Source organism: Nodosilinea nodulosa PCC 7104, assembly GCF_000309385.1.
Classification (GTDB): Bacteria; Cyanobacteriota; Cyanobacteriia; order Phormidesmidales; family Phormidesmidaceae; genus Nodosilinea; species Nodosilinea nodulosa.
Window position 1 is genome coordinate 5,090,956 of the sequence record NZ_JH976537.1, and the last position, 56,026, is coordinate 5,146,981.

Below are 56,026 nucleotides of genomic sequence, written 5' to 3' on the forward strand. Positions count from 1 at the left end.
CAATTGCAACGCAGCCTGCCTTTGCTACTAGAATTAGAGTCTGATTTAAAGCAGGGCCGAGATGAACGCGCTACCTTACACACAAAAGTGATAGAACTCTGCCGGGCGTTAAGGCCGGGGGCGACATAGCCCCAGACCTGGAACCAGTGCAGGTGCTGCCCCGTCTGGGCTGGGAGATTTAGGCAACCACCCCGGGGTCGGCACCTCTCAAGCCAGGTAAACGTCTTTAAACTATGGGAGCACGGTCATTGGAGCACGGGGCCACTCTGGTTAACACCAGCACAGGAGAGAGACACATAATGATTCACCGATTTATTCACCGTTTATCCATAGCAAATTCAGGCCGCAGCGTGGCCATTGCCGCTGCCGTCGCCAGCCTCAGCCTGCTGGCGGGGGCCGGTGTTCAGGTGCCAACGGCCTCTGGCGGCATCACCCTTGGGGCCGCCTGGGCCCAAGACAACGGCATATCCCCAGAGGAGGTTACCGGCTATGCGGCCTCGGTCCTACAAATGGACAGTCCTCGCAACGAGGCCCTGAGCCAGATCAAGTCCCTGCTCACCGGCACCGACCAGGACATCAACAGCATCGATATGAGCTGTACCGGCACCGCCAACCTCAACCAGCTGCCCCGCAATCTGCGCAGCAGCGTGCGCACGATTGTGATCAACTACTGCAACCAGGCCAGCCAGATTGTAGAGTCCAACGGGCTGACGGTGCGTCGCTTCAACGCCATTACCGCCGCCCATCCCCAGGACCCAGCGCTGGCGGAGCAAATTCGCTCGGCCATGATTGAGCTTCAGCAGCAGTCTGCCAACGGCGGCGCCCAATAATGCAGTTTATTGATCAAGCTGAAGTCGACGTCATAGCGGGCGATGGTGGCGATGGCATTGTGGCGTTTCGGCGCGAGAAGTACGTGCCAGCCGGGGGGCCAGCCGGGGGCAACGGCGGTCCCGGCGGCTCGGTATACCTAAAGGCGACATCGCAACTCCAAACCCTGCTCGATTTTCGCTACGCCCATCGGTTTAAGGCCGGCAATGGCCAGCGCGGCGGTCCCAAGAACATGACCGGGGCCGCTGGCGGTGATCTGTATCTGGAGGTGCCCTGCGGCACGGCTGTATACGACGTCGCTACCGACGAGCTGCTGGGCGATTTGGTCACCGCTGACCAGGTGCTCTGCGTAGCCCAGGGCGGCAAAGGGGGCCTGGGCAATCGCCACTTCTTAAGCAATCGCAACCGTGCCCCAGAGCATGCTCTGCCGGGGCTGCCCGGCGAACAGCGGCAGCTGCGCCTGGAGCTGAAGCTGCTGGCCGAGGTAGGGATTGTGGGGCTTCCCAACGCCGGTAAATCAACGCTTATTTCGGCCCTATCGGCGGCCCGCCCCAAAATTGCCGACTATCCCTTTACGACGCTGGTGCCCAATCTGGGGGTGGTGCGCCGCCCTACCGGCGATGGCACCGTCTTTGCCGACATCCCTGGCTTAATTGAAGGGGCGCACCAGGGGCTGGGGTTGGGCCACGAGTTTTTGCGCCACATCGAGCGCACCCGGCTGCTGCTGCACGTGGTCGACGCTACCGCCGAGCATCCCTTCGACAACTTTCAGACTATTCAACAGGAGCTTAAGGCCTACGGGCGAGACCTCAGCGATCGCCCCCAGGTGCTGGCCCTGAATAAAGTGGATGCCCTCACCGCCGAGGATTTAGCCGAGCTGATCGGTCAGTTCACAGCCCAGGTGTCGGGGCCGATATACGGTATTTCAGCGGTGGCCGGTACGGGGCTGGGGCAAATGCTGCAGCAAATTTGGACACTGCTCGATGCCGCCGCTGCCGAATCGGCCCAGCCCGTGCCTTGAACCCGCCGAAAGCGTCGCCTGGGCCAGGCCTCAGCGGGGCGAGGCTAACCGGGGCCATCACGCCCTCTTGAAACTTACCGATGGTTAATAAAGATACCGTTTGACCCTTATCTATCGTTACTTAGGTCAGGGCCTAAGGGCATTCTAAGCCTGTGTTTAATCAAGGGCTAAGCGTTGACCATGAACGTTTCCGTGTTTCCGGTGCTGTCTGACGGTGAAGCCGCGCCCGCCCCAATGACCTGGCCCCACTGCCCCCTCTACGGCCTCCCCTGGGCTGAGCGACAGCGGCGGCGCAGCCAGGCGATCGCCGCCCTCAACCTCAGCCACCCCAGCGGTGTTTCGGCCTGGGAAGAAGCCGCCCAAATAGCCGCCCGCTTTTTGGCCGTGCCGGTGGCTGTGGTCACCACTACAGATGGCCACACCGAACACATTCACGCTGCGGTTGGGCTCTCGTCGCTGGGCCTGGGCAACCCCCTATCCCAGCAGCGTCAGCTTTCCCTTAGCGCTGGGCTAGGGATCTATGTCCTCGACAGCGAGCAAACCCTGGTCATTCCCGACGCGATCGAAAATTCGGTTTTGGCCCAAAGTGAATTGGTCAGCACCTACGGTATTAGAGCCTACTGTGGCGTACCGCTGATGACCAGTCAGGGCATCTGCCTGGGCACCATGGCCGTGATGGACGGGCGGCCCAGGCCGTTTAGCGACCAAGAAATCGGATTTTTGGCTATGGCGGCCCGCTGGGGCATGAGCGAGTACGAGCGGCAGCAGGCCGCCAGCCGCCAGCCCCCCCTCGCGGCTGGGTCAATGTCGTTAGAGGCCATAGTGGATAGGGTGCGCCTCAATCTGATTAGCCAGCTCACGCAGGATCTTCGCAGCCCGCTCACGACGGTACTGGGTATGAGCACCATGCTGAGCCGGGAAATCTACGGCCCCCTCACCCCCAAACAGAGGGAGTACACCGACATCATGCACGGCAGCAGCCAGACCCTGATCGATCTGGTCGATGAGCTGATAGACCTCAGCCCAGTGGAGGCAGAGCGCTCCGATCTGGTGCCGACTACGGTGGATATTGAGGCCCTCGGGCACCAGGTAATTGCGGCCCTAACCGCCCTGGCTGAAAAATATGCCCAAACCCTGACTCTGACCGTAGAACCAGGGGAGACCCAGTGGAGCCTAGACCAGCGTGTGGTCAAGCAGATTTTGTATCACCTGATTTTTGGCATTATGCATGTGGCTGGAGACAATAGCACCCTCCGCATTCATGCCTGTCGGCGGGGCCAGGCTCTGGCCCTGGGTCTGTGGCTATCTAACCCCTGGATGGGAGAAGGGCTACCCACCGAGGTGATTGAGACGCTCCACACTCCGGCAGCGGAGTTGGCCGCCAGTATGGCCTCTCGCCCCCTGTTAGGTCTGTTGCTCAGCCAGCATTTGGCCCAGCGCCACGGTGGCCAGATTACGGTTCAGGGCAGCAGCGACAGCAACTGCCGCCTGATCGTAATGCTGCCGGTGCTGGATAGCGCCGTGGCTCGTCCGGCCGCCTGAGATTGATCCTTGGGCCAGCGCCAGGCCGATGGGCAGAGCATGTTTACGCAAGCTTAACCAGAAGCCGATGCTTCCTTAAGCTCAATCCGACACCATAACCTAGTGGTGCAGACGCGAGCCCGTCGATGGTGGCCGCAGGCGTGGCGCTGGGTGGGAAGATAATCCCTCCGCCCGGTTTTGTCGCAGTCGGGAATCATGCCAGCGTTTTGTGGTCTGCCCCGATCGCCGTTTACGCCCCTGGCATTGCTGTGCAAAAAGTACCCCCTGGTCTCCCTCCCCTGTCGGGTGTGCAAGAGCGAATTTTAATTATTGACGACGAAGACCTCATTCGTGAAACCGTGGCTATGGCGCTGACCGAGCAGGGCTATCAGGTGGTTACCGCTGAGTCGGGTCAGCGCGCCCTGGAGCTGATTTTTCCGGCGGCTGGCGAGGGTTTAGCCGGACTCAGCGTCGATCTGGCGATCGTCGATCTGATGCTGCCTGGGGTGAACGGGCTGGATATTTGCCGCCTGATGCGCCACCACAACTTGGATATTCCCATTTTGATTTTGAGCGCCAAGGGAGCGGAGATGGACCGGGTCGTCGGGCTGGAGGTGGGAGCCGACGACTATTTGCCGAAGCCCTTTGGGATGCGCGAGCTGATTGCCCGCTGCCGGGCGCTGCTGCGGCGGCAGCAGTGGTCATCGGCTAAACCCGACAATGTTGTGCTGACCTACAAAGACATTGTTCTTTACACCACCGAGTTTAGGGTGACGGTGGCCGGGCAGGAGGTCGCCCTGTCGCCCAAAGAGTTTCGCATTTTAGAGCTATTTATCCAGAGTCCGCACCGCGTTTGGTCCCGAGAGGAGCTGATTCAGGCGGTTTGGGGGGCTGATTTTGTGGGCGATCGCAAAACCGTAGACGTGCACATTCGCTGGCTGCGGGAGAAAATTGAGCTCGATCCGGCCAATCCAGCCTACGTCACAACGCTGCGAGGGTTTGGGTATCGCTTTGGATAGAGCAGGGCGAAAGGGGAGGTTGCCTCGCCCTGGGCTTATGCTCGGGACCGGGCGATCGCGGTGGAATTGGCCGCCGGGGAGGGAGTAGATTGCTATATGATCGGGGAAAAGAGAACGCTCGAATGGGAGGCAGATTGTGCGCGAGATTTTAATTAGCCTGGGGATTTTAGCGGTCTGCTGCATGGTACTGCTGGTGGCTCAATTCACCGGCTCGCAGCCCGAGGCCATAGCCTCTAACCTGGATCGCACTGAGGTCGCCGAAGCCGCCGACACCCTCAGCCAGCCATCGCTCCAGCTGGCCCAAGCCGCCGCCGATTTAGCGCCCGATGTTACCCCCGAGGCAACTGCTCCCATGACAGAAGAAACCCTGGTGACAACCGATTCTGGCCTTCAGTACGTCGATGTGGTCGAGGGCACCGGGGCCATGCCCCAGCCGGGCCAGCGAGTCACGGTGCACTACACCGGCACCCTGGAAGATGGCACCAAGTTTGACAGCTCCCGCGATCGCGGTCGTCCCTTTAGCTTCCAAATCGGCGTGGGCCAGGTAATTAAGGGCTGGGACGAGGGCGTTGGCACCATGCGGGTGGGCGGTCAGCGCAAGCTGATAATTCCCCCCGAACTGGGCTACGGCAGCCGTGGGGCGGGTGGGGTGATTCCCCCCAACGCCACCCTGCTCTTTGACGTAGAGCTGCTGCGGATTGGCTAGGGCAATACCGCGTCTGTGCCAAGGGATCTATACCGCTGGAGGACGATCCAGGGCCAGAGCCACCTGGTTCTGGCAGACTGTCTACTACCGCTTAGCAGCCCGACTCCTGGGACTGCTGAAAGTTGCGCAGGGCCTGCCGGGTCTTAGGTCCGGCGACCCCGTCGACGGGGCCGGGGTCGTAGCCGCGTTTGGCCAGCTGTTGCTGCACTTGGCGCGTGCCCTCGGCAAGGCTTTCGCCCAGCTCTTCGAGCAGCTCCAGGGCGTTGTCGCCGGGCTTAGCGGCGTGGGTCAGCTCGCGCAGCCGCGCCTTGAGGTTTTCGTTGACCGAGGCGTATACCCGGCTGGCGCTCCCCAGCCCAATGGCGTGGTCGATGAAGTGATCGGCTTCGTTGATCCAGAAGTCGAGGCGGCCATCGGTTTCAGCCTGGGCCAACAGCTCGTCTAGGCGCTGGCTCTCGGCGTCGGTGAGGCTGGGGCGGGCCGCCAGCTGGCAATACTCGTGCACCAGCGCCAGACAGTCGGCGTCGGCAATCCCTGAAATTTGATGCTTTAACAGTTCACCCATGGTCTGACTCGCGTGCTTCGGTTTGGTGTCAGTACAATCTGCTCAGTTTTTGGGCAGTTAAGTAAGGATTGGATCTGTAGTTTACCCGCTGCCAGGCCAGGGCAACGAGGGGGGAAACCCTCATCTTCCTAGTGGCCTGCCATTTTGTGACCAATGTCGGTGAGATTGGCCTGCTCCACCAGACTCTCGTAAACCAACTGGCCCTCGCTCATCACCAGGAGGCGATCGCTGAGGGCCAGCAGCTCATCGAGATCTTCGCTGACCAGCAGCACCGCTACCCCCCGGTTGCGGACTTCCACAATGGCGTTGTGAATTTGGTCTACGGCGGAGAAGTCGAGGCCAAAGCAGGGGTTGGCGGCAATCAGCAGGTTGATGTTGGCGGAGGACAGCTCGCGGGCCAGCACGGTGCGCTGCACATTGCCCCCCGACAGGTTTTGAATCGGCGTGTCAGGGGAGGGGGTTTTGATTCTAAAGGTTTCGATCAGCCCCTGGGCCGCCTGGCGAATGGCTTTGAGCACCAGCCAGAGGTTCATGCGGGCCTGGGGCGGGCGATCGAAGGTGCGCAGGGCCATGTTTTCGGCCACGCTCATGCCGGGGACGCAGGCGTTGCGCAGGGGTTCTTCGGGCAGGGTGCAGACCCCGTGGCGCGCCATTTCGGCGCGGGTGGCGCGGTAGGGCTGGCCCGCAATGGAAATTTGGCCCTGGGTGGGCGATCGCTGCCCCGCCAGCACCTCCACCAGCTCTCGCTGGCCGTTGCCCGAAACCCCTGCAATGCCAACTATTTCGCCATCTTTTACGGTCAGATCGAGGGGGCCGAAGGCAGGCAGGCCGTTGTCTTTGGTTGCCCCCAAACCCCTGACCTCCAGCACGGAGCACGACGGCGCCGAGTCGGTTTTGGCAACGGTTTTGGTGGCGCGGTCGGCGCCTAGCATCAGGCGGGCCATATCGGCGACGGTCAGATCGGCGACGGCCCCATGTCCGGCCAGGTGCCCCTTGCGCAGCACCGTCACCTCATCGGTGAAGGCCAGCACTTCGCGAAACTTGTGGGTAATCAGCAGTACGCTCAGATTGCCCGCCTGCACCTCCTGGCGCAGCAGCCCCAGCACCTCGTCGGCTTCGTCGGGGGTCAGCACCGAGGTGGGTTCGTCGAGAATCAGAATGCGGCTTTGCAGATAGAGCTGTTTGAGAATTTCCAGCTTTTGCTTTTGCCCCGCCGCCAGCTGCCCCACGGGCATGTCTAGGTCGACCTGAAAGGGCGATCGCGCCATAAAGTCTTGCAGGGCGGCGTACTCCCGGCCCCAGTGGATCACCTGGGCGCGATCGTAGCGGCTCAGCACCAGGTTTTCGGCCACCGTCATGGCGGGCACCGAGGTAAAGTGCTGGTACACCATGCCAATGCCGCAGCCGTGGGCATCCTTGGGGCTTTTGATTGGGTAGATCTGGCCGTCGATCAGCACCTGCCCGGCGGTGGGCGGGTAGAAGCCCATGATGCATTTCACCAGGGTGCTCTTGCCGGCCCCGTTTTCGCCCAGCAGCCCGTGGAAGGTGCCGGGCTTGAGGGTGAGGCTGACCTCGTTGAGGGCTACCAGGCTGCCAAACCGCTTGGTCATGTTGACCACCTTGAGTTCGGGGGGAGCGTTAAGGTGCTGCAGCGATGGAGCGGTAATAGTCATGGCAGAAGCGTTTCCGTTGCGAGCATCATACTCCCATCCCCTGACCTAGAGCTGCCAGCAGGCAAGCATTTTCGGCGGCGGTGCGCACGGCCACCCGCACATAGTCTGGCCCCAGCTCGGCAAAGCTGAGGCAGTCGCGAATCAGCACCCGGTGGCTGTGCAGCAGGCGCTCTTGCAGCAGCGGAGCAGGGATATCGGTTTTGACCAGTAAATAGTTGGCCGCGCCCGCCAGGGGCGACAGCCCGGCAATGGCCTGCATCCCCTCCAGCAGCGCCTGACGGGCCGCAGGCAGCCACTGCCAGGTGTGGTTCTGGAACGGGATGTCGCCCACCGCCGCGATCGCCGCCGCCGCCGCCAGAGCGTTCACCGGCCAGGGGTCGCGCCAGCGCTGCCAGCGGCGGAGGCGATCGGGATGGCCCAGGGCGTAGCCCAGGCGCAGGCCAGGGAGGGTATAAAACTTGGTCAGCGATCTGAGCACCACCAGGTTAGGGTAGCGGCCCAGGTAGCCAATCAGAGACTGCTGCTGCTCGGGCAGCACAAAATCCATAAAGGCTTCATCGACAATCACCGTGGCAAACTGCTCTAGCAGCGGCTCTAGGCTGGCGGCCGAAAGCAGATAGCCGCTGGGATTGTGGGGATTGTTAATCAGCAGGCCAGCGGCCTCAGGGGCAGGCCAGGGTGACATGGGCCGCAGCGCCCCGGCTGGCTCTACCGCCAGGGGCCAGGGCCGGATGGTCACCCCAAAGGCTCTCAGCGCCCGCCCGTAGTCGCCAAAGGCCGGGGTCAGCAGGTGACAGCCCCCAGGGCTCTCGGCCAGGTCGCGGGCGGCCCAGGTTAGCAGTTCGGCGGCCCCGTTGCCCGGCAGCACCCAGCTGGCGGGCAACTGGTGATGGTCAGCCAGGGCCTGGCAAAGGCTCCGGTAGTCGGGATCGGGGTAGTGGCGCAGCTGCCCCAGGGCCTCGGTCATGGCCTGCATCACCGACTCGGGCGGCCCCAACGGGTTAATGCTGGCCGAAAAATCTAAAAGGGAATCGGGGGAGCAGCCGGCGATCGCAGCCGCCCAGGCTAAGTTTCCCCCGTGAACAGGTCGACTTGAAGGTGTGTGAGTAGACGATGGTTGAATCAAGAGGGCAATTACTTAGCCACCTTTTCTTTGAACAGCTTGCCAGCGGAAAATGCAGGCACCTTTGTCGCCGGAATCACCATCGTGTCGCCGGTCTTGGGGTTGCGGCCTTCCCGCTCTTTGCGCTCGCGACGCTCAAAGGAGCCAAACCCTACCAGGGTGACCTTTTCGCCTGCCGCTACGGCCTCAATGATGGCGTCGATAGTGGCAGAGATAACCAGGTCCACCTCTTTTTTGGTCACGGGCTTGTCGCTAGCAGAGGAGGCCTTCTCAGCCACCGTATCAACGAGTTCAGCTTTATTCATACCTGTCTCCTATGGGCAAAGAACATTGGGATCCAGTCGCATTCTGACGATAGGCCCAGAGCGTAGATCACAACTCCGGCAGCCAAAATGGCTGAAACCCCTGTCAATCCAGAATTTCACTGCCCCATTCTAAGGGCAACCCTCGGAAAGTGGATCGCCAAAACCTTTAATTTATGTGGATTCCGGGGTTTTTTAAGAAAGTTAAACAGCTGCATGCCCCCGGTCGCTCCATCCGGGCAGCTGGGGGCATGGGCCAGAACCCTTTGCCAGTGAAGGGTTTGTGGGTTTTGGCTGAGCTAGAATGCCGGACTGCCGGACCAGTTAACCCAGTCCTGGGGCTTGAGAAAAACATCGTATAGCCGTGCTTCTGGGCTGTCGGCCTCGGGGGTGTAGCCGTACTCCCAGCGCACCAGCGGCGGCAGCGACATCAAAATTGACTCGGTGCGTCCGTTGGTTTGCAGGCCAAAGATGGTGCCCCGGTCGTAGACCAGGTTGAACTCCACGTAGCGACCGCGCCGATAGAGCTGAAACTGCCGCTGATGCTCGCTGTACTCGGTATTGTGGCGGCGCTCTACGATGGGCACGTAGGCGGGCAGGAAGGCGTTGCCGCAGTCGCGGGAAAAGTTAAATAGATCGTCCCACTGCCGCCGGGGCGGTTCGCCAATGGCCCGGCTGGTCTGGTCGGCGGCTTTATCGGCGTCGGGGCCACGGTAGAGCAGGCCCTGCCCGTCCTGGTAGTCGAAGAAAATGCCGCCGACGCCGCGGGTTTCGCCCCGGTGCTTGAGATAAAAGTACTCGTCGCACCAGGGCTTAAAGACTGAGTAGTAGTTGGGGTTGTGGCGATCGCAGGTGGCTTTGAGAGTCTGGTGGAAATGCACCACATCCTCATCGCGGGGATAGTACGGCGTCAGATCGATGCCGCCGCCAAACCACCACACCGGACCTGCCTCAAAGTAGCGGTAGTTGAGGTGCACCGTGGGCACGTGGGGGTTGCGGGGGTGCAGCACCATGGAGGTGCCGGTGGCGTAAAAGCGGTGGCCCGCCGCCTCGGGCCGCTGCACCAAAATTGACGGCGGCAGGTGGTCGCCCCACACCTCCGAGAAATTGACGCCGCCCTGCTCGAAAATCTTGCCCTGCTTGATCACCCGCGATCGCCCGCCGCCGCCCTCGGGCCGCTCCCAGGCATCCTGCTGAAACTGGGCACCGCCGTCGAGGGCCTCTAGCTTTTGGCAAATGCTGTCCTGTAGCTGCTTCAGCATGGCGCTGACGCGATCGCGAGAATCTACCGGGGGTGCGGCGGTAACGGGCTTAGAAACAGGCGTAGTGGTCATAGCGTCGGGAAAACAATACGTTATGTCGGCACCGGGTCAAATATGTCACACTGTGGAATGGCTTTTAGGCGGAGCTTGGGATCCATTTTTGCCGCGATCGGGTACTTATCGGTACTCATTTTCGGGCGGCAACCCCAAGCGATGCGCTGTCAGCCGTAGGCAACACCATCACCGATACTCAGTTTTCTCACGCTACCGTGAAACCATACCCAACACCACACCGATTGGCCAGGTTGAGAAAAATGTTTAGAAACGCAACGCTCTGTAACGAAAACCCTAGGCCAATCCCCAGATAAACTCATTCTCGTCGCCCGACTTGCCCCTTGACTGCTATGGTCCTTCCGCTCTTTTTTACCATCTGCCGCTGTTTTCAAGCGCTGACCTGGGTTCCTTGTAATGGAGGCCACCGCCATGTTTAGAGCCTGGTCCTTCCCCCGCCCCTTTCTCACGCTGATGCAGCTCATACAGCGCTGGGTGCAGGTGCAGCAGCAGCTCGAAAAGTCTTACCTGGCCGTCAGCAGCGCCTCGGTAGACGTGCTCTGGCAGACCATCATGAACCTGGCCGATGTCTCCTGGCACCCGCTGCTGACCAGCACCAACGCCCCCCAGGGGCTCAAGCCCAAGCCGGGACTAATCTACCGGGCCTTCACCCGCTTTTGCCCGGTGCCGGTAAAGATCTTTGTCGAACGAGTGCAGCCCCACGAGCTGATCAGCGTGCGCTTAATTCCTATGCCTGGGCTGGAGGAACAGGTCACCTACCACCTGAAATCCACCGTGCGGGGTACCCAGATTTCCTACTCGGTGACGCTGCGAGGGTGGCTGTCGCCCCTGGCCTGGTCGCTGCTGCGCCCCTACGCCGCCAAGGTGGCCTCTGCCCTGGCCGAAGCCGCCGAGCATCCTGCCTCTCTCAATGGATCTAACTCTGGCTTTCAGGTTTGGTAGAGCGCGTCGTCAAATGTCCCAATCAAAGTTTGGCCTGATCAAACCTCGCTCAAGCTCAGCAAGGGTGGCTAGGGAAATGGAGATATCTGCCTGAGAGTTTTTCCAACTAAATGCATAGCCGAGAACTCACCGCAAGCGGCCCAAGGGGCAGGCTTCGTGGCCTTTGCACTAGCGATCGCATCAGCGAACCAATCATGCCCCGATTCAGACCGCTTTGAAGAGATCTGCCTAACCGCTGGGCGTATTTTTTCTAAATGCAAGGGATAAGAGCATCAAACCCGTCGGCAGGAAGACCATTCCTAAAATCACGGGAACATAGGTGCCCCAGTTAGCCCCGGCTTTGAGCACGGCTGAGTCTGGGTGGTCAGGGTCGTAGTGAACCTCCACGGTGCTGCCCTTGGGGTGATTGAGTTTGGCCGCCTCAACGGCTTGACTGCGCTCTCTAAATCGCTGGCTGGCGGTGGAGCCGCTGCCCAGGGAATAGCGATCGCTGCGGTAGGTCTGCCCTGCCACCTCATAGGTGTAGTCAACGGTGTAGTGGTAGGTATAGACCCGGCGACGGGTGCCGCCGCTATCGCGCTCCTGGACGATTTTGACGGCGGTCACCGTTCCAGGGCTAACCGGCCAGCCAGAGCTGGCGTGGGCCTGTTTGAGAAAGCCGATGCCGAACACCAGTAAGGCCACCCCGCTCAGGACGATAACGGCGGTCACCGTTCCAGGGCTAACCGGCCAGCCAGAGCTGGCGTGGGCCTGTTTGAGAAAGCCGATGCCGAACACCAGTAAGGCCACCCCGCTCAGGACGATAAAGCCGCCAGCGCCGATGCCAATGCGATATTGCGAGGGTGTGATCGCGGACTGATCCATAGCGCGCCTGCTCTAGCCTTGTACTGATTGTCCACCAGATTGCCCTGCTAGCCGCCGAAGACCCACAGCCCTACCCAAACTCTCTCCGCCCAACTGAACCCTAGGCAGATGTGCTCAACTGGGGTCAGCGCCCCTTAAGATGGTTGGGTAACGCCATGCCCCTTTGCGGCGGCTGCTCTAGCCAACCTATTCTCAGCCCCATGACCCTAACGTTAGATTCTGACTCTGTTTTAGAGGTCCTGCGCCCGGTGCAAGATCCGGAGCTGCAAAAGAGCCTGGTGGATCTCAATATGATCCGCAACGTGGCGATCGCAGGCGGCGACGTCAGCTTTACCCTGGTGCTAACCACCCCCGCCTGCCCCCTGCGCGAGTTCATCGTCGAAGACTGCGAGAAGGCGGTGCGCACTCTGCCAGGGGTTGAATCGGTGCAGGTTGAGGTCACCGCCGAAACGCCCCAGCAAAAGCCCCTGCCCGATCGCACCGGCATTAAAGGCGTCAAAAATATCATTGCCGTTTCCAGCGGCAAGGGCGGTGTGGGCAAAAGCACCGTGGCGGTGAATCTAGCGGTTTCCCTGGCCCAGATGGGGTCGGCAGTGGGCCTGATCGACGCCGACATCTATGGCCCCAACGCGCCGATGATGATGGGCCTGAGCGAGGCCCAGGTGGTGGTGAAGCAGGGGGAGGTGCTGGAGCCCGCCTTTAACCACGGCGTCAAGATGGTGTCGATGGGCTTTTTGATCGATCGCGACCAGCCGGTGATCTGGCGCGGCCCCATGCTCAACGGCATCATTCGCCAGTTTCTCTACCAGGTGGAGTGGGGCGAGCTAGACTATCTGGTGGTCGATCTGCCCCCCGGCACGGGCGACGCCCAGCTCACCCTGGCCCAGGCGGTGCCAATGGCGGGAGCGGTAATTGTCTCTACACCTCAGTCGGTGGCCATTTCCGACGCTCGTCGGGGGCTGAAGATGTTTCAGCAGCTCCAGGTGCCGGTGCTGGGCATTGTCGAAAACATGAGCGTGTTTATCCCCCCCGATGCGCCGGAGAAGCGCTACGACATTTTTGGCTCTGGCGGCGGCGAGACCCTGGCTCAGGAGCTGGGGCTGCCGGTGCTAGGCTGCATTCCGCTAGAAATGGCGGTGCGCGAGGGGGGCGATCGGGGCCTGCCCATTGTGGTGCAGCATCCCGATTCGGCCAGTGCCCAGGCGCTGCGGGCGATGGCTCAGCAGGTAGCAGCGCGAGTCTCTGTGGCCGCTCTGGCATCCTAGCCCGGAGGGCCTAAAAAGGGGAAATTGCCATGTTTATTACTGATGCACAAAAGCGCTGGCGATCGCTGGCTACGGGCTGGCAGGGAATCGACTGGATTCTGCTGGCGCTGTCCGCAGCTATGACGGGCTTTGGGGCGCTCGTTATCCACAGCACCCAGCTCAACACCACCAACACCGGCTACGGCATCAACCACGCCGTGCTGGGGCTAATTGGCCTGGTCGTAGCCCTGTGGATTGCCCGCAGCCGCTACGAGTACCTGCTCAACTGGCAGTGGATTATCTACGGCGTGGTAAACCTGCTACTGGTGGCGGTCATGTTTATCGGCACCGTGGGGGGCGGGGCCCAGAGCTGGCTTGGTGTGGCAGGGTTTTACGTACAGCCTTCGGAATTTGCCAAGCTGAGCATCATTATTACCCTGGCCTCTATGCTCAGCCGCCGCGATGCCTCGACACTGCTGGGGGTGGGCAGTGCCCTGACGGTGATCATCTTGCCCTGGGTGCTGGTCTTTGTTCAGCCCGACCTGGGCACCTCGCTGGTGTTCGGGGCAATCACGCTAGCCATGCTCTACTGGGCCAACTGCAACCCCGGCTGGCTGGTGTTGTTTATCTCGCCCCTGGTGGCGGCGATTTTGTTTAACCTGGTGCTGCCGGGCTGGCTGGTGTGGAGCCTGGGCATGGGGCTAATTGCCTGGTTTACGCTGCCCTGGCGGTGGTTTAGCACGGCGGTAGCCACGGCGGTGAACCTGGTCTCGGGCAAGCTGGGGGATATTGTGTGGGGGCTGCTGCACGACTATCAAAAAGATCGTCTGGTGCTCTTTCTCGACCCTGACAAAGACCCGCTGGGGGGCGGATACCACCTGATTCAGTCGCGGATTGCGATCGGAGCGGGCAAGCTGTTTGGTCAGGGGCTGGGCCACGGCACCCAGACCCAGCTCAACTTTATTCCTGAGCAGCACACCGACTTTATTTTTTCGGCGGTGGGCGAGGAGTGGGGCTTTGTGGGGTCAATGGTGGTCATTGTGGCCTACTGGCTGATCTGCTTCCGGCTGGTCATCATTGCCCAAAATGCCAAGGATGACTTCGGCTCGCTGCTGGTGATTGGCGTGCTGGCCATGATCGTGTTTCAGGTGGTGATCAACATCGGCATGACCATCGGGCTGGCACCGATTACGGGAATTCCGCTGCCGTGGCTGAGCTATGGGCGATCGGCGCTGCTGACGAACTTTATTGCCCTGGGCATAGTGGAGTCGGTGGCCAACTTTCGCCATCGGCTCAAGTTTACGGATTAGGGGCAGACTATCGCACCGAAGGTCTCGCACGCTGGGGTTTAGCAGCGCCATGCTGGCCGCGTCATGGGGAGCTGGGCTGACCCTTGACCCTTGACCTTGACATCAGTGTCAAGGTTTAGGGTGTAGGGAGTTGTTTTAGCTGCGCTGCCATGAACGTTGCCCTCCGCCCCTGGGTCGATCAGATTCCTTTCCCTGCCGTACTGCGAGATAACCCCGACCTGCTGGCGGCGATCGCCTGTGGTCTGCTGGTGCTGTGCGGCGGGCTGATGCTGCACATCGGTGAACCGGGTCTAGGCATTGCCCTGCTCTGTGTAGCCTACGTGGTTGGTGGCTACGAAAGCGCCCGCGAGGGGGTGACCACTCTGATCGCAGAGCGAGAACTCGACGTCGACCTGCTGATGATTGTCGCTGCCCTGGGGGCCGCCGGGCTGGGGCTGTGGCGGCAGGAGTATCACCTGATTGTCGACGGGGCAATTTTGATTTTGATCTTCGCCCTCAGCGGCGGGCTCGAAAGTGTGGCCATGCAGCGCACCGAGCGCAGCATTCAGAGCTTGATGAGCCTCACGCCCGATACCGCCCAGGTGATTCGCCGGGGCCAGTTGGAAACCATCGCAATCCAGGAGCTTCAGGTTGGCGACGAACTGCTGGTCAAGCCAGGGGAACTGATTCCCACCGACAGTCTGGTGGTCGCGGGGGCCAGCACCCTCAACGAGGCCTCGATTACGGGGGAATCTTTGCCGGTGGAGAAAGGCCCCGGCCAGGAGGTCTATGGCGGCACGATCAACGGCAGCGGCGCGCTGACCCTGCGGGTGCACCTGCCGCCCCACAGCAGCTTGATTCAGCGGGTGATTCAGCTGGTCCAGCAGGCCCAAACCGAAGCGCCCCCCTCCCAGCGCTTTATTGAAAAATTTGAGCACGGCTACGCCCGAGCGATCGTGGTGATGGGCATTGTGATCGCCCTCCTGCCGCCGTTTCTCTGGCAGTGGAGCTGGGAAACCACGATCTACCGAGCGCTGATTTTTCTGGTGGTGGCCTCCCCCTGTGCGGTGATGGCCTCGATCATGCCGACGCTGCTTTCGGGCATTGCCCGGGGGGCGCGGTGCGGCATTTTGTTCAAAAGTGGTGCCGATCTAGAAAATCTGGGCCAGGTCAGGGCGATCGCCTTCGACAAGACCGGCACCCTGACGACGGGCCTGCTCCAGGTCACTCGGGTGGTTCCCCAGCCGGGGGTGGCGGCCCAGCAGGTGCTGGCGGTGGCGGCGGCGCTAGAGATCTATTCAGAGCATCCAATTGGCGAGGCGATCGCCCGCGCCGCCCAGAAACAGTCCTTGGTATTGTCCCCAGCGGCGGCCATTCAGGCTCGGCCTGGCCAGGGCATTCAGGGGCAGGTAGAGGGCCAGTTTACCTGGGTCGGCCGGGTCAGCGCCGAGCCAGCCACTCAGCTCCCTGCCGCGCTAGTTCAGCCCAGTCAGGATTTGGAGGCCGAAGGCCATACGGTGGTTTGGGTGAGGCAGGCGGGACAGGTTCTGGGCCTGATTGCGCTGGCCGATACCCTCCGCCCCCAGGCGAAACCGCTGGTGCAGCGCCTGAGGCAGGCGGGTATTGCCATGGCGATGCTGACGGGCGACAACACCCGCACCGCCCAGCGCATTGCCCAGGAGCTGGACATTGATGCCGTCTATGCCGAACTGCTGCCCGAAGACAAAATTCACATTGTGCGGCGGTTGCAGCAGCAGTACGGCGCCGTGGCCATGGTGGGGGATGGCGTCAACGATGCCCCCGCCCTGGCCCAGGCCACGGTCGGCATTGTTCTGGGCGCTACCGGCGTCGATGCCGCCCTCGAAACCGCCGATGTGGTGCTGATGTCTGACGGTCTCGATAAGCTAGAGCAGGCGATGCGGCTAGGGCGGCGATCGCAGCGCATCGTCAAACAAAATCTGACCTTTGCCATTGGCTTCATTGTGCTGCTGCTGCTGGCCAATTTTGCTGGCCAAATTAGCCTACCGGCCGGGGTGGTCGGCCACGAAGGCTCGACCCTGCTGGTGACCCTCAGCGGCCTGCGCCTGCTGAGGGATTGAGCCACGGTCGCCAGCGAGCCGCATTGACTCACCTCATCGGCACGGCCAGCTGAGGCTTCTGGTCCAGGCTTTTGGCCCAAAACCCTTGAACCTTCGCTAAACTTCATGGGACGGTTAAGGCCCAGCTAAGCCAGATTTCAGCTTAAACCCGTACAATGGCCACAATCTAATTTGGTGATGAGGTGATTCATGGTAAATTCCCCCAACGAGGCCTTAGAGCTCTTAAAAGCAACCAGTCGCACCTTCTACATACCCATTAGTAACTTGCCCTCTGGCTTGCAGGAGGCGGTGGCTGCGGCCTACCTTTGCATGCGCGCCATTGACCAAATTGAAGATGCTCCTGACCTCGATGTGGCAATTAAAACCAGGCTGCTGAGAGCCATTAGCCTCAATCTACAGGCGGGGACTGAAACCTCTCTGGCCACCACCTTTGCCCAGGGCCTGGCCCCCTACCAAGACCACCTGGAAGAAGTCACCCTCAGAATTGGCGAGTGGGCGCTGCTGGCCCCCGACTCCATTGCCCCCCGCATTTGGGATGCCACCGCCGCCATGGCCGATCGCATGGCCTACTGGGCCGAGTGCAACTGGACTATCTATACCGAAGCCGATTTAGACCGCTACACCTTCAGCGTGGCGGGGGCGGTGGGGCTAATGCTGTCGGATCTGTGGGCCTGGTATGACGGCACCCAGACCAGCCGTAGCGAGGCCCTGGGCTTTGGCCGGGGGCTTCAGTCCGTCAACATTCTCCGCAACCATCTGGAGGACAAAGAGCGGGGGGTCAGTTTCTTTCCCCAGGGCTGGGTGGCCGACGATATGCAGCGCTACGCCCGCCGCAACCTGGCCATGGCCGATGCCTACACCAACGCCCTGCCCCACGGCCCCGCCCGCGACTTTTGCAGTGTGCCTTTAGCGCTGGCCCACGGCACCCTCGACGCCCTGGCCCAGGGCAAAGAAAAGCTCACCCGCCTGGATGTGATGGCCATTCTGGGCAAGCTAAAGCTGAGTGGAATGGCCAGCTAGGGTTTTGTCGTATTCAATCTGGCCGTAGTTGAGCTTGATGACGCGATCGGCCAGATCAAAGTAGTGATCGTCGTGGCTGATCACGATCGCGGTTTTGCCCTGGGCCACCAAGTCGGGCAAAAACTGGGTATAAAACAGCTCCCGAAAGTGGGGGTCCTGGTCGGCGGCCCACTCGTCAAACAGGTAGATGGGGCGATCCTCCAGGTAGGCGGTGAGCAGCGCCAGCCGCTTGCGCTGCCCCTGGGACAGGTCGATGGTGGAAAAATGCCCCCCCTCGATGCGCACTTTGTGGTCGAGCTGGAGCTGTTTCAGGTAGGGCTGGGGGTCCTGGGCGGCAGATAGGCCCACCAGCCGCTCAAACAGGTAAAAATCGGCAAAGATAGTCGAAAAGTGCTGTTGATACCAGCGGCGATTTTGGAGCGTAACGGGCTGCCCCGCCAGGCGAATCTCCCCCCCGGTGGGCCAGTACAGCCCGGTAATTAGCTTGGCCAGGGTCGATTTGCCGCTGCCGTTGCCGCCAATTAGAAACACCAGCTGACCGGGCTTCAGGGTCAGGTCAATCGGTCCCAGGCTGAACTCCCGGTCGTCGTCGCTGCTGCGGTAGGTGTGGGTGAGGCCAATAAGTTCTAGGGTCTGCCAGTGGGTGGCGAGGGGAGGGAGGGACCTGTCAGGCTCAGCTTCGGCCTCCAGACCCAGGGTCTTGATGTTTTGCAGGGCCACGCTGGCCTGACCCAGGACGGGCAGCTTGGCCACCAGGCCTTCCATTGGCCCGAGCAGAAAGGTAAAGGTAAGGGCGTAGCCAAAGCGAGTTTGGGCATCGACACTGACCCAGCTGGGCAGCACAAACAGCACCAGACCCACCGCAAAAAAGTAGATCAGCTTGCCCCAGCTGTCGAGCACGGCAAACAGGCTCAGCCCCCGGCTGCTGTAGTGGCGAAACTGGCGGGCGGTGGTTTCCAGATCGGCGGAGAGAAAGTCCTGCTGGCGATCGCTGTGGAGCTTGAGTTCTTTAATCCCCTGCACCAGGGTGCGAAAGTGCTGAAACAGCCGATCCTGGCGATCGCGGGCGACAGCCAAAAACCGCCGCCCCGCTCTCAGCAGCAGCCCGCAGCTGAGGCTGGCCACCAAGGCGAGGGCCAGCACTAGCCCCAGCACCTGCCACGACAGCCAGGAGATATAGACCATGCAGCCCGCCACCACGGCCAGATTTACGCACAGCAGCGGCAGCGTAGAAACCGCCGCCGAAATTGTCTGAATATCCTCCGTCAGCACCGCCAGCAGCCGGGGCAGGCCCACCTGCTCCAGCCGGCTCAGCTCGGTGGCCAAGATCTGGCGGCTGAGGCGCAGCTGCAGGGCAAACACCGCCCGCTGGGAAAACTGCACCAGCACCACCCGCGAGATGATGCCCGTAACCAGCGCCACGGCCACCAGCAGGCCAAAGGCCCAGGCCAGGCCAGCCATTGAACCAGCCGGGCCAGAGCCAGCATCGGTGGCCAGGGTGAGACTGATCAGGGCGATTAGCCCGGCGCTACAGCCCCCGCTCACAAAGCCCGTGACCAGCGCCACGGCCACCGACTGCCAGGAGGATCGCAGTAAAAACGCCAGCAGATCCATACCTACCGGGCCGCACCAAAGACCGCCCCCAGCGATCGGGTAATGTTCTGCGGCTGCATCGCATCCATGGCGGCGGTGGGCTCGTAGCCGCAGTGCACCATGCAGTCGGCACATTTCGGGTTACCGCTCTTGCGCCCGTAGCGGTCCCAATCGGTGTTGTCGAGCAGCTCCTGGAAGGTCTCGTAGTAGCCCTCATTCAGCAGGTAGCAGGGTTTTTGCCAGCCCAGCACGCTGTAGCTGGGGCTGCCCCAGGGGGTGCATTCGTAGTCTTTCTCGCCGGTCAGAAAGTCGAGGAACAGGGGGTTGTGGTTAAAGGACCAGGCCTTTTGCCCGGCCCGAAAGGGAGCGAGGATCTCGCGAAACAGCGATCGGGTCTGCTCCTGGCGCAAAAAATGGTCCTGGTCGGGAGCCCACTCGTAGCTGTAGCCCGGCGACACCATCATGCCGTCGATGCCCAGCTCCGTGAGCAGATCGAAGAGGGTTTGAATATCTTTGGGGTCGGTGCCGTCAAAAATGGTGGTGTTGGTGGTGACCCGAAAGCCCTTGGCCTTGGCTGCCTTAATGGCGGTGATGGCCTTCTCGAACACCCCGTCGCGATCGACGCACTTGTCATGCAACGCCTGGGGGCCATCCAGGTGCACGCTAAAGCTCAGGTAGGGGGAGGGCTTGAATTTATCCAGACTCTTTTCGAGCAGAATGCCGTTGGTGCAGAGGTAAACAAACTTTTTGCGGGCCACCAGACCCTCGACAATGGCGTCAATCTGCGGATGCAGCAGCGGCTCTCCCCCCGGAATCGACACCACGGGGGCACCGCACTCTTCCACGGCCCGGAAGCAGTCTTCTGGGGAGAGATTTTGCTTGAGAATCTCTGTCGGGTGCTGAATCTTACCGCAGCCAGTGCAGGCCAGGTTGCACCGAAACAAAGGCTCTAGCATCAGCACGAGGGGAAATTTTTTGCGCCCCCGCAGCCGCTGGGTCACCAGGTACTGACCTACAGATAAAGCCTGCTGAAGATGGATCGCCATGAATTGCCTGACTCCTCACATTGTTTAAGTTATATTGCTTGCTGGCCAGATAGCTTAGACGATAACAGATTGCCTCGGCTCTCGGATGAGTAACAGGTTAGCAAGGCACATCGCTGCGGCAATTCAGCAATGCAGCACAGCTCTATGCCAAGACGGTTTACGGCATCACAACAGCCCCATCCATTGATGACAGCCTCTAGAACCTGATTGAGCATGAGCACATCTCCAGCGACGTATAGGGAGCACATGTCCCTCGCCTGGAGACAGCTGCCTGGGCAGGGGCAGCCCTAGCCTAGGGGCTGCCGCTGAAGCGAGGCTTGAGGCAAACCTCCTAACCTCACCGGGGCAATGGTCGCAATTGGCATTGGGAGAATTGTCCTAGGACTGGGCCTCAGCAATAGGATATTCGTCGCTAGCCACCGCCTGGGGCCGTGGGTAAAGTTGAGGCTAGGCTCAGCTGACTGGCCGGGCAAACCCCTGTAGTGCTGCGGCGATCGCCCAGTGAAATCAGACATCCGGCGATCGCGCCCGCGTCCCTGCGGCAGCTCCAATATGGCAAATAGATTGTCAAATAGATTTCGCTGGGCATGGTGGTATGGCCAAGCCAGCCCAACCACTTTTCAGACTCGACCTCAAGGGGTGGTTTGAACAGGGCGCATAGGAGTCAGGCTTTTCAAATCACCGCTATAGAGAGAGAACGACATGAAGGTCAGCACCCATCCCATCATTCTGGGCAGTGCGCTTGGGGTCATCTCAGCGTTAATGTCTCCAGGTCTAGTCACCTATGCCCAGTCCGCCGATATTGATGATTTCTGTGCCAGGTATGCCGAAAACTCCAGGTGCGAGAACCAAGAACCCAGCAGCCCTCCCGCAGGCGAGACTGTAGCTCTGCCGGAACAGGTCATTCAGGTTAGGCTCGACACCAGCGGCCCTGACGATGAATTTATTTGGATTGCAATTCGCAGGAATGCCGTCAATTTGACCACTGAGCTAACGGCCTACCACGCTCAGAAAATTGATAGCTCCTTAAATCAGATTCTCGGTGGGGCCATAGGAGCCGTCGCCGTTCCCATCCCAGGTAGCCTATTTGATATCCACAGTTTTCAGGATCAGCAGACTGAATATCTGGCTTTTACCTCAGATACCTGCCAGAGCCAACTGCCCATAGCCAATGGCCAGGGTTTTAGAGACGCTGACTGTGCGATTAGCGGCAATGGCCATATTAACCTCCCCGAGGAGGCCGATATCCGCGCTGGGTTCTTTACCCTTGGCTATACCGAAAACAACCTGGTAAAGGCGGTTATCTTTAGGCTTGACGACCAGAATGCCGTATTTGTCGGAGACGCAGATCTTGCGGCGCTCTGCCAGAGCTTTCCCCTCAACTCCCGCTGCCGGTACTGGCCCCTCTCATCCTCCAGCCGCTAGTGCCCAATGGTGCGCCCGGTTGCCCAGGGGTGCTACTCGTACTTTTCACCGCTGAGAATGAAAATGGGGTCTACCGCCGTAAACACCTGGTAGTTGCCTTTAGTTTCCAGGCGGTTGACGGCGGGCTGGGCCGCTTCAATGTTGCGCACCCGCAGCTGGGCAAAGGTTTCCGACACGGCGTAGAGGGTTTCGAGGTTGCCTGCGGTCACCACCACCCGACCCAGGGAGGGCAGGTAATCCCAGGCGGCCAGCAGAATATCTTTGAGGTTGCGGCCGCCTTCGACAAAAATGCAGTCGGGGTGGTGGGGCAGTTCGCTCAGACAGTTGGGGGCGCTGCCCTGGATTACCTGCACGTTGGTGAGGCCAAAGCGATCGCAGTTGCGCCGAATCAACTCGGCTACGTCGCCATCGCGCTCCACCGCCACCACCCTGCCCTGGGGAATCATCAGCGCCGCCTCGATCGCCAGGGTACCGGTGCCCGCACCAATATCCCAGAGCACGTCTTTGGGCTTGAGCCGCAGGTAGCCCAGCAGCAGCAGCCGCACCTCCCGGCTGCTGAGGGGAATTCCGGGCAGCTGCTCAAACAGATGGTCTGGAATGCCGGGGGTGGCGTAGGGCCAGAGTTTCGCCATAGAATTGCCGGGAATAGCACTGGCTCTATTATGGCGGGGGAGGAAGGGGGCGATCGCCGATGGGCAATCCCCACCCTGGCGCACCCGTGGAGATAGACGTTAGGCACAATACCCTTCACCGGCTAAGTTATTCGGTAAGGAGCTGGGGAATGCCTCGAGCCACCCACCGTGAATAGTAGGATGCAGTTACCCTAGGGCTATACCGTTGAACTGCTATGCAAGCCTTTTACCACCACGAGTTTGTTGTTCCGCCTGAGGTCGTCGATCGCAACGGCCACGTCAACAACGTCGCCTACGTCCAGTGGATGCAGGATGTCGCCGTGGCCCACGCCACCAGCGTCGGCTGCACCGCCGAGACCCAGACCCTAGGGGCCACCTGGGTCGCCCGATCGCACCAAATCACCTACCTGCGCCCGGCCTTTGGGGGCGATCGCCTGCGCCTCACCACCTGGATTACCAGCCTGCGCAAAGCCCGCAGCACCCGCCAGTACAAGTTTCTGCGGCTCAGCGACGACACCGTGCTGGCAACTGGTGCCACCGACTGGGTGTTTGTCGACGCCGTGACCCATCGCCCCCGCACCATTCCCGCCTCGGTGTCCAGTTGTTTTGAACTGGTGGCAGACCCAGAGAATACATCTACCTAGAAGGCAACAGAGCTTGCCCAGGCAAATCGGGAGAACCCAGTAGGTATGTCTCCGATCAAAAATGGCTCCCTATTGTCAGGGAGCCATTTTCGATCCGAGCGTTTTAGGCAAAGCGCTTAGATCAGCTTCAGTTCAGGGTATTGGGCCACTAGCTCATCAGCGCTGAGGGTTTCTCCCGACTGCTGCGGCGTCCACAGCACCTCTACCGCCAGCAGGTTTTCGCTGGAGACCGCGCCAATCTGGCTCAGGGCCTGACGCAGGTCCGCCGAGGAGTAGACAGTGGGCAGGTCGAGCTTGCCCTGGGTCGCCACCACCACCGTGGCTAAAATGTACTCGCCAGGAGCCTGATCCCCATCCCCCGGCAGCATCGCCTGGGGTTCGGCCTGGGTGAGCTGGTTATTGACGTTAGACAGGGTTTCGGCGCTAAACCGGCTGCGGGCCGAAAGGGTGTAGCGGTTAAACTCCTGCTCGGCGCTGAGCAGCCGAGTCTGCTTATCTTCGCTGGCGGCATAGGCCCAGTAGTCGGGGTGGCGCAGCAGGGCCAGGGTGGTTTCTTGCAGCAGCTTGGCCAGCCCCTCGGAGGTGCCGGTGTCGGCGGTGGTGGCCAAACGGTTGAGGTCGTCCTGCAGGGCGCGGGCATCGGCCAGCAGACCGACCTGGAGCTTGGCGACTGCCACCGGAGGGTTGCTGCCCGCAGGAGCGACGTATCCATTGTCATCACCGGCCATCGCGCCCCTAAAGCCGCGCACCACCACATTGGCAATGGCAATAAAGATCAGCAGGGTAAACAATCCGCCAAAACCGCCCCCAATACCAATAAAGGGGAACAGAAACGGAAAGCCAAAGCCACCGCCGGGATAGTAGCCACCGCCGCCGCCCGGTGCATAGGTGCGGGGGGTTGGACTCATGCGGGGAGCCGGAGCCCGAAAGCTACCGCCGCCCATGCGTCCACCCGCTGCGGCCCAGGCCCCATCGGCGGTGCCAAACACCAAAACCACGGCCAAAATCACCGCCATCAGGGGCTTGAGAAACGGCTTAAGGCGTTGAAAGAGTTGCTTAACCATCGGGTAAAACCGGAGTACTAACGTGAGTGCTTTATGTCTTTAATTTAACGCGAAGTGCCGAGGCTGCTGAGGCCAAAGGCCGCAAATTGATGGCGGAAACCCGTACCAAAGGTGGCTAACCGCCGCCTACGATGGTGACGATCTCCAGCCTGTCGTGGGGGCGCAGATAGGTGGTATCCCACAGCTGGCGATGGAGAATTTCGCCGTTATACTCTACCGCCACCAGGCGCGGGTTGAGACCTAGGGATTCTAAAAAGGCGGGCAGCACTGTACTGGGAAGGCAGGGCTGCGATTCTCCGTTGACGAGAATAGAGAAGGAATCGGTGGTCAAATCAGCCATGGCGTCACGCTAAATAACAGACAGCGAGCTCACAAAATGAAGCGGATGGTTTCTAGTCAAGCCAGCCTCACTGAATCGGAGCAGCCACCGAGTGAAAGCTGCGACGATGGTTGGTTTGAGCGGCAAAGTACTGGGCGATGAGGGTGGGGTTTTCGGCCTCCAGAATGGCGCGCACTACGGCCACCCGCTCGGCTCCGGCTTGCAGCACCTCAGTCAAGTTTTCGGTGTTGATGCCGCCGATCGCGTACCAGGGCACTGTGGCGTGCTCGGCGGCGTAGCGCACGTAGTCCAGGCCAGCGGCAGGTTTATCGGGCTTGGTGGGGGTGCTGTACACAGGCCCCACACCAATGTAGTCGGCCCCTTCGGCGATCGCCCGCTGCATTTCGTCGGGGTTTGTCGTAGAGCGACCGATAATGCGCTGGCTGCCCAGCAGCTGGCGCGCCGCAGCGATGGGCAGATCGGTCTGGCCCAGGTGTACGCCGTCGGCCTCGACCGCCAGGGCCAGATCGACGCGATCGTTGATCAAAAACAGCGCTCCGTAGCGGTGGCACAGGTCTTTGAGCTGCTGGGCTAGCTCCAGCCGCAGATGGTCGTCGGTGTGCTTGTCGCGGTACTGCACCAGGGCTATGCCCCCCCGCAGGGCCGCCTCTACAATGGGCAGCAGGCGATCGCTGGGCGAGGTCACCAGGTAGGTCAATCCCTGGCGCAGCCGCTGAACCCGGTGCCCACCGAGAATTTCGCTCTCCAGGGCATAGACCTGATAGCGCATGGCTTTGCTGCCCGCCGCCAGGTCGTCGCGGTAGAGCTTGCCATACTCCTCAAGCGCGCGCAGGGCCTCCTGCACGCGGCAAAAGTTGGCCTGCAAGACCGTCATTACGCTGGTGCGCTCGGCCTCCTGGGGGTGGGTGAGAGCGGTGCCAGGGTCGCCGGGGGTATCGCGGCACAGGCGCAGTTCCGCAGCGTGCCACTGAGCCAGGGTTTGCCGCAGGTGCTTGAGCTGCTCGGTCTGGCCCGCATTGTTTAGCCCAAAGCGGCACCATTCCTCGATGATGCGAAGCCCCTCCCGCGCCCGGTCCAGATTGGCATCGAGAATGCGGTAGACAGCGGCATCGGCAAGGGTGGGCAGCGCTGGCAGCCCGGTCAATTCTGGCATAGAAACAGTGCAGAGCAGAACTTCCACATCCTATCAGCCAGGTGACCAGTCAGGCGGGCAGCCACGGGGAAGTCCGTCCGCAGCCGCTATTTCTGCTGCTGCATAATCTGCTCAATGCCCTTCACAGCCGGATCGGAACGCCAGGTATCAAAGGCTTTCCAGGCAATAAAACCGAAGACCGCGATCGCCGCGATCGTCACCAGCGACGACCAAAACTTAGCCATAGAGGTATCAGAGTCAAGACGCATAAACCACTCCATGAATAATAGCGGGCAGAACAAGGTAGATTCACGGATGAAGATGAGCCCCACAGCCTTCGCCACAGTAATTAGGAGAAGTTTAAGCCAGCGCTGGTGGAGTGGCGAAGGCGTATAAGTAGCGTTCCTGCGGAAGGCTGAGTCAGTCTTCCGCGTCCTAATCTAGCTGGCCAGCGCTATACCCAGACAAGCGCCATTAATCTCTATATACCCCAAGCTCAATAGTTTTGTGTCATCGACCTGGGGCAGAGGCACAAAACGTAGATTCCAGGGCTATTTCTCGCTAGGGGCGAGACGCTTTTTGAGGGAGTCGGACCGGCGACGGGCGGTGGTGTTTTTAGGCTCTAGGGCCAAAGCGGTTTCATACATCTCCAGGGCCTGAGCGGTAAGCTGCTTGCGCTCGTAGCTGTGGCCCAGGTTGTTGAGGGCGGTGACGTACTCGGGGGATATTTTAAGCGCTTCTTTGTAGTTGCGAATCGCCAGGTCGTACTGGTCCTGGGCAAAGTAGGCGTAGCCCAGGGCGTTGTAGACCACGGCGGCATTTTCGGTCTCGTCATTGCCCAGCTGCTTGAGGGCCTGTTGCAGGTAGAGGGCCGCCTGGGTATAGAGCTTTTTGTCGAGCAGCAGACTGCCCAGTTCGTAGTATTCCTGGGCGGTGCCCTTTTCTTTGGTCAGGCGCGACTGAAGTCGGCCCAGGGTGCCCTCAATGCGGCGGGTTTTAATCACCTGGCGCACCACAAAAAAGGCGGCAACGCTCAGCAACGCCAGCAGAATACCCAGGTAGATGAGGAGCAGGTTGCTGTTTTCCATCCGAATCTTCGTTTTGCTCTTGAGGTCTAACCTATCTTGCCACGGCTAGGGCAACCCCCAGAAGGTAGCTCGATCTTCTAGCCAGCCATTTTGGTGCCATTGGGTCACGGTCTGCCTGATTAGCTCGCGTAGATCGTTGTACTGGGTGCCCTTGGGCAGAGCGATCGCCAGGGGTTCAGCCGAGAGCAGGCTGGGCACCAGATAGTAACCGCTGTAGTCCTGCTGCCAGCCTGTCAGCACCGTGACATCCCCGGCAAAGGCATCGATCTGGCCGCTGCTGAGGCGGCTGAGGGCTTCCTGGTAGCTGGAGAGGGGAACCAGAGTCGCCTGGGGCATCAGGTAGCGCACCACCGACACGGTGCTCGCCCCCTGCAATACTCCCAGCCGCCGCTGCTGTAGATCTTCCAGGCGGCGGTAGCGTGGGTCGTGCACCAACACCGCCGCCCCGTCTAGGTAGTAGGGCGGGCTAAAGCTGACCAGGCGCTGCCGCCCGGCGGTCAGAGTAACGCCAGCGATCGCGACGTCGACCCGGTCTTCTAACACCGCCGGCAGGCGATCGGTATTGGCCACCACCGTAAATTCCACCGCGCTAGGATCGCCAAAAATGGCCGCAGCCAGGCCGCGGGCAATGTCAATCTCAAGGCCGACCAGGTTGCCGTCGCGATCGCGAAAGCTCAGGGGTCGCCAGTCTTCTCGCACCCCCACTACCAGATGTCCGCGATCGCGAATAGTGTCGAGGTCGGCAGCAAAAACTGGGAGTGCAGCCAGCTGCGCTCCCAGTAGTAAACCAAACCCAAGCCAGTTCCATGCCATGGTGCCGCCGCGTCTACCTTACGACCGCCCCGTGCCAACGTCTTACTCCCAAACCCTAGGCCCGGTTGGCAACCTCGACCACGGCGGCAAAGCCGCTGGGGTCTAACACCGCCATCTGGGCCAGCATTTTGCGGTTGATCTCGATATTGGCTTTCTTGAGCTGGCCAATCAGCTGGCTATAGCTCACCCCGTGCATGCGAGATGCCGCATTGATGCGGGTGATCCACAGACGACGAAAATCGCGCTTGCGGTTGCGGCGATCGCGGTAGGCGTACCGCAATGCCTTCATCACCTGCTGATTGGCGGTGCGAAATAGCTTAGAGTGCGATCCCCTAAACCCTTTGGCCAGCTTGAGAACTTTGTTGCGGCGCTTGCGTGCTACGTTGCCGCGCTTGACACGTGCCATGACTCTTTAACCCTTGGGATGATTTGAAGTTGATAAAAGTAACTACTGCCAGTTGACCACTGACAAACGGAGAGCCTGACCCTACAGGTAGGGCAGCATCAGCTCAACGTTGGGAGCGTCTTCCTCAGACACCACGGCAATCTTAGAAAGCCGGGAGCGACGTTCAGCGTTTTTGTGCTGCAATATGTGATTCTTAAACGCCTTGCGACGCATGATTTTGCCGCTGCCGCTGCGGCGAAAGCGCTTCGCGGCGGCTTTGCGGGACTTGAGCTTAGGCATGGTTACCACAATTTCGACACAGTCTTCAACTATATCATGGGTGCCCCGCAACGGCAGCATAAACGTGCGAGATACAGCCCTAGAAATCTCCTCCGGGGCCAGGCGCCGGCCTCCAGCCATCGCCCCAGCCCTGGTCAGCTAATTTGGCCCGTTTTTGTCGGAAGGGTTGTCAAGATTACACACTTGTCGCTAGTATTAGTTTTGCGCGTAATCCTCAGTAGCTCAGTGGTAGAGCGGTCGGCTGTTAACCGATTGGTCGTAGGTTCGAATCCTACCTGGGGAGTTTTTACAGGCTGAGCAGGGCGTCCAGAGCGGCGGTATGCTCCAAAGCTTTCACAACGGCTGGCAACTTAACGGCTAGCAACTTTCATGTGGCCAGCCCCCTTGCTGCTAAAGGCCTTTAAATCTAAAGCAAACCTTAAACCACCGGGACTGGGGTCAGATTTACCCAGGAAAAATTAGGGGCTTTGCTTATAATTTATCGAGGAATTGTATTATTCCGACATAGCTCTTTACGTTGAAGTGCTAGGCTACTCAAAGCTTTATGGTTTTATGGTTAGTTCTGGGCCAGTTTCCGGGCCAGTGTCGCTGTCGGGTTGTCAAATTTAGTTGGTAATGCCTCGTATTCTCGTCATTGATGATGATGCTGCGATCGCGGAGCTTGTTTCCGTCAATTTGGAAATGGCAGGCTACGACGTGAATCAGGCTGGGGATGGTATCAAGGGCCAGGCCCTGGCGGTGCAGCTGCTGCCAGACCTGATTATGCTCGACCTGATGCTGCCCAAGGTCGATGGCCTGACCGTGTGCCAGCGCCTGCGCCGCGATCGCCGCACCGCCGATATTCCCGTTCTCATGCTGACTGCCCTGGGGCAGACCCAGGATAAGGTCGATGGCTTCAACGCCGGAGCCGACGACTACCTGACCAAGCCCTTTGAGCTAGACGAAATGCTGGCTCGGGTGCGCGCCCTGCTGCGCCGCACCGATCGCATCCCCCAGGCCGCCAAGCACAGCGAAATTCTCAACTACGGCCCCCTCACCCTGATTCCAGAGCGCTATGAAGCGATCTGGTTTGATGGCACCGTCAAGCTCACCCACCTGGAATTTGAGCTGCTGCACTGTCTACTCCAGCGCCATGGGCAAACCGTATCGCCCAGCCAAATCTTGCAGGAGGTGTGGGGCTACGAACCCAACGACGATATTGAAACGATTCGCGTGCACGTGCGGCACCTGCGCACCAAGCTAGAGCCCGACCCCCGGCATCCCAAGTTTATTAAAACCGTCTACGGGGCCGGGTACTGTCTGGAGCTGCCTGCTGTGGTGGTCGATTCAAACTAAAAACGGCGAGGCGGCGCTGACCACAACAGGCAGCATCCATAGGCGGCGGGTGATCCTTGGCAGGGTCAATTTTGGTCGACTGACAAAACCCTTGAAACCCTTACGCTGCCGTAGGTTTTGTTAGCTTTAGCGAAACCTAACAAAACCGCTACTGGTGTTGGGTTTTCTCCCCTGGAGACGCTACACGAACGCTTCGCTCAACACCAACCTACATCAGAACTTTTGTCGGTCAATCAAGGGGCAACCATGGTCATTGGGTTGAGCCATGACAAAAATTGATCTGCCGCAGGCGTTTGTAATCCAAAATTGTGATCCGACGTTGTGATCCAAAGTTGTGATCCAACGTTGTGATCCAAAGTCGTGATCCAAATACAGAGCAATTTGAGCTGCTCCAGCCGCGATCGCGGCGTCGCCATCGACCATACTGAAGTAGGGAACGAGATTGGATAGGTCAACTTCGCTGGGGCTCGGGTAGACATGGCCTGCTGAGGTGCTCAGTCCTGGAGTTGGCTGGGGTCCGAAACCTCTAACTCTAGTCAATCCTGGTTCTAGCAAAAGCAACATCCATGATTTTCAAAATTCACGACATTACAGGCCAGTACGCCATTTCCGCCGATCACGGGCAGCAGGTTTACGACCACATCCACGGCGACCTGCTCGATGGCCGTTCCGTGGAACTCGACTTTGCCGAGGTCAACGTCTTTGCGTCGGCCTTCTTCAACTTCGCGATCGGGCAGCTGCTCAAAGATATCTCCACTGACGACCTCAACCAGCTGCTCACCATCAGCAACCTCAACCCCAGTGGGGACTCGATTCTCCGCCATATCATCACCAGCGCCCAGCGCTACTACTCCGACCGGCAGTACCAGGCGGCCGCCGATGCCGTGATGGAAGAGTACGCCGACAGCTTTGAGGCATGACCATCAATCTCACCGTCCGCGCCGAGGTTGTCGACATTCAAAATGACATCCCAAAGCACAGCGACGTTCTCTTTGTCGATACCAACGTGTGGCTCTGGCAAACCTACGGCCTGCCGCCCGAACCAGACCGCCACCGGGCCAGGCGAGACGAGCAAAAGCTCAGAATTTATACCCGCTACCTGAACGCCGCCCTGGTCCGAGGGGTTCAGCTGAAATACTGCGGGCTGATCTTGGCCGAACTGGCCCACGTCATCGAAAAAGCCGAGTTCGAGATTTTTAAGCGCAGCAACAATATCGAAACCTTAAAACCAAAGGAGTATCGCCACAACTACCCCCACGTGCACGCGCTGGTCGCAGACATTGTGCAGAATGCCTGGGGGCAGATCACGATGCTGGCCTCCTCGGCAGACCTGACAATTGACGAAGGGCTGGCGGCAGCGACGATCGCTCAATTCCAGCAGATTCCTCTGGACGGCTATGATCTATTTCTCCTGCAAGCCATCCGCAACACAGGGATAAGGCCTGTTCAGATCCTCACCGACGATATGGACTACGCCTCCGTCCCCGGCATTCAGCTGTTTACCAGCAACTGGCTGGTGATTCAGCGGGCTACAGCCCAGGGCAAGCTGCTGGCTTCGAGATAGGCTGAGCCGACAGCGGGGAGCAGGCCGTCATGGCTCCAGTTCACCCAGCGATCGCCCCTGCTGCCGCTGCCTTCCGGGCCTGGGAACGGGAGACTCCAGCCCCAGGTAGTCAGATAGCCAAAACACGCACAGATAAAACGGCCCGGTATCGAGCAGGGCGGCCACCAGCTTAAACAGGTAGCCATAGCCGATAAAGCGAATCAGCTGGGGCCAAAGGTTCTGGCCAGCGTCAATGGGCAGCGCTCCGGCTAAAAAGTGGGTGATAAGCACGACGGCGATGGTGTCAACCATTTGACTGAGCAGGGTGGAGCCATTGTTGCGCAGCCACAGGTGCTTGCCGTTGGTCAGCTCTTTCCAGAAGTGAAACAGGTAGACATCGACAAACTGGGCCGCCAGGTAGGCCAGCATTGAGGCCGTCACCGCCCCAAAGGTGAGGTTGCGAATTTCGAAAAATACCGGCAGCCGTCCGGCGGCGTCGCGGGCAATTTCGCCCGTGGCCGGGTCCAGCGTCTCAAACCCCGGCAGCAGGCCTCCCAGCCAGACGATAAACAGCACCCAGGCGTTGAGGCCCAGCCCCACCCACACCACCTGGTTGGCCCGCTGCTGGCCGTAGAGTTCTGAAATCAGGTCGGTGCACAGAAAGGTGAGGGGGTAGGGCAGCACGCCGATCGCCACTGTGACGGCAAAATTGCCCCAGGTAAATACCGTTACAAACCGGCTAATGCCGAGAATGTTGAGCATGCCCAGGGTGCCAAGAAACAGCCCCGACAGCACTAAAAACACCAGTTCGCGACGATTTTGGAGATACTCTGGTACGGGGCCGTAGGTCGCCGCTGAAGGCTCTGTTTGCATCAGCAGAATTTCTCTGTAGGGAAAACTGGACTAAACTGTCCTGGCTGATCAACCGCCCCAGCTAATTCTGTAGCCCAGCGGCCTAGCCTAGGCATTCTCCCACCTGTAGACGACTGCCGTTGACGAAATCGGCTCCGGTTTGGGCCTGCTTGCCGCTGGGCTTAACCTGGCGCAGCAGCAGCAGCCCGTCTCCGGTCTGTACCAGGGGGCCTTGGCCCTTGAGGAACCCTACCAGGGTGCCGGGGCTGGCCTGGGGGTTAGCAGCTTCAATTGCTTCGACGGCCTGCCGCAGCGCCCCTAGCGCCGGGGGCAGTTCTGCCCAGTAGGGCGCTTGCAGGGGGGCGGTTGCCATCACCTTGAGGGGCTGCCCTCGCAGCTGGGTGACGCAGCTTGGGTAAAAGCCGCGAACCTGATTGTGGAGCGCGATCGCAGCCTTCTGCCAGTCTAATTCATAGTCTGCTTTCTGAATTAGGGGCGCGTAGGTCGCCAGGGCGTCGTCCTGGGGGGCTGGGCTAATCGTCCCCGCCTGCAGGCCGTGCAATGTCTCTACCAGCAGCTCGGCACACTGCTGGGCCAGGGCCGTCGCCACGTCGCTAGCGGTGTCCATCAAACCGATGGGCAGCACCGAGGTGAGCAGCATATCGCCGGTATCCATGCCCAGGTTCATCTGCATGGTGGTCATGCCGGTGAGGCGATCGCCGTTGACGATACACCACTGAATGGGGGCTGCCCCCCGATAGGCGGGCAGCCGTGAGCCGTGGCCATTGATGCAGCCCAGCCGGGGCATGGTCAGAATGCGCTGGGACAGCAGTTGTCCGTAGGCCACAACCACAAAGGCATCGGCCTCGATCACCTCGAGGGCGCTGAGAACCGCCTCGTCTTTTTTGATGCGGGTCGGCTGGAGGACGGGACATGCTGCTCGCGCTGCGGCCTGCTTCACGGGGGACGCATCCACCTGGCTGCCCCGTCCCCGGCGGCGATCGGGCTGGGTGACCACGGCGGCGATCTCAAAGCCAGGCTCGGCCAGCAGCCGCTCCAGGCTCGGCACCGCAAACTGAGGCGTTCCAAAAAACACAAGACGCATAGGGTATCTATCGGTTATCTGCCGGGCACAATGCCAATTTCGACCCGCCGGTTCCGCCCCTGGGCAGCGGGGTCAGGGGCCGCGGTGAGGGGGCGACTGTTGCCGTAGCCCACCGTCACCCAGCGGTGGCGGCTGCCCTCAAGCTGCTGGGCTAGATACTGCTGCACCGCCAGCGCCTGTTGCAGGGTGAGCTGGCTGGCCAACTTGGGGTCGGTGGTGGTATCGGTGTGGCTGCCCACCAGCAGGGTCGCCACACCGTAGCGGCGCAGGTCGGGCACGATGGTGTTGAGCAGCTGCTGTCCGGGGGCGGTAAGGGTGCTGCTGCCCGCCTCAAACAGCAGGGCGCTGGGCAGCACGACGCGATCGCGCACGAGCGGAAAGCGCGGCTCTGGGTAGCGCGCTACGGCAGAGTTCTGGGCAGCAGAGTTCTGGGCGGCGGGCGCCTCCGTGCCGGTTGCTTCAGGGGGGATTGGGGAACTATTGGCTTCCCCGTTGCTCTCCCCACTGGTCTCCAGGCGCTGGTCAAGGCGCCGCAGACGGTCTTCGACGGTGCCCGTGGGCGGTTCTCCCAGGGTCGTCTCCAGGGCCTTCAACCGGGTGCTGAGGCTGGCTAAGTCCTGGCGCAGGCTGGCGAGGTCGTCGGTAATGCGATCGCGATCGCCATCGCTCAGGGGCGGCGGGTTGTCTGCGTCAGGGGCTGGGGCAGGCGCTGCGCCTGGGGAGTCCGATGCCGCTGGCGGGGCTTCTTCAGCCGGAGACAGCCCGATGCCGCCACTGCCCCGCCACCACTGGGGCAGCTGCCCCAGCTTGCGCAGGGTCTGGCTGCTGTGGCGCAGGGCCACCTCCGTCAGCGGCGGCTCGGGGCTGCGGGCCGGAAAGACCTGGGCGACCAGCATGCCAATCAGCCAGCCCAGGCTCACCCCAGCGCCCAGAATGATCAGCCGCACCACCAGAGTCCACAAGGAATGCAGCCCGGCCCCCAGAGGCGATCGCCGTTTGGCACTGGGGGCGCTCGAAGCTGACGATACGGGCGTAGGGGAATCTGGCCCAGCTCCCCCCGGCGCTGGAGTTGGCTCCGGTGGCGGCGATGACAGGTTGGGGGAATCAGCCATGACGCAAACGGACTAGAAACATCGGGCCAGGGGCGCTGAGACGGGGCGGGAGCAGGGATAGCCTCACTGGGGCCAACCATCCCAGGGGCTCACCTCTAGCACGCCTTTCTCGGTGAACACCACCTGGAAGTCGACCTGATCGAGGTCGCTGTCGGGCGCGGTGACGAGGCCGGGCAGCGGCGTTTCTGCGGCCAGAAGGCCCGCCGCCGCGTTGACGGGCTCGTAGCCTACCACGTCACCCGAATCGGTTAGGCGCACCCGAAAGCGCAGCGGCTCACTGGCCGACAGCGGCTTCAGCCTGGCCAGAATGTTGTCGTAGAGGGTGCTGTTGAGGTCGCGAATGCGATCGCCATCGGTGATCTTGCTGTCTAAGGTAGGCAGTTCCGCAGTCGGAGCCGCCGCCATCGCGACATCTGCTGGAGTGGCATCTGCTGCTGGGGATTGAGTCGGCTCAACCACCACCTCCCCAGCGGGAGTGAAGGTGGTGATAAACTGCGCCACCCGCTCCCGGACCGGCTCGGCCCCGTCTACGGGCGTGAAGGTGAGCTTGGGTAGAGGGGTATTGTCGACCTCGGCCAGGGCCAGGTCGTTTTCATACTTGTAGCCCAAAATATCGCCATTTTCTGAAACCACCATGCGATAGGCCAAGTCGCCGCTGGGGCGCGGTGCGTTGGCCCAGGCCTCCTGCAGACGGCGCTTCACATCCGATTGCAGAAGGTTCAGGGTAGCCGCGTCGGTAATGGCTGGGGCACTTTCCAGGCGCTTCAAGCTGTCCGCCCCTGGAGCCAGCTCAGCGGTAGTGCTGGCCGCACCAGGGTCGGGGGCACCCGGGGCAGCGGTTGAGTTAGCATCCGCTACCCCAGAATTCGCGCTGGTTGCAGCCGGGGCAGCTGACTCTGCATCGGGGCGAGTCGGCTCAAACTTGGGCGGCGGCACAAAGAACAGAGCCAGTCCGGCGGCGGCCAGGGCGGCGGCTCCCAAGGCGGCAGGGGCCGCCCGTTTGGCCACGGGCTCGGTGGGCTGCACCAGCCGTCGCGACACCGCCTGGAACTGGGCGGTGAGGTCGGGCAGGGTTTGGGTATCGGCCAGGAGCTGATCGACCGCTTCCATCAGGTCGTAGAACTGAACCGTGGTGAGCTTTATATCTAAAGGTGGCTGGGCGTTGACATCGCTGACGGGCTGGCCCAGGGGCTGCTGCTGCACAATCAGGTGGTGGTGCGCGCCGTCGCCAGGCTTTACTTCCACCAGGGGAGGAGCTGTCCCCGCCGAGGGGTAGGGAACGCCGCTGAGCAGCTGCTGGCCGTAGCGGCTGACAGCGGCCACCAGGCTGTCTAAAAACTCCCGTCCGCCCGCCAGGCTGGCGTCGGTGGCACCGGGCAGATGGCACTCGACATTCATCAGCACCGCCAAGGGTGAGAGCGGGTCGTTGGCATCGGCGCTCAAACCCTCTAAAACCAGATTGCAGTGGGGCAGGGTATATTGCCGTTGAACGCTCATGATACTTCTCCGTCAAACAGGCTACTCCAAAGGCGCTGGGGGCCAAGTACCCCCGAGCACAGCAGCAGTTGTTGCAAAAGCTGAATCGCCAGTTCGTCGAGTTTTTCGTCGGAGCTGTAGGCAATGACCCCAGCCCGGCGCGGGTTCATGCGGGCTCGAAAGTGGCTGCGAAAGCGGCTCAGATAGTCGGCCAGGCGAAAGTGATGCTCGGGCGAGAGCTGCCGGTCGGCCAGCTGCTGATAGCCCACTAGCAGCTGGCGAACCAGCACCGCCAGCCGCCGCGCCAGGGTGCAAATAATAATCACCAGGGCCTTGGCTTCCCCAATGGTGAGGGGGCGGCGCTGGCTGTAGCGGCGCATAGGGTTGGTGCCCCGCAGCAGCCACAGATGTACACGACCTTTGACCAACCCCTCCAGGGCCAGCTCGCGGGCAATGGCTAGCATGGCCTCGCCGCCGCCCAGATCGAGGGCTTCGATCGCTAGCAGCAGCAGATCGAGCTGAATGCGCGCCCGGCGAGGACACTCATCGTTGGGCAGCCCTGGGTTGGTAAGGGTGTCGAGCACCAGGGGGGGCTGGGGAGCGGGCGGGCTATCTACTGGCATTCAGCTCTGGGGTAAGTACGAACAGCATTCTATCAAAACACAATTAGGCCCGGACCGTCCGGAGAAATTGCCGAACCTCGGTCTCTGGGTCTTGGTACGGGGAGGAACCCCTAATCACACTGGCTTTAGTTCACGTCGGCCAGCTTATTCATGCCCTGCACATACCACTTGCCATTCTGGCGCACCAGGTCGTACTGCATTTTCAGCGTATCGTCGTAGGAGGCGCTGGTATTTTCGACCCCAAACTCAAACAGCCGCGCCTTTTCAGACACGATGGCTACCGCCTGGAGCTGATCGGCGGTGGGGTCATCGGGGGTGACTGACTCAATTTCGACGTTGTGCTGGTACTCCCAATACCAGTTTTCCTGGGCGGCGGCATCGGCCCGCCGCCGCCACTGGGTCAGCACTGGCTCTAGCAGAATATCGTCGAGGCGATCGCCCTGGTAGTCTTTGCCCAACGCCGCGCGCTTAATCTCCAGCCATTCGTTAATCACCCGGCTAGCCATGTCGTTGACGCCGATCTCGGTCGGGGCCGCAGGCGCTTCCGGAATCTCAAAGGCGGGCTGGTCAACGCGAATGGCCAGGGGCTGACCGGAAATTCTGGGTCCGCTAAAGGCCGAGGTCACCCAGCCCAGAGCCCGCATGGTGCCGAAGCCCAAAATGCCCACACCCACGACCCCCGCTGCTCCCACCAGGGCCAGCCGGCCCCAGTGGGGAGTCGAGCCGCCACGGCTGCGCCGTCCCGCTACCCCAGCGGGAAAGGCCTGACCGGGAGCCAGACTCGCCACCTCTGCTTCGGCCGTCGCCGGACGCTGGGTTCTAGGGGTAGCGGCTCCCTGGCGATCGCCGCCAGCCGCCGTCATTCTGCCCTCCGGGGAAAGCTGGGCTATCCGTTCAGCCACGGAAAGCTCGTCGCGCCCATCGCCGCGCAGGCTAAAGTCAGCTACCTCCGTGCCAGGGGAATTCAGATCTTCAGGCTCTGGTTCAGGGGGGCCATGGCGACCGTTGCCGTTGTGGCCCGGGGCAGCGATCGGGGAGGGGCCGCTGCCGCCGTGGTTTCCGCTGGGCCGCACCACTGTCGGAGAGGGCATGCGGCGGGTCTGAACCGCAGGATTGGGCATCGTAGGCGCCCCAATCGGCAGCGAGCCCTCAATGGTGGGAAACTGGGTAGCGGGAAACTGGGTCCCGGCGGCGGCCGATGCGGGAAACTGGGTCGCTGCCCCCGGCGCTCCGGCCTGGGACCAGCGGGGCTCGGTGGCGCCGGGGCTGGAGGGCATGGTTTCCAGGTAGGCCTGCACCTGGGCATCGGCAAAATAGTCCTTGAGGGTGGCCTGCTGGTCTTTGAAATCGCGAAAATGCGGGAACAGCTCGTCTTTAAGCCAGCGCTCGGCGTAGAGACACAGCCCCGGCAGCAGGTCGGGCGACTGGCGCGAGTGCTCGCGAATGTAGGCCAAAGGCTCGTACTCCTGGCTCAGCTCCAAAGCCCGGTTGGCCTCTTCGGTCTGGCCCAGCAGCAGGGCGCACACAGCCTGCTCCAAATGGACGTCCTGCTGCCCCCCTAGCCGCAGCAGTAGCTGCTTTGCCCGCCGCACCAGGGCGGGCTGGTGGCGGGCAAAGCCTCGGGCCAAGAGGGCATACACCGTCAAGTAGGTGGCCACCGGAGAGGGGCGGCGGGCCTCGTGCTCAAACAGCTCCTGCTGTTCAGAGGCGGTCAGGTAGTCGCGCAGCTGCTGAATAAACCGCAAAAAGTCATCGATCGCCAGTCCGGAGAGATCGTCTTCGCTGCCCTCAATGCCGCCCCGGTCTTCGAGCATGGCCTTGAGCAGCTTCAGGCCCTGGCGGCGCTCGCGGGTTTGGTCGAGGGGGCGGGCCAGCAGCTCTAGAACGCGGTAGGGCCGCAGCTTGTATAGCTCGGTCTGAATTTCGGCCCGAATCGCCGGAAAGTGATTGCCCCGAGCCAGCAGCTCGTGGCCGGTTTGCAGCGACTCAGCAGCGATTTCGTACTGGCGCTGCTGCCACTGCTCGCGCCCCAGTTCCAGGCAGGCCAGGGCCAGGGTGAGCACGATATCGTCCTGGGCGGGGGCGGGGCTGGCCATGCCGCCGTTGGCGTAGGGATTGCTGAGCTGGGGCTGGCCCAGCTGCAGCACCTGTTCGTATTCCCCCAGCTCTAGCAGCAGGAGTAGGGCACCCACCAGCTGGTCGGACTCAATTTCGATTTTGGAGCTTTGGGCTTCGCTGCCGCCGGGTTCGGTGGCCAGGGACCGCAGCGCGGCCTCCCCCACATCGGCACTCACCCCCAGACCCGGAATGCGCCCCTCAGGCAGCGGCTCTGGGGCCATGTCAACGGTGTAGGCGTTGGCCAAGAACTTGCTGTCGTAGTCGCGGCGGCGATCGCGGTCAGACAGCACGGTATAGGCTTCGTCAATGAGCTGTTTGCGGGCCTCAATGGCGGCGGCTGAAAACTCACGCCGGGGCAGCTGCAGGCCGCGATCGCGGTGGGCCTGCGCTAGCTGGTCGGCGGTCGCCTGAATCGGCAGCCCCAGAATTCGGTAGTAGTCTAACGGAATTTGCACAGCTCACGTCCCCAACAGCGAATTCACTCGAAATAGTATCCAAAAAGATTTATTGCGGACTGCTCAAACCGCCGAATCTTAACCGTCACCGGGAACCAAAATCCAGCGTCCACCCCCAAGTCAGCCCACCTTTGCCCCCTGCCTGCGCTAGCTTCCCCAGTTTTGTTCACCCAGCCCCTGCCCTGGGCAAGGCCCTGGCGCGACATCGGGAAATAGCTACACCCTATCGCGTTTGCCCTAAAACCAGGCCAAAAGTGAAGTTTATAACACATGCCCATCCCTGCCGCCAGAGGTCGCCGCCGCCCTTGACCAGGCCAGGCCTGAGAAACTATTCCACGGAACTACCCTGGCGAGTTGCCTGGCCAGCCGCTACTGCTGCCCGCAGCTTTTCGCTCCCCCGGCGGCCCTCCCCTCGTCATTTCAAAAGATCCAGGGTAATTAAAGATTGGATAAAAGTTCTCGGCCTCTATTCCGACGCAGCGAGTTCGCCCTGGGAGTAGTGACTCTTCATACCTTAGCCAAACTCAGGCCAAGCCAAACTCAGGCCAAGCCAAACTCAGGCGACGGCGCGGCGGCTTGGCAACCTCTAACACCGTTGTCGCAAGGCCCACTGGGTATGATGGAGAGCAAATCCCGGCCCGGCCTCTGCCCAGGGGGGATACTTTTCGGTATAGTCAAATGTTGGACATCGCGGCGTAGGACCCAGCAAAACCCATGGTTCAAGAACGGACGTTACCCCAATTTCAGGCACCAGCGGCCCAGATCTCCCCAGAAGAAGGGCTGCGGCTCTACGAAGACATGGTCCTTGGTCGCTACTTTGAAGACAAGTGCGCTGAGATGTACTATCGGGGCAAAATGTTCGGTTTCGTGCACCTCTACAACGGCCAGGAGGCCGTCTCCAGCGGCGTGATTAAGTCCCTGCGGTCTGACGACTACGTGTGCAGCACCTACCGAGACCACGTCCACGCCCTCAGCGCTGGGGTGCCCGCCGAAAATGTCATGGCTGAGCTGTTTGGCAAAGAAACCGGCTGTAGCAAAGGCCGGGGCGGTTCCATGCACCTGTTCTCCAGCCAGCACAACCTGCTGGGGGGCTTCGCCTTTATTGGCGAAGGCATTCCGGTGGCCCTGGGGGCGGCGTTTCAGTCGCGCTACCGCAAAGACGCCCTGGGCGACTCCAGCGCCGACCAGGTGACCGCCTGCTTCTTTGGCGATGGCACCAGCAACAACGGCCAGTTTTTTGAATGCCTGAATATGGCCGCCCTGTGGAAGCTGCCGATCTTATTTGTGGTGGAAAACAACAAGTGGGCGATTGGCATGGCCCACGAGCGGGCTACCTCCCAGCCCGAGATCTATAAGAAGGCGGCGGTGTTTGGCATGCCCGGCATCGAGGTCGACGGCATGGACGTGATGGCGGTGCGCGCCGTCGCCCAGGAGGCTGTGGCCCGCGCCCGCGCCGGGGAAGGTCCGACGCTAATTGAGTGCCTCACCTACCGGTTCCGGGGCCACTCCCTGGCCGATCCCGACGAGCTGCGCTCTAAGGCCGAAAAAGAGGCCTGGCTGGCCCGCGATCCGATTAAGCGGTTTGAGGCCTACCTGCTGGAGCACAACCTGACCGACGAGGGCGGGCTGAAGGACGTGCGCGATCGCATTCAAACCCGCATTGACGACGCCCTCACCTTCGCCGAAGAGAGCCCCGAGCCCAGCCCCGACGACCTCTATAAATACATCTTCGCTGATGATTGATCGCCCTAGAACCGCGATAAGCGCTAGAAAGTTCAGCGTATCCAGCGGCGGGCCATGCCCACCCTAACGGTTCCTGAAAATGGTGTATGGCGGTACGGCATTGCCATGAGGATCTCCCAGGGGAGTTGACCGCCCATGCCCCTATCTATCTTTCCACCCGCCCACCCATCCACTCATTCACCCCCTACCCTACTTAGACCAAAGCAATGGCAGAAACCCTTCTATTCAACGCCCTGCGCGAGGCCATCGACGAAGAGATGGGCCGCGACGACACCGTTTTTGTGCTGGGCGAAGATGTCGGCGTCTACGGCGGTTCCTATAAGGTCACCAAAGACCTCTACGAAAAGTACGGCGAGCTGCGCGTGCTCGACACCCCGATCGCCGAAAACAGCTTCACCGGCATGGCCGTGGGCGCCGCCATGACCGGCCTGCGCCCGATCATCGAAGGCATGAACATGGGCTTTTTGCTGCTGGCCTTCAACCAAATCGCCAACAACGCCGGTATGTTGCGCTACACCTCCGGCGGCAACTACAAAATTCCCATGGTGATTCGCGGCCCCGGCGGTGTCGGACGGCAACTCGGGGCCGAGCACTCCCAGCGATTAGAGGCCTACTTTCAGGCCGTGCCGGGGCTAAAAATCGTCGCCTGCTCGACCCCCTACAACGCCAAGGGGCTGCTCAAGGCCGCCATTCGCGACGACAACCCGGTGCTGTTCTTTGAGCATGTGCTGCTCTACAACCTCAAAGAAGACCTGCCCAATCATGAGTACATCGTGCCCCTCGATAAGGCCGAGATTGTGCGCCCCGGCAAGGATGTCACCATCCTCACCTACTCCCGCATGCGCCACCACGTCACCCAGGCGGTCAAGGGGCTGGAGAAAAAGGGCATTGACCCCGAGGTGATCGATCTGATCTCGCTCAAACCGCTCGACTTTGACACCATTGGTCCATCTATTAAAAAAACTCACCGCGTCATCATTGTCGAAGAGTGCATGAAAACCGGCGGCATTGGGGCCGAAATCATTGCCTCCATTAACGATCGCTACTTCGATGAGCTAGATGCTCCGGTGGTGCGGCTGTCCTCCCAGGACATACCCACCCCCTACAACGGTAAGCTAGAAACGCTGACCATCGTGCAGCCCAAACAGATCGAGGCCGCCGTCGAGGCCATGGTTGCCCTCAAGGTCTAAGGGATAGTCCTCAAACCTTCCCCAAACCTTGCAGGGCAGCAGCAGGGTGGGCAATGCCCACCAGAATTTCCAGGGATAGTCTTCCCCACTCGCACCCACACCGCAGCAAACCGCAATGGCAAAATATCGAGCTTGGCTAGGGGTTATTTTGGCGCTCACCATCGCCGCCGTGGTGGTGATTACCCAGCTGCCTACCCGCCTGGGGCTAGATCTGCGCGGCGGATCTCAGCTCACCATTCAGGTGCAGCCCACCGAGAAGATTCCGACCATTACCGATCGCGAGATGGAGGCGGTGCAAACCGTCGTCGAAGGCCGGGTCAACGGCCTGGGCGTGTCGGAGGCGGTGGTGCAGCAGCTGGGCAACAACCAGCTGCTGGTGCAGCTACCCGGCGTCAGCGACCCTGAGCAGGCGGAGCGGGTGCTGGGGGGTACGGCCCAGCTCGAGTTTCGCGCCCAGCGGCCCGGCACCGAACAGCAGCTGCAGATCGAAAACCAGGTGCTCCAGGGGCACCTGGGCGAGCTGGCGGCCCTCCAGGCGTCTATCCCCCAAGGAACAGCCATAGACAGCGACACCCAGGCCCGGCTTGAAAAGCTCCAGGCCGATGTCAAGGCCAGCGAGGCCGCCGTGGCCGCTCTGTTTGAGCCCAGCACCCTGGGCGGCGACAAGCTCACCGACGCGATCGCCCGCCCCACCAGCGGCACCCTCTGGGAAGTCGTCATTCAGTTCAACAACGAGGGCGGCAAAGAGTTTGCCGAGCTGAGTAAGGCGATCGCGGGTACGGGCCGCAGCATCGGCATTTTCCTCGACAATCGCCTGCTCAGCGCCCCGACTGTCAACGTGCAATACGCCGAAACCGGCATTACCGGCGGTGCCGCCGTCATTTCCGGCAACTTCACCGCCGAGTCGGCCCGCGATCTTGAAATTCAGCTGCGCGGCGGTGCCCTGCCCCTGCCGGTAGAAGTGGTTGAAAACCGCACCGTCGGCCCCACCCTGGGCCGCGATAGCATTCAGCGCAGCCTTTACGCTGGCATGGCCGGTTTGGTGCTGGTGCTAGTGTTTATGGCCGTGTACTATCGCCTGCCCGGTGTGCTGGCCGATATTGCCCTGATCATCTACGCATTGCTCACCTGGGCGGCCTTCAACCTGTTGGGAGTCACCCTGACCCTGCCGGGTATTGCCGGTTTCATCCTCAGTATTGGCATGGCGGTGGACGCCAACGTGCTGATCTTCGAGCGCACCCGGGAGGAGCTGAAGTCCAACAAAACCCTCTACCGTTCTGTCGAATCGGGATTCTTTCGCGCGTTTTCAAGCATCCTAGACGGCAACGTCACCACCTTGATCTCCTGTCTGGCTCTGTTCTCCTTTGGGGCTGGGCTGGTCAAAGGATTTGCCCTGACCCTGGGCATTGGCGTGGTGATCAGCATGTTTACGGCCCTGACCTGCACCCGGACACTGATGTTTCTGGCGATTAGCCTGCCCCAGTTCAGGCAACCCAGCCTGTTTTGCCCCGGCCTAGATTCCGCCCGCCCCAACCCTGTTCGCCCCTAGGAGTGCCTATGAAGCTCAACATTATTCAGCAGCGCGGTCTCTGGTGGGCCATTTCGGGGTCTTTTGTGCTGGCTAGCCTGGTGGCCATGGCTATTTCATGGCAGCAGTTTGGCGCCCCCCTCAAGCCCGGCCTCGATTTTGCCGGGGGGACTCGGCTCCAGCTGAGCCGGGCCTGCGTTACGACCAGCAGCTGCAGCGGTGCCATTGATCTGACCGAGGTCAGGCAGGTGTTGGGGCAGCAGGGGCTGGACTCCAGCAGTATTCAAGTCCTGGGCGATGACCAGCAGGTGATCTCCATTCGCACCCGCAACCTCAATGTCGATGAGCGCACTAGCCTACAAAGTGCCCTGGACAAAGCCATTGGCCCTTTTGACACCAGCTCCACCCAGATTGACTCGGTGGGGCCGGTGATCGGTAAGCAGCTGCTGGTGTCGGGGCTGCTGGCCCTGATGGTGTCCTTTGCGGGCATTGTCGCCTACCTCAGCCTGCGCTTTAAGCTCGACTATGCCCTGCTGGCGATTCTGGCCCTGGCCCACGATGTGATTGTGACGTCTGGGGTGTTCGCCATTTTGGGCCTGGTGCTGGGGGTCGAGGTCGACAGCTTATTCATTGTGTCCCTGTTGACCATTGTGGGCTTTTCGGTCAACGACACGGTGGTCATCTACGATCGCGTCCGCGAGAATATGAAGCTCAACCCCGGCGGCCACATCAACGACATTGTTGACAGCGCCGTCAACCAAACCCTGGCCCGCTCCATCAACACCTCGCTGACCACGATTCTGCCCCTGCTGGCCATCTTTATCTTTGGCGGTCAGACCCTCAAATATTTTGCCCTGGCGCTGATTGTGGGCTTCGTGGCCGGGTCTTACTCCAGTATTTTTATCGCCAGTTCGCTGCTGGCCCTGTGGCGAGAGCGCACCGGCCATGCCTACAGCAGCCAGGCCGAGGGGGCCGATCCCCAACCCGAAACCCAAATCTAGACACCCAAAGCTAAAGGACTTGGCCATGGGCACCCCCAGTTACCCTGCCCCCCTAGAGCGTCTGCGGGCGATTATGCTGCGCCGCTGGTGGGCCATCAGCGGTCTGCTGTGGCTGACGGTGGCCCCCCTCAGCCTGTGGAGCCTGCGCCCCGATATCGCCCGCCTCCGGCAGTATTTCACCTGGTCTGCGGTACGCCTGAGCCTGGCCTACAACCGCCCTGCGGCGGTCGGCCTGGGGCTGTGCGTGGGCCTCACGGTGGCGCTGCTGGTGGCCGAGAGCCGCTACATTCTGTGGGGCATGACCAGGGCCGAGCGACAGCGGCTGGAAAGATTGTGCGATCGCATCACCGCCCAAGGCCCATCACACCCTCTCTGGCAGCAAATTCACCGCGATTGACTCGCCCCCTGACCGCCCTCCAGGCAGAGCAGAAAAGGCCCGGGCGCTCACCTGCCCTTCGACCCCAGTGACATTGGGACCGGGATGTAATTTCATAGAATGGTAAGATTAACCCCGGTTCTCCGGTGGGTAATCGGGGTTAGTTGGGCTAGCCAGGGGCAGGCCGACCTCCACAATCTCCTTGTTCACCTCATTTAACAGCAGAAGGTAGCGGTATCTCAATGACTTTACAGAAAGACGGCATCGCCCCCCACGGCGGCACCCTGATCAATCGCCTGGCGACCCCCGAGCAGAACGCCCTGTTCGCAGAGAAAGCCGACTCCCTCCCTCGGGTGAGTCTGGACGAGCGGGCCTTTTCTGACCTGGTGATGATTGCCATCGGCGGCTTTAGCCCCCTAAATGGCTTTATGAGACAAGCCGACTACGATCCTGTGGTGACCGATATGCGCCTGGCCAGCGGTCTACCCTGGGCCATTCCGGTGACGCTGTCGGTCAGCGAAGCGACCGCTGCGCCGCTGCAGGAGGGCAGTCTGGTGCGGCTGGACGACCCCAGCGGTCGCTTTGTGGGGATCTTGGAACTGGAGGAAAAATACGCCTACGACAAAACCCGCGAGGCCGTCAATGTCTACCGCACCGACGACGAGAACCACCCCGGCGTCAAGGTGGTCTACGACCAGGGGGCGGTGAATTTGGCTGGTCCGGTGTGGCTGCTGCAGCGCGACCCCCATCCCCTGTTCCCCGCCTACCAGATTGACCCGGCGGCCTCGCGGGCCATGTTCCGCGATCGCAACTGGAAGACCGTGGTAGGCTTTCAGACCCGCAACCCCATCCACCGGGCCCATGAATACATTCAAAAGTGCGCCCTGGAAACCGTCGATGGCCTGTTTTTGCACCCCCTGGTGGGGGCCACCAAATCCGACGATATTCCCGCCGACGTGCGCATGCGCTGCTACGAAATCATGCTGGAGCACTACTTCCCCCAGGATCGGGTGATTCTTGCGATCAATCCCTCCGCAATGCGGTACGCTGGGCCTAGGGAAGCGATTTTCCACGCGCTGATCCGCAAGAACTACGGCTGCACCCACTTCATCGTGGGCCGCGACCACGCTGGGGTGGGCGACTACTACGGTACCTACGACGCTCAACATATCTTCGATGAGTTTGAGCCAGCGGAGTTGGGTATTGTGCCAATGAAGTTTGAGCACGCCTTTTACTGCACCCGCACCGGGGGCATGGCAACCTCTAAAACCAGCCCTAGCACTAAAGACGAGCGGATTCACCTGTCGGGTACTAAAGTGCGGGAAATGCTGCGCCGGGGTGAGCTGCCCCCGCCAGAGTTTTCTCGGCCCGAGGTGGCGGCGGAGCTGGCCAAAGCCATGCGAATTCCCGAAGCCATCAGCTAGTAGGATGCGATCAACTCGGTGACACTAAAGCGACGGGCGTTTTTGCAGCAGACGGGCCTGGCTCTGGGGGCGCTAGGGTTGGGTGGAGCTGCGCTGCTAGCCAGCTCTGACCAGTACTACCAAGCCCTGGCCAAGCCCGCCCGCCGGAAGCTGGCCCTGCTAATTGGCATCAACGCCTATCCCGATCGCGTCCTGGACCCTGGCATCGCTCAAGACATTGCCCTCAAGGGCTCGCTCACCGACGTGGAGCTACAGCGGCAGCTGCTGGTGCATCGCTTTGGGTTTCAGCCGGGGGATGTGGTTGTCCTGACCAATCAGGACGCGACCCGTGAAAACATTCTGACCGCCCTCGACGAGCACCTGGTCTTGCAAGCCAAGGCCGATGACGTGGTGCTGCTGCACTTTAGCGGCTACGGCAGCCAGGTGCGGGTGGCCGAATCCACTGGGCTAAGCTCTACCCAAGCCGCCTGGGTCACGGTCGATAGCCGCCTGCCCAGCGAGATTAACCCGGCCCTGGGCGATCTGCTTGAAGCTGAGGTCATAGCCCAGCTTCGGCCCCTGGCCACCGCCAACCTGACCACCGTCATCGATGCCGGTAGCCAGGATGCAGGCTATCTGCGCTGGGGGAATTCTCGCGTCAGGTCGCGGCCAACGGTGCCGACGGGCCTGATGCTGTCGTCGGTGGCGCTAGACGCACCCTGGCCAGGGCTGGTGCTGCGGGCCGCCGAGATGGGGCGGCTGGTGTTAGAGAGCCAGTGGGAGGGCTTTAGCGCCGGGGTGTTTACCTACGCCCTGACCCAGAGCCTGTGGGAAGCAGAGCCTGACCCAACCCCCCAGGTCTTGCTGCAGCGCGCTGGGCAGCGGCTACAGCGGTGGGTGGGGGCCGACCAGCAGCCCAGCCTCAGCGATCGCCTCCCGTCCTCTCTCGCCCCAGTGGCCTATAGCCTGCCGCCCCAGCTGCCAGCGGCGGCGGGGGTTGTGCTGCCCAGCGGTGACACTCGCCCCCTGGCCGTTTGGCTGGGGGGCATGCCGTCCCAGGTGCTGCGCTACCTGCAGCCCGGCTCTCGCCTGATGGCCAAACCCGTTGCCGGGCAGGCGGTTTTGCTGAGTCTGGAGTCGCGCACGGGCCTCAAAGGCGTGGTTAAGCCCGTTGACAGCGAGGCCCTGTCGCTGACCGCCCTAGCCCGCCGTCCTATCTTCGAGCAGGTGCGGCGACTGCCCCAGGGAATTGATTTAATTGTGGCCCTCGACGGCCAGCTAAAGCGGGTCGAGCGAGTCGACGCGACCAGCGCCCTGGCGGGCATTCCGCTAGTGACCTCGGTCACCGCAGGCGAGAAGGCCGCCGACTGCCTGTTTGGCCGCCTGCCCATCGGCCCTTACCCCACCCTGACCGCCGCCCTGCCGGGAATGACAGAGGCAATGCCCAAATCCGGCAGCGATCGCCCCGCCGAGAGCAGCTACGGGCTATTTGCCCCCAACCGTACCCTGCTGCCCGGCACCATGCTGGCCAAAGACGAAGCGGTGAAAACAGCGGTCAACCGGCTTACCCCCTACCTGCAAACCCTGCTGGCCCTTAAGCTGGTGCGGCTGACCGAAAACCATGCGGCGTCCCAGGTGGGAGTTGCGGCGGTGCTAGAGGCCGTACAGCCTAAGCCCGGTGCGCTACAGGTTCAGACCACCGAGCGCAGTTCCGTCATCACCTGGCCGCTATCCATTCGGCAGGCCCAGAAGGCGGCCATTGCTGGCCCCATCATGCTGCCCCGCGATGGCCGAATCGGCTACCGCCTGGCCAATGCCTCAGCTCTGCCCCTGCACCTGCTGTGGATTAGCTTTGACAGCCGGGGCGAATGCAGGGCCTTGATGACCCTCCCCGATGAACTCGCCGCCGATGGCGCTGAAATTCCCCCGGCGGCAACGCCGCTGGCCCCGGGGCAGGTGCTTACTCTACCCGCCGATCGGGCTGGCTGGTCCATGCCTGGGGCGGCCATTTGGGTAGAGACCCACCTGATTTTCAGTACGCAACCCCTAGAGCGGTGTCTGGCGGTGCTGGGCAACAATCCCCCCGCGATCGGTACGGGTTTTCGCCCCGTGCGCCAGGCCCTGCGGCTGGCCCAGGCCCTGCTGCAAGATCTAAGCGCCGAGTCTACCGCCGACTCCTATGCCCTGCACCACGATCGCTGGGCCACCCTGAGCTTCCGCTACGACATCGGCTAGGGCGTCTCATCAATTCTCGCTGCGCTCCTGATTCCACCAGCGTTGCCAAGCCCGACCCGAACAACATGACAGCCCCTGGTACTCAAAGGCTGAAGTCCGCCCGCCGTGGCAAATCGCTCCCCTGCTCCCTCGCTCCCCTGCTCCCTCGCGGTTGGCCATAACCACCCCAGCGATGCGCCCAGTCTACTAGCCCCTTTCCCTAAACCCCCGGCCCAGCGGCTTGAGCCCACCAGGCTAGCCAATCAGCAGCCCGATGGCCCCACCCACGCCGAGGCCAGCCAGGACAGTAGCAACTAAGATAAGGCTGGTTTTACTGCCCTTGTTGTGGCGCAGCAGGCGATCGCCCAGGGCGGCTGTGGCCAGGCTGCACAGCACCGCCAGCCCCACGGCCATCAGGCTATAAAACACGACCTCCACCACGGCCCTGCCAATGGTGAGATTGTCGATGTTGTCGGTACCTAGATGATTGAGCGCCACGGAAAGCGCCACCGCCAGGGCCGTGCCCCCGATGAGATTGCCCAGCACCAGCAGATTGGCCGTCAGCCGCCGAAATCGCTGTAGCGCAGAGGGACCCGCCAGGGCCATGCTCTGGACAATGGCGCCCAGGGCCGCCCCAAGCCACACCCAGGGGCCAGCCAGGGCGGCCAAAATCATTCCGGCGGCGGCGTAGAATAGCCCGCACAGGAACCATAGCCCGGCAGAGGGGCGACGGCCATCGGAGCGGCCTGAACGGCGCTGGGGCCTGGGGCGGGCGGGGGCTGGGCGACGGCGACGCTGGGCTGGTGGGTTCATAGCAGACAGGCCATTGACCATAACATCCTAGGCTCTAGTTTGCCAGGAAGCGGAGCATTGTGCAGTAACCTGGTCATAATGCCGGGTCATTTTGTCAATGAGCGTTCCTTTTGTCGCGCTACTGCAAGGGTTGTTGGGTGCCTCTAGTCTGCTGGTGGGCTCGGCTCTAGGAATTTCCTGGCGGCCAGCGCGATCGCTCACCGCCGCCATCATGGCCTTTGGCAGCGGCACCCTGCTTTCCGCCATCGCCTTCGACATCACGCTGCCCGCCTACAAAAGCAGCGGCTTTTTGCCCCTGGTGGTGGGGTTTGCCCTGGGCGGCAGCCTGTTTACCGTCATCGTCAACTATATCGACAACCAGGGGGGCTTCATTCGCCACTCCTCGTCGTCGCGGCGCTTTCTCTACCACCACCGCCAGGACGAAGCCTCAGAGGTGCTCGATCGCATTGGCCACATTGAGGTGCTCCACAGCCTCTCTCCCGGCGAAATGCAGGCGATTATTCCGCTGCTCAAGCCGCTCCAGGTCGAGCCGGGCACCGTGCTGTGCCTGGAGGGCGCCCCCGGCGACTCGATGTTTTTAATTGTGGAAGGGGAAGCCGAAATTTTGAAAGGCCCGCAGCGCCTGGCCACCCTGGGCGCTGGGGAAATGTTTGGCGAAATGGCCCTGCTGACCGGCGAAGAGCGATCGGCCACGGTGCGAGCGCTCTCCCCCATGGAGCTGTACGAGCTGGATAAGGCTGACTTCGACGCCATGCTCACCTACGCCCCCCAGCTCTCCAGCGGGCTGAGCCGCATTCTGGCCCGGCGGCTGCGGGAAACCACCCAGTCGACCACCAAGCCCGTTCTGGTGGATGACGACCACTGGCGGCGGCAGGTGCTCGACAGCGTGGAGGTCGATATCCCTATCTCTGAGCAGCAGTTTAAAGAACTGGCCCAGAGCTCCGCCCCCCTGGCCATTCTGGTGGGCACCCTGATCGACAATATCCCCGAGTCTCTGGTAATTGGCTTTAACGCCGGTATGGGCCACACGGGCGGGTCGTTTTTAATGGCGGTGTTTATCTCCAATATTCCCGAGGCCATGTCTAGCTCCATGGGCATGCGCCAGGCGGGCACCTCCGCCCGGCGGATTTTGGCCCTCTGGTGCGGGGCGGTGCTGCTCAGCGGGCTAGCGGCCATGGTGGGAGGCCTGATGGTCAACGTCGCCACCGACTGGATGCTGGCGGTGGCCCAGGCGACAGCAGGGGGGGCCATTCTGGCTATGATTGCTAGCACCATGATGCCTGAGGCCTACGAAATGGGGGGTGGCTCGGTCACGTTTTCCACCATTGCCGGATTTTTAGTCAGCTTCTGGATGTCGTCGTCGAACTATTAAACAAACAAGGACGTGGAGGAAACTGGAGCAACACCAGCGAGGGTATCGCCTGGGTTCTGTTTACCTCAACAGTACCGTCTAATACAAAATCCGATTTGGTAAACCCCGATTCACAATCAGAAACCTCGTAGGGACGTAGCATGCTAAGTCCCTACAAATCGGGTGCAACCAAATAGGACTCTGTATAGTTTTCACCCTGCTGCTAACGCGGATCGCAGGGAATCACCGGTTTCGCCTGGGCCTGGTAGGCCTTCAGATCGTCGATCAGCGCTGCGACGGCGGCATCGTCTGCGGACAGGGGGATCAGCAGCGTCAAGATGGTGTCCATCTCTTCCGCGGAAAGATAGCTGGCGCAGCCGCTGCTAAGGGGCACAGGCAGGCTGAGGCCGTGGGTTTCGGCCACACTGACCAGCCGATCGGTCGCTTCTAGCGGAATGACAATAACCATTTCAGGCTCCTGGGCGATCGCAACACAGTCAGCATGGGCAGCGGCCTAGCCCTTGCTCACCAGCACTGGTTTCGGCTGCGCCTGCCGGTCAAACAAAAAGCGCGGCCAAAGCACCGATTTGAAAATCAGCCACAGCGACTGCAACTCGTTGGGCGAACAGCGGCTGCCCCACTGGCCTGGGCGACAAAACAGCAGCTCGGTGAGCTGGCGCTCCTGGGCCAGCTCCAGCGGGGCAAACGCCACGGTGATAACGGGAACGCCCTCCTGCAATCGAGCCTGGGTCACCGTTCCCGACAGGCGTAGATTTTCATCCACCAGGGCGATCGCCACCGTCTGCGCCATCAGATGGGCGGGGTCCACCTGTCCCGCTTTGGTCAGCGAGATCTCGGCCCCAACTTCGGCAATCATGGTGGTCACGCCCCAGAGTTCGGGCTGCTCTGCCCCCGCCGCTACAACTTTGGCAATGCGCTGCACGTTAAACCACTCGTAGGGGCTGGGCCGCGGGGCATCCAGCAAAATCAGCAGGGCCAGGGCCAGCATGAGCAAATTGTAGGCGCTCCAGAGCCAGCTAATCCCCAGGCCCCGCCAGTGATCCCCAGGTTTGTCCATGGTCATCAGACAGTGGCCCAGGTTAATCCACAGGCTGAGGGCGGTCAGCCCAAACACCAGCACCAGGGGCCAGGCCAAAGACCAGTTGAAGTGGTAGCGATCGCTGGCCGTGCCCTTGGGCGTCACCTTAAAGCCCTTGCTGAAGGGGCGCAGCATCACCTGAAACACCGTTATCGCCAAAGGGAAGGCCAGCACCAGCGAGTAGACGTCTGAGAGCAGGGCCGAGCGCGATCGGTAGTTGAGCCAGGAAAAGACGCTGAGCTGCACCAGGTAAAACGGCAGAAAGACGTACAGCAGCTCCGACTGGCTGGCCCGCAGGGGAATCACCCCCAGAAAGGCGTAGGCCAAGGGCATCAGCAGGAAACCCACCCGGGCAATGCTGCTAAACCAGTGAATCAACCCCTCAAAGTAGGCCAGCCGCTGAATCGGCGACAGGCCGGGAATAGTGACCGGGTTGGACTGAATAAAAAAGGCCTGGAGCGTGCCCTGCTCCCACCGCACCCGCTGGAGGGCGTGGGAGGCAATGTTTTCGGCGGCCAGTCCGGCGCTGAGCTTCTCGTTCAGGTAGACCAGGCGATACCCCTTTGCCGCCAGCTGAATGCCGGTAAAAAAGTCTTCGCTGACGGCCTCGGTGACAAAGCCGCCAATCTCCTCCAGGGCCGAGCGGCGCACCACAAAGGAGGTGCCCGCGCAGACCACGGCCCCGGCCCCGTCGCGCACCCGCTGAATCTGGCGGTAAAACACCTCTTCTTCGGGGGTGAGCACGTCTTCTAGGCCCAGGTTGCGGGCGATCGGGTCGGGGTTGTAGAAGCTTTGGGGAGTCTGCACCAGCGCCACCTGGGGATCTTGAAAAAAGCCCACGGTGCGGGTGAGAAAGTTTTTGGTGGGCACAAAGTCGGCGTCGAACAACACCAGCAGCTCGCCCTGGGTTTGGGGAATGGCGTGGTTGAGGTTGCCCGCCTTGGCGTGGCGGTTGTCGGGGCGGGTCAGGTACTCGCAGCCCAGCTCCTCGGCCAGGGCCTTGATGGCGGGGCGGCGGGTGTCGTCGAGCAGGTACACGGTTTTGGGCGCGTACTCCATGGCCTGGCAGCCAATAATGGTGCGCCGCAGAATAAATTCTGGCTCGTCGTAGGTGGGAATCAGCACCGCCACCGAGGGACAGTATGCGCCGCTGCTGACCACCTGAGCCAGCTGCTCGGCCACCCGGCTGCGATCGCGCACCCGCAGCAGCAAAAAGAGCTGCACCAGGCCGCTGAACAAAATCAGCAGCTCCAGGGCAAACAGCCCCAGGCTAAAGACCCCGTTTAGGGGCGTACTCAGGTTGAGCGTGGAGGTGGTGCGCCAGATCAGGTATCGCACCGTCAGCACGGCTAAAATGACCACGACAGTAGTGCGCGACCAGGCGGTGGGCTGGGGCGAGACCCACATGATGCCCCACACCACGGCCATTAGCGCCGTGGCCCAGTAGAGGAAGTAATGTCCCACGGCCATTGGGGTCATGGCCCAGACCGGCGGGTGCTGTTGCAGCTGGTCGAGCTGGGCAAAGATGGTGGTGATGGCCCCGTTTCCCGCAAACCAGGCGATCGCGATCGCCGCCGCCGCAACGAGGGTGCCAAGCATAAGCAGAGTGGCTAGCCGGGGCTGAAACGGACTCCGTTCGATGGGTGCAGATGTCATAGTGGAAACCCGATAGGTTAACCGCCTCGTGGGCTAGCGTGCGAAAAGGCAATCTCTTCGCACCATCGCCGCATCGCCTAAACCTGAGGTGAGAGATAGCTGACAGTTCGATGAGAAACCCGTCTCACCCCCGACTCACCACTGACCACCACGGTTTTTTTATGACTCAGCCTAGTCAACCCCAGCTTGGCTGTCTGCCTGAAAAAATCGGCACTGCCACCCCTGCCGAGGTCGAACTTAGATTGCAATATCGCTTGAATCTGCTTTTTCTAGACAGACTACACCAACGCGCCCCGCACCGAAAGGCGCCGCCGCCGCGACTGCATTTGGGAAACAGCGCTCCCCCGATCTGCCCTACCCCTCTGGCTCCTCTGGCGGCAGTTCGGGGGGCAAAGCGTCCAGCAGGTTAGCCTTAGACGCCTTCAGATCTTTCCAGAGGCGCTTGATTTCGTCGTAGGCATCGTGGGCCGACATCTTGCCGCCGGTTTCTAAATTGCACACAAAGGAAACCCGCTGGGCAAACTCCTGCAGGTTGGCGTTAAAGGCCAGCTGCTGCGGCGTAAACTCGCCCCAGTACTTGCTGCGAGGAAAGAGAAAATTTTCCTTTGAAGACGGTTGTTTGTCTGTCATGGCACCAGCAGGTGGAGGGCATAGCTTTTAGATTACATTAGATAAATTTTTATCGGGCGTCGCTGGCAAAGTGGACGGAGTATTCTGCGACACCAGCGAAGGGCCAGTTATAGCCATAGTCACGTTGGTTAAGAGATCCAGAAACCCTATGAACGTTCAAACGTTTGAACGTTCATAGGAGACCTGTCTTAACCAGATTGGCTACAGCTATAAAGGCAGTTAAGGATTTGTGGGCTGCGCTCTAGCCCGCCGAATCAGCCTGGGGAGCCAGCCAGTTCTGAAGTTGCGCGATCGCCTCTTGGACCGTACCTGCGATCGCCACGGGGCCGGTGGCCAAACTCTGCCATAGGGCAGCGGCATTGGGCGGCATGGCCATGAGAATTACAGGTCGCTGGGCCTTGAGGGCCAGGGCGATTTCAGAGGCGGTACCGGGGCCTAGCCCACAGGCGACCACGGCCCGACTCGACAGCACATTGACGGCGTTGCGGGCATCGCCCAGCCCCGTCACAATGGGAATGTCAACGGCGTCTGACATTTCGGCCCCGTCAGCGGACGGCAGCACCCCGATGGTCAACCCGCCTGCGGCTTTGGCGCCCCGGCAGGCCGCCGCCATCACCCCCACGGCCCGGCCGCCCGTCAGCACAACCCATCCGGTAGAGGCCATGGCATAGCCCAGGGCGTAGGCTGTCTCTAGGTGGGCGGGGGTCGCCGTGGCCCCTGGCCCCATAATGCCGACAATAATTCGAGCCATAGGGTTATGGTTATTGGCCTTTCTGCAAAAAAACTTGACGATTTATCGCCACCACCGCCGGGTGCTGTCGTTTAGATTAGGTTAACCAATGCCGCAAATTTGGGTACGGTAAACCCATTCTCGAGTCTGTACCGCTGCCTGCTCCTGCGTTTGATTTTTTGCCGTGCGATTCACCGTGTCATGCCTGGGGAGTTTACGTTCTGCGCTGGGGCACCGGGGCGGCAGCTGGTTGCTCACCAGCGCGCTGGTAGCGGGCGGCCTGGCGTTTAGCCCCCGAGTTTTGGCGGCAGAGTCAATCACGGTGCGCCTGGGGCGGCTTTCCCAAACGGTGAGTCTAGATGACTTGCAGAGTTTTGCGGCCACCGGCGAGGTGCCCGGTTCGCTGCGGCTGTATCGCCCGCTGCTCAACGCCAGCGTGCGCCAGGCCCTGGAGGGTGAAATCAGCCTGGAACCCGAAGTGGGGGAGGTGATTTTAGACGAAATTTTGCACACCTCCAGCGGCGCGCAGCTGCTGGATACCCTCAAGGCGATCGCCCCCAACCTGACGCCCTCGGATCTGCGCATTACTCTGAAGCAGGTGTCGGAGACCGAGAGCGGGCTGACGCTGCTGAGTATTCTGCGGGCCATGCCCCAGGACACCCTGGAAATTAATGTGGGCACCCTGCTCACCCTGGCGTCTCAGTTTCGCCTGGCCCAGCTAGAGAGCAAGGCTCTCAGCCGGGTGCTGCGCAAAGATCCAGCGGCTGAGGCCGCCGAGCCAGCCCCCTTGCTGGGCATCGACCCCTTCTCCACCGGCCCCTCGGCGGTGGAGCGGTGGGAGCTGGTGCTGCACGACCACAGCCGCGATCGCAGCATTCCGATCGACATCTACTGGAGCCGAGACACCCACGGCCCGCTGGTGGTAATCTCCCACGGGTTTGGGGCCGATCGCCGCTTTTTTGCCTACCTGGCCCGGCACCTGGCCTCCCACGGGCTGACGGTGGTGGCGGTAGAGCACCCCGGCAGCAACGTGTCTGCCCTGCTGTCGCTGCCCAAGGACGGCCTGCCCCCCGCCTCCCACAGCCGCATTTTGCCCGCCACCGAGTTCCTCGATCGCCCCCGCGACATCAGCTTTGTGCTAGATCGGCTGGAGAAAATCAACCTGTATTCCTACAGCCTGCGCGATCGCCTCAACACCAAGCAGGTCACCTTCATTGGCCATTCCCTGGGGGGCTACACCGGCCTGGCCCTGGCCGGGGCTGCCCTCGATCTGCGATCGCTTGAGCCCTACTGCAAGACCCTCAGCCCGGTGAATGTCTCCCCCGCCGACTGGTTCCAGTGCGCCGCCCTCGACCTGCCGGTGAAATACGCCAACCTGCGCGACGACCGCATTACCCAGCTCATTGTGGCCAACCCCCTAACCGGCCTGCTGTTTGGCGAAGCCGGGCTGAGCCGGGTCCGGGTGCCAACCATGGTGCTAGCCGGTACCCACGACACCGTTACCCCAATGGCCAGCCAACAGCTGCGGCCCTTCATGCAGTTGCCCGTCGACAAATACCTGATCACCGTCGTGGGTGGATCGCACCTGAGCGTGGGCGACCCCAACAACCTCAACGCCGACCTGGGCCGCATCCCCTTCATGCCGGCTCTGCCCGATGTCA

At 61.3% G+C, this 56,026-nt stretch carries 53 protein-coding genes and 1 tRNA gene (2 of these 54 running past the window's edge); 26 read left to right on the forward strand and 28 right to left on the reverse strand.

Features of this window, described 5'->3' with window-relative positions; translation table 11 throughout:
• The 6 genes from holA to LEPTO7104_RS0123615 form a co-directional block, all read left to right on the forward strand.
• A protein-coding gene (gene holA, locus LEPTO7104_RS0123590; protein WP_017301057.1) for a DNA polymerase III subunit delta crosses the window boundary here: on the forward strand, positions 1-129 show its 3' end. Its footprint begins 864 nt before the window's first position; the window shows 129 of its 993 coding nt (coding positions 865-993); the start codon falls outside the window, past its left edge; its stop codon occupies positions 127-129.
• Between the two features lie 170 nt (positions 130-299).
• A complete protein-coding gene (locus LEPTO7104_RS35055; protein ID WP_017301058.1) occupies positions 300-830 on the forward strand; it encodes a DUF4168 domain-containing protein in 531 nt (176 codons plus the stop codon).
• On the forward strand, positions 830-1,849 hold the full coding sequence (gene obgE, locus LEPTO7104_RS35060; protein ID WP_017301059.1) for a GTPase ObgE: 1,020 nt from the start codon (positions 830-832) through the stop codon (positions 1,847-1,849). The genes LEPTO7104_RS35055 and obgE overlap by 1 nt, the downstream gene beginning before the upstream one ends.
• A 180-nt stretch (positions 1,850-2,029) precedes the next feature.
• Positions 2,030-3,391, forward strand: a complete 1,362-nt coding sequence (locus tag LEPTO7104_RS0123605; RefSeq protein WP_017301060.1) for a GAF domain-containing sensor histidine kinase — start codon at positions 2,030-2,032, stop codon at positions 3,389-3,391.
• 248 nt (positions 3,392-3,639) lie between these two features.
• Positions 3,640-4,389 (forward strand): response regulator transcription factor, encoded by a 750-nt coding sequence (locus tag LEPTO7104_RS0123610; protein WP_225887031.1) that lies wholly within the window; start codon positions 3,640-3,642, stop codon positions 4,387-4,389.
• 136 nt (positions 4,390-4,525) lie between these two features.
• Complete coding sequence (locus tag LEPTO7104_RS0123615) at positions 4,526-5,095, forward strand: FKBP-type peptidyl-prolyl cis-trans isomerase (RefSeq protein WP_017301062.1); 570 nt, start codon at positions 4,526-4,528, stop codon at positions 5,093-5,095.
• 91 nt (positions 5,096-5,186) lie between these two features.
• Here the strand turns inward: LEPTO7104_RS0123615 and LEPTO7104_RS35065 are convergent, their stop codons facing one another.
• The 5 genes from LEPTO7104_RS35065 to hemF form a co-directional block, all read right to left on the reverse strand.
• Positions 5,187-5,660: a peptidoglycan-binding domain-containing protein gene (locus LEPTO7104_RS35065; protein ID WP_017301063.1), complete on the reverse strand. Its 474-nt coding sequence runs from the start codon at positions 5,658-5,660 to the stop codon at positions 5,187-5,189.
• 128 nt (positions 5,661-5,788) lie between these two features.
• On the reverse strand, positions 5,789-7,333 hold the full coding sequence (locus LEPTO7104_RS0123625; protein WP_017301064.1) for an ABC transporter ATP-binding protein: 1,545 nt from the start codon (positions 7,331-7,333) through the stop codon (positions 5,789-5,791).
• Positions 7,334-7,358: 25 nt separating this feature from the next.
• The gene (cobD, locus tag LEPTO7104_RS0123630; protein ID WP_040697375.1) at positions 7,359-8,456 is read right to left on the reverse strand and encodes a threonine-phosphate decarboxylase CobD; all 1,098 of its coding nucleotides are present in this window, start codon (positions 8,454-8,456) and stop codon (positions 7,359-7,361) included.
• A gap of 11 nt (positions 8,457-8,467) precedes the next feature.
• Complete coding sequence (locus LEPTO7104_RS0123640; protein WP_017301067.1) at positions 8,468-8,761, reverse strand: HU family DNA-binding protein; 294 nt, start codon at positions 8,759-8,761, stop codon at positions 8,468-8,470.
• A gap of 296 nt (positions 8,762-9,057) precedes the next feature.
• Complete coding sequence (hemF, locus tag LEPTO7104_RS0123645; protein WP_017301068.1) at positions 9,058-10,092, reverse strand: oxygen-dependent coproporphyrinogen oxidase; 1,035 nt, start codon at positions 10,090-10,092, stop codon at positions 9,058-9,060.
• Positions 10,093-10,545: 453 nt separating this feature from the next.
• Between hemF and LEPTO7104_RS0123650 the strand changes: the two genes are divergently transcribed.
• Positions 10,546-11,034 (forward strand): SRPBCC family protein, encoded by a 489-nt coding sequence (locus tag LEPTO7104_RS0123650; RefSeq protein WP_040697378.1) that lies wholly within the window; start codon positions 10,546-10,548, stop codon positions 11,032-11,034.
• A 228-nt stretch (positions 11,035-11,262) separates the two neighbouring features.
• Here LEPTO7104_RS0123650 and LEPTO7104_RS0123655 read toward each other — a convergent pair whose 3' ends face one another.
• The gene (locus tag LEPTO7104_RS0123655) at positions 11,263-11,898 is read right to left on the reverse strand and encodes a DUF3592 domain-containing protein (protein ID WP_017301070.1); all 636 of its coding nucleotides are present in this window, start codon (positions 11,896-11,898) and stop codon (positions 11,263-11,265) included.
• 200 nt (positions 11,899-12,098) lie between these two features.
• Between LEPTO7104_RS0123655 and LEPTO7104_RS0123660 the strand changes: the two genes are divergently transcribed.
• The 4 genes from LEPTO7104_RS0123660 to LEPTO7104_RS0123675 all read left to right on the forward strand — a co-directional run bounded on the left by LEPTO7104_RS0123660 (position 12,099) and on the right by LEPTO7104_RS0123675 (position 17,550).
• Entirely contained in the window at positions 12,099-13,163 is a 1,065-nt protein-coding gene (locus tag LEPTO7104_RS0123660; RefSeq protein ID WP_017301071.1) for an Mrp/NBP35 family ATP-binding protein, read from the forward strand.
• Between the two features lie 29 nt (positions 13,164-13,192).
• Positions 13,193-14,452, forward strand: coding sequence for a rod shape-determining protein RodA (rodA, locus tag LEPTO7104_RS0123665; RefSeq protein WP_017301072.1), 1,260 nt, complete (start codon positions 13,193-13,195; stop codon positions 14,450-14,452).
• A gap of 149 nt (positions 14,453-14,601) precedes the next feature.
• On the forward strand, positions 14,602-16,530 hold the full coding sequence (locus tag LEPTO7104_RS0123670; protein WP_017301073.1) for a heavy metal translocating P-type ATPase: 1,929 nt from the start codon (positions 14,602-14,604) through the stop codon (positions 16,528-16,530).
• A gap of 189 nt (positions 16,531-16,719) precedes the next feature.
• Complete coding sequence (locus LEPTO7104_RS0123675; RefSeq protein ID WP_017301074.1) at positions 16,720-17,550, forward strand: squalene/phytoene synthase family protein; 831 nt, start codon at positions 16,720-16,722, stop codon at positions 17,548-17,550.
• On the opposite strand, the gene LEPTO7104_RS0123680 is transcribed toward LEPTO7104_RS0123675, so the two are convergent.
• Positions 17,524-19,164, reverse strand: a complete 1,641-nt coding sequence (locus LEPTO7104_RS0123680) for a cyclic peptide export ABC transporter (protein WP_017301075.1) — start codon at positions 19,162-19,164, stop codon at positions 17,524-17,526. The two genes, LEPTO7104_RS0123675 and LEPTO7104_RS0123680, sit on opposite strands and share 27 nt — an antisense overlap.
• Positions 19,165-19,166: 2 nt before the next feature.
• Positions 19,167-20,189 carry an adenosyl-hopene transferase HpnH gene (hpnH, locus tag LEPTO7104_RS0123685; protein ID WP_017301076.1) on the reverse strand — a complete coding sequence of 341 codons (1,023 nt, stop codon included), beginning with the start codon at positions 20,187-20,189 and terminating at the stop codon, positions 19,167-19,169.
• 702 nt (positions 20,190-20,891) lie between these two features.
• On the opposite strand from hpnH, the gene LEPTO7104_RS0123690 reads away from it, so the two are divergent.
• A complete protein-coding gene (locus LEPTO7104_RS0123690; RefSeq protein ID WP_017301077.1) occupies positions 20,892-21,614 on the forward strand; it encodes a hypothetical protein in 723 nt (240 codons plus the stop codon).
• A gap of 32 nt (positions 21,615-21,646) precedes the next feature.
• Here the strand turns inward: LEPTO7104_RS0123690 and cbiT are convergent, their stop codons facing one another.
• Positions 21,647-22,246 carry a precorrin-6Y C5,15-methyltransferase subunit CbiT gene (cbiT, locus tag LEPTO7104_RS0123695; RefSeq protein ID WP_017301078.1) on the reverse strand — a complete coding sequence of 200 codons (600 nt, stop codon included), beginning with the start codon at positions 22,244-22,246 and terminating at the stop codon, positions 21,647-21,649.
• A 215-nt stretch (positions 22,247-22,461) separates the two neighbouring features.
• Here cbiT and LEPTO7104_RS0123700 point away from each other — a divergent pair, with 215 nt between their 5' ends.
• Entirely contained in the window at positions 22,462-22,890 is a 429-nt protein-coding gene (locus tag LEPTO7104_RS0123700) for an acyl-CoA thioesterase (protein ID WP_017301079.1), read from the forward strand.
• A 116-nt stretch (positions 22,891-23,006) separates the two neighbouring features.
• On the opposite strand, the gene LEPTO7104_RS0123705 is transcribed toward LEPTO7104_RS0123700, so the two are convergent.
• The 8 genes from LEPTO7104_RS0123705 to rpmI all read right to left on the reverse strand — a co-directional run bounded on the left by LEPTO7104_RS0123705 (position 23,007) and on the right by rpmI (position 28,012).
• Entirely contained in the window at positions 23,007-23,954 is a 948-nt protein-coding gene (locus LEPTO7104_RS0123705) for a DUF1517 domain-containing protein (RefSeq protein ID WP_017301080.1), read from the reverse strand.
• A 115-nt stretch (positions 23,955-24,069) separates the two neighbouring features.
• Positions 24,070-24,294, reverse strand: coding sequence for a sulfur carrier protein ThiS (gene thiS, locus LEPTO7104_RS0123710; RefSeq protein ID WP_017301081.1), 225 nt, complete (start codon positions 24,292-24,294; stop codon positions 24,070-24,072).
• Positions 24,295-24,361: 67 nt separating this feature from the next.
• A complete protein-coding gene (locus LEPTO7104_RS0123715) occupies positions 24,362-25,447 on the reverse strand; it encodes a thiamine phosphate synthase (protein ID WP_017301082.1) in 1,086 nt (361 codons plus the stop codon).
• An 86-nt stretch (positions 25,448-25,533) separates the two neighbouring features.
• Complete coding sequence (locus LEPTO7104_RS0123720) at positions 25,534-25,695, reverse strand: hypothetical protein (RefSeq protein ID WP_155523746.1); 162 nt, start codon at positions 25,693-25,695, stop codon at positions 25,534-25,536.
• Between the two features lie 282 nt (positions 25,696-25,977).
• Positions 25,978-26,514 carry a tetratricopeptide repeat protein gene (locus tag LEPTO7104_RS0123725; protein ID WP_017301084.1) on the reverse strand — a complete coding sequence of 179 codons (537 nt, stop codon included), beginning with the start codon at positions 26,512-26,514 and terminating at the stop codon, positions 25,978-25,980.
• Between the two features lie 45 nt (positions 26,515-26,559).
• Entirely contained in the window at positions 26,560-27,327 is a 768-nt protein-coding gene (locus LEPTO7104_RS0123730) for a transporter substrate-binding domain-containing protein (protein WP_017301085.1), read from the reverse strand.
• A gap of 55 nt (positions 27,328-27,382) precedes the next feature.
• Complete coding sequence (gene rplT, locus LEPTO7104_RS0123735) at positions 27,383-27,733, reverse strand: 50S ribosomal protein L20 (protein ID WP_017301086.1); 351 nt, start codon at positions 27,731-27,733, stop codon at positions 27,383-27,385.
• An 81-nt stretch (positions 27,734-27,814) separates the two neighbouring features.
• Complete coding sequence (rpmI, locus tag LEPTO7104_RS0123740; RefSeq protein WP_026073019.1) at positions 27,815-28,012, reverse strand: 50S ribosomal protein L35; 198 nt, start codon at positions 28,010-28,012, stop codon at positions 27,815-27,817.
• 211 nt (positions 28,013-28,223) lie between these two features.
• Between rpmI and LEPTO7104_RS0123745 the strand changes: the two genes are divergently transcribed.
• From LEPTO7104_RS0123745 to LEPTO7104_RS0123760, 4 genes are all read left to right on the forward strand, one after another.
• A tRNA-Asn gene (locus tag LEPTO7104_RS0123745) sits at positions 28,224-28,295 on the forward strand.
• A 332-nt stretch (positions 28,296-28,627) separates the two neighbouring features.
• Complete coding sequence (locus LEPTO7104_RS0123750) at positions 28,628-29,347, forward strand: response regulator transcription factor (RefSeq protein WP_017301088.1); 720 nt, start codon at positions 28,628-28,630, stop codon at positions 29,345-29,347.
• Between the two features lie 566 nt (positions 29,348-29,913).
• Positions 29,914-30,267: an STAS-like domain-containing protein gene (locus tag LEPTO7104_RS0123755; protein WP_017301089.1), complete on the forward strand. Its 354-nt coding sequence runs from the start codon at positions 29,914-29,916 to the stop codon at positions 30,265-30,267.
• A complete protein-coding gene (locus tag LEPTO7104_RS0123760; RefSeq protein ID WP_017301090.1) occupies positions 30,264-30,911 on the forward strand; it encodes a hypothetical protein in 648 nt (215 codons plus the stop codon). The genes LEPTO7104_RS0123755 and LEPTO7104_RS0123760 overlap by 4 nt, the downstream gene beginning before the upstream one ends.
• A gap of 27 nt (positions 30,912-30,938) precedes the next feature.
• Here LEPTO7104_RS0123760 and LEPTO7104_RS0123765 read toward each other — a convergent pair whose 3' ends face one another.
• The 6 genes from LEPTO7104_RS0123765 to LEPTO7104_RS0123790 all read right to left on the reverse strand — a co-directional run bounded on the left by LEPTO7104_RS0123765 (position 30,939) and on the right by LEPTO7104_RS0123790 (position 38,631).
• Positions 30,939-31,763, reverse strand: coding sequence for a queuosine precursor transporter (locus tag LEPTO7104_RS0123765; RefSeq protein ID WP_017301091.1), 825 nt, complete (start codon positions 31,761-31,763; stop codon positions 30,939-30,941).
• A gap of 82 nt (positions 31,764-31,845) precedes the next feature.
• On the reverse strand, positions 31,846-32,847 hold the full coding sequence (gene fmt, locus LEPTO7104_RS0123770; protein WP_017301092.1) for a methionyl-tRNA formyltransferase: 1,002 nt from the start codon (positions 32,845-32,847) through the stop codon (positions 31,846-31,848).
• Between the two features lie 14 nt (positions 32,848-32,861).
• On the reverse strand, positions 32,862-33,959 hold the full coding sequence (locus LEPTO7104_RS0123775) for an OmpA family protein (protein ID WP_083887125.1): 1,098 nt from the start codon (positions 33,957-33,959) through the stop codon (positions 32,862-32,864).
• 63 nt (positions 33,960-34,022) lie between these two features.
• Positions 34,023-35,456 carry a DUF4335 domain-containing protein gene (locus LEPTO7104_RS0123780; RefSeq protein ID WP_017301094.1) on the reverse strand — a complete coding sequence of 478 codons (1,434 nt, stop codon included), beginning with the start codon at positions 35,454-35,456 and terminating at the stop codon, positions 34,023-34,025.
• The gene (locus tag LEPTO7104_RS0123785) at positions 35,453-36,058 is read right to left on the reverse strand and encodes a DUF3038 domain-containing protein (protein WP_017301095.1); all 606 of its coding nucleotides are present in this window, start codon (positions 36,056-36,058) and stop codon (positions 35,453-35,455) included. Before LEPTO7104_RS0123785 ends, LEPTO7104_RS0123780 begins: the two co-directional genes overlap by 4 nt.
• Positions 36,059-36,183: 125 nt before the next feature.
• Positions 36,184-38,631: an IMS domain-containing protein gene (locus LEPTO7104_RS0123790; RefSeq protein WP_017301096.1), complete on the reverse strand. Its 2,448-nt coding sequence runs from the start codon at positions 38,629-38,631 to the stop codon at positions 36,184-36,186.
• A gap of 714 nt (positions 38,632-39,345) precedes the next feature.
• On the opposite strand from LEPTO7104_RS0123790, the gene pdhA reads away from it, so the two are divergent.
• From pdhA to LEPTO7104_RS0123830, 7 genes are all read left to right on the forward strand, one after another.
• Complete coding sequence (gene pdhA, locus LEPTO7104_RS0123800; protein WP_017301098.1) at positions 39,346-40,374, forward strand: pyruvate dehydrogenase (acetyl-transferring) E1 component subunit alpha; 1,029 nt, start codon at positions 39,346-39,348, stop codon at positions 40,372-40,374.
• Between the two features lie 206 nt (positions 40,375-40,580).
• On the forward strand, positions 40,581-41,564 hold the full coding sequence (locus LEPTO7104_RS0123805) for an alpha-ketoacid dehydrogenase subunit beta (protein WP_017301099.1): 984 nt from the start codon (positions 40,581-40,583) through the stop codon (positions 41,562-41,564).
• 115 nt (positions 41,565-41,679) lie between these two features.
• On the forward strand, positions 41,680-43,113 hold the full coding sequence (gene secD, locus LEPTO7104_RS0123810) for a protein translocase subunit SecD (RefSeq protein WP_026073020.1): 1,434 nt from the start codon (positions 41,680-41,682) through the stop codon (positions 43,111-43,113).
• Positions 43,114-43,121: 8 nt separating this feature from the next.
• Entirely contained in the window at positions 43,122-44,093 is a 972-nt protein-coding gene (secF, locus tag LEPTO7104_RS0123815; RefSeq protein WP_017301101.1) for a protein translocase subunit SecF, read from the forward strand.
• Positions 44,094-44,118: 25 nt separating this feature from the next.
• Complete coding sequence (locus LEPTO7104_RS0123820; protein WP_017301102.1) at positions 44,119-44,490, forward strand: hypothetical protein; 372 nt, start codon at positions 44,119-44,121, stop codon at positions 44,488-44,490.
• Positions 44,491-44,711: 221 nt separating this feature from the next.
• A complete protein-coding gene (gene sat / locus LEPTO7104_RS0123825; RefSeq protein ID WP_017301103.1) occupies positions 44,712-45,893 on the forward strand; it encodes a sulfate adenylyltransferase in 1,182 nt (393 codons plus the stop codon).
• An 18-nt stretch (positions 45,894-45,911) separates the two neighbouring features.
• Positions 45,912-48,107 (forward strand): caspase family protein, encoded by a 2,196-nt coding sequence (locus tag LEPTO7104_RS0123830; protein WP_196358145.1) that lies wholly within the window; start codon positions 45,912-45,914, stop codon positions 48,105-48,107.
• Positions 48,108-48,341: 234 nt separating this feature from the next.
• On the opposite strand, the gene LEPTO7104_RS0123835 is transcribed toward LEPTO7104_RS0123830, so the two are convergent.
• On the reverse strand, positions 48,342-48,899 hold the full coding sequence (locus LEPTO7104_RS0123835) for a hypothetical protein (protein WP_155523747.1): 558 nt from the start codon (positions 48,897-48,899) through the stop codon (positions 48,342-48,344).
• Between the two features lie 97 nt (positions 48,900-48,996).
• Between LEPTO7104_RS0123835 and LEPTO7104_RS0123840 the strand changes: the two genes are divergently transcribed.
• On the forward strand, positions 48,997-50,271 hold the full coding sequence (locus tag LEPTO7104_RS0123840; RefSeq protein ID WP_017301106.1) for a cyclic nucleotide-binding domain-containing protein: 1,275 nt from the start codon (positions 48,997-48,999) through the stop codon (positions 50,269-50,271).
• 202 nt (positions 50,272-50,473) lie between these two features.
• On the opposite strand, the gene LEPTO7104_RS0123845 is transcribed toward LEPTO7104_RS0123840, so the two are convergent.
• The 4 genes from LEPTO7104_RS0123845 to LEPTO7104_RS0123860 form a co-directional block, all read right to left on the reverse strand.
• Entirely contained in the window at positions 50,474-50,719 is a 246-nt protein-coding gene (locus tag LEPTO7104_RS0123845; protein WP_017301107.1) for a hypothetical protein, read from the reverse strand.
• 45 nt (positions 50,720-50,764) lie between these two features.
• Positions 50,765-53,005: a glycosyltransferase gene (locus tag LEPTO7104_RS0123850; protein WP_026073022.1), complete on the reverse strand. Its 2,241-nt coding sequence runs from the start codon at positions 53,003-53,005 to the stop codon at positions 50,765-50,767.
• 354 nt (positions 53,006-53,359) lie between these two features.
• A complete protein-coding gene (locus LEPTO7104_RS0123855; protein WP_017301109.1) occupies positions 53,360-53,635 on the reverse strand; it encodes a DUF7219 family protein in 276 nt (91 codons plus the stop codon).
• Between the two features lie 241 nt (positions 53,636-53,876).
• Positions 53,877-54,386: an SLOG cluster 4 domain-containing protein gene (locus tag LEPTO7104_RS0123860; protein ID WP_017301110.1), complete on the reverse strand. Its 510-nt coding sequence runs from the start codon at positions 54,384-54,386 to the stop codon at positions 53,877-53,879.
• Positions 54,387-54,549: 163 nt separating this feature from the next.
• Here LEPTO7104_RS0123860 and LEPTO7104_RS35070 point away from each other — a divergent pair, with 163 nt between their 5' ends.
• Positions 54,550-56,026, forward strand: the 5' portion of a protein-coding gene (locus LEPTO7104_RS35070; RefSeq protein ID WP_083887127.1) for an alpha/beta hydrolase. 413 nt of this gene lie beyond the right edge of the window; the window shows 1,477 of its 1,890 coding nt (coding positions 1-1,477); the start codon lies at positions 54,550-54,552; its stop codon lies off the right edge, out of view.

Bases quoted from the DNA above. Each gene is read 5' to 3' on its own strand.
- LEPTO7104_RS0123765 (WP_017301091.1), bottom strand. From the start codon at position 31,763: ATGCAAACAGAGCCTTCAGCGGCGACCTACGGCCCCGTACCAGAGTAT.
- LEPTO7104_RS0123670 (WP_017301073.1), top strand. From the start codon at position 14,602: ATGAACGTTGCCCTCCGCCCCTGGGTCGATCAGATTCCTTTCCCTGCC.
- LEPTO7104_RS0123650 (WP_040697378.1), top strand. From the start codon at position 10,546: ATGCAGCTCATACAGCGCTGGGTGCAGGTGCAGCAGCAGCTCGAAAAG.
- LEPTO7104_RS0123640 (WP_017301067.1), bottom strand. From the start codon at position 8,761: ATGAATAAAGCTGAACTCGTTGATACGGTGGCTGAGAAGGCCTCCTCT.
- cbiT (WP_017301078.1), bottom strand. From the start codon at position 22,246: ATGGCGAAACTCTGGCCCTACGCCACCCCCGGCATTCCAGACCATCTG.
- LEPTO7104_RS0123840 (WP_017301106.1), top strand. From the start codon at position 48,997: ATGAGCGTTCCTTTTGTCGCGCTACTGCAAGGGTTGTTGGGTGCCTCT.
- LEPTO7104_RS0123605 (WP_017301060.1), top strand. From the start codon at position 2,030: ATGAACGTTTCCGTGTTTCCGGTGCTGTCTGACGGTGAAGCCGCGCCC.
- LEPTO7104_RS0123730 (WP_017301085.1), bottom strand. From the start codon at position 27,327: ATGGCATGGAACTGGCTTGGGTTTGGTTTACTACTGGGAGCGCAGCTG.
- LEPTO7104_RS0123785 (WP_017301095.1), bottom strand. From the start codon at position 36,058: ATGCCAGTAGATAGCCCGCCCGCTCCCCAGCCCCCCCTGGTGCTCGAC.
- LEPTO7104_RS0123780 (WP_017301094.1), bottom strand. From the start codon at position 35,456: ATGAGCGTTCAACGGCAATATACCCTGCCCCACTGCAATCTGGTTTTA.
- LEPTO7104_RS0123680 (WP_017301075.1), bottom strand. From the start codon at position 19,164: ATGGATCTGCTGGCGTTTTTACTGCGATCCTCCTGGCAGTCGGTGGCC.
- sat (WP_017301103.1), top strand. From the start codon at position 44,712: ATGACTTTACAGAAAGACGGCATCGCCCCCCACGGCGGCACCCTGATC.
- rodA (WP_017301072.1), top strand. From the start codon at position 13,193: ATGTTTATTACTGATGCACAAAAGCGCTGGCGATCGCTGGCTACGGGC.
- pdhA (WP_017301098.1), top strand. From the start codon at position 39,346: ATGGTTCAAGAACGGACGTTACCCCAATTTCAGGCACCAGCGGCCCAG.
- rpmI (WP_026073019.1), bottom strand. From the start codon at position 28,012: ATGCCTAAGCTCAAGTCCCGCAAAGCCGCCGCGAAGCGCTTTCGCCGC.
- LEPTO7104_RS0123805 (WP_017301099.1), top strand. From the start codon at position 40,581: ATGGCAGAAACCCTTCTATTCAACGCCCTGCGCGAGGCCATCGACGAA.
- LEPTO7104_RS0123775 (WP_083887125.1), bottom strand. From the start codon at position 33,959: ATGGCTGATTCCCCCAACCTGTCATCGCCGCCACCGGAGCCAACTCCA.
- LEPTO7104_RS0123715 (WP_017301082.1), bottom strand. From the start codon at position 25,447: ATGCCAGAATTGACCGGGCTGCCAGCGCTGCCCACCCTTGCCGATGCC.
- LEPTO7104_RS0123720 (WP_155523746.1), bottom strand. From the start codon at position 25,695: ATGCGTCTTGACTCTGATACCTCTATGGCTAAGTTTTGGTCGTCGCTG.
- LEPTO7104_RS0123760 (WP_017301090.1), top strand. From the start codon at position 30,264: ATGACCATCAATCTCACCGTCCGCGCCGAGGTTGTCGACATTCAAAAT.
- LEPTO7104_RS0123850 (WP_026073022.1), bottom strand. From the start codon at position 53,005: ATGACATCTGCACCCATCGAACGGAGTCCGTTTCAGCCCCGGCTAGCC.
- LEPTO7104_RS35065 (WP_017301063.1), bottom strand. From the start codon at position 5,660: ATGGGTGAACTGTTAAAGCATCAAATTTCAGGGATTGCCGACGCCGAC.
- thiS (WP_017301081.1), bottom strand. From the start codon at position 24,294: ATGGCTGATTTGACCACCGATTCCTTCTCTATTCTCGTCAACGGAGAA.
- LEPTO7104_RS0123845 (WP_017301107.1), bottom strand. From the start codon at position 50,719: ATGGTTATTGTCATTCCGCTAGAAGCGACCGATCGGCTGGTCAGTGTG.
- rplT (WP_017301086.1), bottom strand. From the start codon at position 27,733: ATGGCACGTGTCAAGCGCGGCAACGTAGCACGCAAGCGCCGCAACAAA.
- LEPTO7104_RS0123755 (WP_017301089.1), top strand. From the start codon at position 29,914: ATGATTTTCAAAATTCACGACATTACAGGCCAGTACGCCATTTCCGCC.
- hemF (WP_017301068.1), bottom strand. From the start codon at position 10,092: ATGACCACTACGCCTGTTTCTAAGCCCGTTACCGCCGCACCCCCGGTA.
- fmt (WP_017301092.1), bottom strand. From the start codon at position 32,847: ATGCGTCTTGTGTTTTTTGGAACGCCTCAGTTTGCGGTGCCGAGCCTG.
- LEPTO7104_RS0123725 (WP_017301084.1), bottom strand. From the start codon at position 26,514: ATGGAAAACAGCAACCTGCTCCTCATCTACCTGGGTATTCTGCTGGCG.
- secD (WP_026073020.1), top strand. From the start codon at position 41,680: ATGGCAAAATATCGAGCTTGGCTAGGGGTTATTTTGGCGCTCACCATC.
- LEPTO7104_RS0123655 (WP_017301070.1), bottom strand. From the start codon at position 11,898: ATGGATCAGTCCGCGATCACACCCTCGCAATATCGCATTGGCATCGGC.
- LEPTO7104_RS35055 (WP_017301058.1), top strand. From the start codon at position 300: ATGATTCACCGATTTATTCACCGTTTATCCATAGCAAATTCAGGCCGC.
- secF (WP_017301101.1), top strand. From the start codon at position 43,122: ATGAAGCTCAACATTATTCAGCAGCGCGGTCTCTGGTGGGCCATTTCG.
- LEPTO7104_RS0123705 (WP_017301080.1), bottom strand. From the start codon at position 23,954: ATGGTTAAGCAACTCTTTCAACGCCTTAAGCCGTTTCTCAAGCCCCTG.
- LEPTO7104_RS0123690 (WP_017301077.1), top strand. From the start codon at position 20,892: ATGAAGGTCAGCACCCATCCCATCATTCTGGGCAGTGCGCTTGGGGTC.
- LEPTO7104_RS0123660 (WP_017301071.1), top strand. From the start codon at position 12,099: ATGACCCTAACGTTAGATTCTGACTCTGTTTTAGAGGTCCTGCGCCCG.
- LEPTO7104_RS0123700 (WP_017301079.1), top strand. From the start codon at position 22,462: ATGCAAGCCTTTTACCACCACGAGTTTGTTGTTCCGCCTGAGGTCGTC.
- hpnH (WP_017301076.1), bottom strand. From the start codon at position 20,189: ATGGCGATCCATCTTCAGCAGGCTTTATCTGTAGGTCAGTACCTGGTG.
- LEPTO7104_RS0123750 (WP_017301088.1), top strand. From the start codon at position 28,628: ATGCCTCGTATTCTCGTCATTGATGATGATGCTGCGATCGCGGAGCTT.
- LEPTO7104_RS0123820 (WP_017301102.1), top strand. From the start codon at position 44,119: ATGGGCACCCCCAGTTACCCTGCCCCCCTAGAGCGTCTGCGGGCGATT.
- LEPTO7104_RS0123860 (WP_017301110.1), bottom strand. From the start codon at position 54,386: ATGGCTCGAATTATTGTCGGCATTATGGGGCCAGGGGCCACGGCGACC.
- LEPTO7104_RS0123675 (WP_017301074.1), top strand. From the start codon at position 16,720: ATGGTAAATTCCCCCAACGAGGCCTTAGAGCTCTTAAAAGCAACCAGT.
- LEPTO7104_RS0123855 (WP_017301109.1), bottom strand. From the start codon at position 53,635: ATGACAGACAAACAACCGTCTTCAAAGGAAAATTTTCTCTTTCCTCGC.
- LEPTO7104_RS0123835 (WP_155523747.1), bottom strand. From the start codon at position 48,899: ATGAACCCACCAGCCCAGCGTCGCCGTCGCCCAGCCCCCGCCCGCCCC.
- obgE (WP_017301059.1), top strand. From the start codon at position 830: ATGCAGTTTATTGATCAAGCTGAAGTCGACGTCATAGCGGGCGATGGT.
- LEPTO7104_RS0123625 (WP_017301064.1), bottom strand. From the start codon at position 7,333: ATGACTATTACCGCTCCATCGCTGCAGCACCTTAACGCTCCCCCCGAA.